This is a genomic window from Streptomyces sp. NPDC096046 (genome assembly GCF_040303285.1).
Taxonomy (GTDB): Bacteria; Actinomycetota; Actinomycetes; order Streptomycetales; family Streptomycetaceae; genus Streptomyces.
Genome location: NZ_JBEOSZ010000006.1, coordinates 1 through 57,671 on the forward strand (window position 1 = coordinate 1; position 57,671 = coordinate 57,671).

The 57,671-nt window shown below is 70.7% G+C and carries 50 protein-coding genes and 1 pseudogene (1 of these 51 running past the window's edge); 15 read left to right on the top strand and 36 right to left on the bottom strand.

The genetic code is table 11. The features are described 5' to 3' along the window. Positions 1-111: 111 nt before the first annotated feature. On the bottom strand, positions 112-1,524 hold the full coding sequence (locus ABTX62_RS07215) for a sensor histidine kinase (protein WP_352115251.1): 1,413 nt from the start codon (positions 1,522-1,524) through the stop codon (positions 112-114). Further along, on the bottom strand, positions 1,521-2,189 hold the full coding sequence (locus ABTX62_RS07220; RefSeq protein ID WP_352115252.1) for a response regulator transcription factor: 669 nt from the start codon (positions 2,187-2,189) through the stop codon (positions 1,521-1,523). Before ABTX62_RS07220 ends, ABTX62_RS07215 begins: the two co-directional genes overlap by 4 nt. A gap of 116 nt (positions 2,190-2,305) precedes the next feature. On the opposite strand from ABTX62_RS07220, the gene ABTX62_RS07225 reads away from it, so the two are divergent. Next, complete coding sequence (locus tag ABTX62_RS07225) at positions 2,306-2,944, top strand: PepSY domain-containing protein (protein WP_352115253.1); 639 nt, start codon at positions 2,306-2,308, stop codon at positions 2,942-2,944. A gap of 403 nt (positions 2,945-3,347) precedes the next feature. On the opposite strand, the gene meaB is transcribed toward ABTX62_RS07225, so the two are convergent. Beyond that, positions 3,348-4,304, bottom strand: a complete 957-nt coding sequence (gene meaB, locus ABTX62_RS07230) for a methylmalonyl Co-A mutase-associated GTPase MeaB (protein ID WP_352115254.1) — start codon at positions 4,302-4,304, stop codon at positions 3,348-3,350. Between the two features lie 34 nt (positions 4,305-4,338). Next, positions 4,339-5,538 carry an acetyl-CoA C-acetyltransferase gene (locus ABTX62_RS07235; protein WP_352115255.1) on the bottom strand — a complete coding sequence of 400 codons (1,200 nt, stop codon included), beginning with the start codon at positions 5,536-5,538 and terminating at the stop codon, positions 4,339-4,341. A 148-nt stretch (positions 5,539-5,686) separates the two neighbouring features. Between ABTX62_RS07235 and mce the strand changes: the two genes are divergently transcribed. The 7 genes from mce (at position 5,687) to ABTX62_RS07270 (ending at position 15,749) form a co-directional block, all read left to right on the top strand. Continuing rightward, the gene (gene mce, locus ABTX62_RS07240) at positions 5,687-6,127 is read left to right on the top strand and encodes a methylmalonyl-CoA epimerase (protein WP_283972429.1); all 441 of its coding nucleotides are present in this window, start codon (positions 5,687-5,689) and stop codon (positions 6,125-6,127) included. A gap of 232 nt (positions 6,128-6,359) precedes the next feature. Further along, positions 6,360-10,307, top strand: a complete 3,948-nt coding sequence (scy, locus tag ABTX62_RS07245; protein ID WP_352115256.1) for a polarized growth protein Scy — start codon at positions 6,360-6,362, stop codon at positions 10,305-10,307. A gap of 183 nt (positions 10,308-10,490) precedes the next feature. Next, positions 10,491-11,426: a coiled-coil domain-containing protein gene (locus ABTX62_RS07250; RefSeq protein ID WP_031140747.1), complete on the top strand. Its 936-nt coding sequence runs from the start codon at positions 10,491-10,493 to the stop codon at positions 11,424-11,426. 85 nt (positions 11,427-11,511) lie between these two features. Beyond that, positions 11,512-12,480: an ABC transporter ATP-binding protein gene (locus ABTX62_RS07255; protein WP_352115257.1), complete on the top strand. Its 969-nt coding sequence runs from the start codon at positions 11,512-11,514 to the stop codon at positions 12,478-12,480. 2 nt (positions 12,481-12,482) lie between these two features. Further along, positions 12,483-13,253 (top strand): ABC transporter permease, encoded by a 771-nt coding sequence (locus ABTX62_RS07260; RefSeq protein WP_352115258.1) that lies wholly within the window; start codon positions 12,483-12,485, stop codon positions 13,251-13,253. A gap of 256 nt (positions 13,254-13,509) precedes the next feature. Then, positions 13,510-14,874, top strand: coding sequence for an ABC transporter ATP-binding protein (locus tag ABTX62_RS07265; protein ID WP_352115259.1), 1,365 nt, complete (start codon positions 13,510-13,512; stop codon positions 14,872-14,874). Continuing rightward, positions 14,871-15,749 carry an ABC transporter permease subunit gene (locus ABTX62_RS07270; protein WP_352115260.1) on the top strand — a complete coding sequence of 293 codons (879 nt, stop codon included), beginning with the start codon at positions 14,871-14,873 and terminating at the stop codon, positions 15,747-15,749. Before ABTX62_RS07265 ends, ABTX62_RS07270 begins: the two co-directional genes overlap by 4 nt. A 6-nt stretch (positions 15,750-15,755) precedes the next feature. On the opposite strand, the gene ABTX62_RS07275 is transcribed toward ABTX62_RS07270, so the two are convergent. After that, positions 15,756-16,088: an Rv1322 family protein gene (locus ABTX62_RS07275; protein ID WP_283972423.1), complete on the bottom strand. Its 333-nt coding sequence runs from the start codon at positions 16,086-16,088 to the stop codon at positions 15,756-15,758. A 256-nt stretch (positions 16,089-16,344) separates the two neighbouring features. Here ABTX62_RS07275 and ABTX62_RS07280 point away from each other — a divergent pair. Then, a pseudogene (locus ABTX62_RS07280) lies at positions 16,345-17,343 on the top strand (IS200/IS605 family accessory protein TnpB-related protein); the annotation flags it as partial. A gap of 431 nt (positions 17,344-17,774) precedes the next feature. After that, entirely contained in the window at positions 17,775-18,803 is a 1,029-nt protein-coding gene (locus ABTX62_RS07285) for an LLM class flavin-dependent oxidoreductase (RefSeq protein WP_352115261.1), read from the top strand. Between the two features lie 81 nt (positions 18,804-18,884). Here the strand turns inward: ABTX62_RS07285 and ABTX62_RS07290 are convergent, their stop codons facing one another. Next, positions 18,885-19,277 (bottom strand): SCO5389 family protein, encoded by a 393-nt coding sequence (locus tag ABTX62_RS07290; RefSeq protein WP_352115262.1) that lies wholly within the window; start codon positions 19,275-19,277, stop codon positions 18,885-18,887. 252 nt (positions 19,278-19,529) lie between these two features. On the opposite strand from ABTX62_RS07290, the gene nucS reads away from it, so the two are divergent. Further along, positions 19,530-20,201: an endonuclease NucS gene (gene nucS, locus ABTX62_RS07295; protein ID WP_031140730.1), complete on the top strand. Its 672-nt coding sequence runs from the start codon at positions 19,530-19,532 to the stop codon at positions 20,199-20,201. Between the two features lie 66 nt (positions 20,202-20,267). Here nucS and ABTX62_RS07300 read toward each other — a convergent pair whose 3' ends face one another. From ABTX62_RS07300 to ABTX62_RS07310, 3 genes are all read right to left on the bottom strand, one after another. Next, positions 20,268-22,775, bottom strand: coding sequence for an ATP-binding protein (locus ABTX62_RS07300; RefSeq protein WP_352115263.1), 2,508 nt, complete (start codon positions 22,773-22,775; stop codon positions 20,268-20,270). Positions 22,776-23,043: 268 nt separating this feature from the next. After that, entirely contained in the window at positions 23,044-23,367 is a 324-nt protein-coding gene (locus ABTX62_RS07305) for an STAS domain-containing protein (protein ID WP_352115264.1), read from the bottom strand. 149 nt (positions 23,368-23,516) lie between these two features. Next, entirely contained in the window at positions 23,517-24,365 is an 849-nt protein-coding gene (locus tag ABTX62_RS07310) for a 3-hydroxyacyl-CoA dehydrogenase family protein (RefSeq protein WP_352115265.1), read from the bottom strand. Between the two features lie 588 nt (positions 24,366-24,953). On the opposite strand from ABTX62_RS07310, the gene ABTX62_RS07315 reads away from it, so the two are divergent. Then, positions 24,954-25,526: a cob(I)yrinic acid a,c-diamide adenosyltransferase gene (locus tag ABTX62_RS07315; protein ID WP_062929101.1), complete on the top strand. Its 573-nt coding sequence runs from the start codon at positions 24,954-24,956 to the stop codon at positions 25,524-25,526. A 69-nt stretch (positions 25,527-25,595) separates the two neighbouring features. On the opposite strand, the gene ABTX62_RS07320 is transcribed toward ABTX62_RS07315, so the two are convergent. After that, the gene (locus ABTX62_RS07320; RefSeq protein ID WP_352115266.1) at positions 25,596-26,174 is read right to left on the bottom strand and encodes a hypothetical protein; all 579 of its coding nucleotides are present in this window, start codon (positions 26,172-26,174) and stop codon (positions 25,596-25,598) included. A gap of 152 nt (positions 26,175-26,326) precedes the next feature. On the opposite strand from ABTX62_RS07320, the gene ABTX62_RS07325 reads away from it, so the two are divergent. The 3 genes from ABTX62_RS07325 to ABTX62_RS07335 all read left to right on the top strand — a co-directional run bounded on the left by ABTX62_RS07325 (position 26,327) and on the right by ABTX62_RS07335 (position 30,108). After that, complete coding sequence (locus tag ABTX62_RS07325) at positions 26,327-27,520, top strand: sensor histidine kinase (protein ID WP_352115267.1); 1,194 nt, start codon at positions 26,327-26,329, stop codon at positions 27,518-27,520. After that, on the top strand, positions 27,517-28,158 hold the full coding sequence (locus ABTX62_RS07330; RefSeq protein ID WP_352115268.1) for a response regulator: 642 nt from the start codon (positions 27,517-27,519) through the stop codon (positions 28,156-28,158). The genes ABTX62_RS07325 and ABTX62_RS07330 overlap by 4 nt, the downstream gene beginning before the upstream one ends. A gap of 123 nt (positions 28,159-28,281) precedes the next feature. Further along, positions 28,282-30,108, top strand: coding sequence for a glycosyl hydrolase family 18 protein (locus tag ABTX62_RS07335; protein WP_352115269.1), 1,827 nt, complete (start codon positions 28,282-28,284; stop codon positions 30,106-30,108). A 99-nt stretch (positions 30,109-30,207) separates the two neighbouring features. On the opposite strand, the gene ABTX62_RS07340 is transcribed toward ABTX62_RS07335, so the two are convergent. From ABTX62_RS07340 to ABTX62_RS07465, 26 genes are all read right to left on the bottom strand, one after another. Continuing rightward, positions 30,208-30,654, bottom strand: a complete 447-nt coding sequence (locus ABTX62_RS07340) for a DUF2550 domain-containing protein (RefSeq protein WP_031140706.1) — start codon at positions 30,652-30,654, stop codon at positions 30,208-30,210. 130 nt (positions 30,655-30,784) lie between these two features. Continuing rightward, positions 30,785-31,162 (bottom strand): F0F1 ATP synthase subunit epsilon, encoded by a 378-nt coding sequence (locus tag ABTX62_RS07345; protein ID WP_033312984.1) that lies wholly within the window; start codon positions 31,160-31,162, stop codon positions 30,785-30,787. A 112-nt stretch (positions 31,163-31,274) separates the two neighbouring features. Further along, complete coding sequence (gene atpD, locus ABTX62_RS07350; RefSeq protein ID WP_352115270.1) at positions 31,275-32,711, bottom strand: F0F1 ATP synthase subunit beta; 1,437 nt, start codon at positions 32,709-32,711, stop codon at positions 31,275-31,277. After that, on the bottom strand, positions 32,712-33,629 hold the full coding sequence (locus tag ABTX62_RS07355; RefSeq protein WP_352115271.1) for a F0F1 ATP synthase subunit gamma: 918 nt from the start codon (positions 33,627-33,629) through the stop codon (positions 32,712-32,714). A gap of 20 nt (positions 33,630-33,649) precedes the next feature. Then, on the bottom strand, positions 33,650-35,239 hold the full coding sequence (atpA, locus tag ABTX62_RS07360; RefSeq protein WP_352115272.1) for a F0F1 ATP synthase subunit alpha: 1,590 nt from the start codon (positions 35,237-35,239) through the stop codon (positions 33,650-33,652). Positions 35,240-35,365: 126 nt separating this feature from the next. Next, positions 35,366-36,181: a F0F1 ATP synthase subunit delta gene (locus ABTX62_RS07365; protein WP_352115273.1), complete on the bottom strand. Its 816-nt coding sequence runs from the start codon at positions 36,179-36,181 to the stop codon at positions 35,366-35,368. Further along, positions 36,178-36,720 carry a F0F1 ATP synthase subunit B gene (locus ABTX62_RS07370; protein ID WP_352115274.1) on the bottom strand — a complete coding sequence of 181 codons (543 nt, stop codon included), beginning with the start codon at positions 36,718-36,720 and terminating at the stop codon, positions 36,178-36,180. The genes ABTX62_RS07365 and ABTX62_RS07370 overlap by 4 nt, the downstream gene beginning before the upstream one ends. Positions 36,721-36,761: 41 nt before the next feature. Next, on the bottom strand, positions 36,762-36,992 hold the full coding sequence (gene atpE / locus ABTX62_RS07375; RefSeq protein WP_352115275.1) for an ATP synthase F0 subunit C: 231 nt from the start codon (positions 36,990-36,992) through the stop codon (positions 36,762-36,764). Between the two features lie 75 nt (positions 36,993-37,067). Beyond that, positions 37,068-37,895, bottom strand: a complete 828-nt coding sequence (gene atpB, locus ABTX62_RS07380; protein ID WP_352115276.1) for a F0F1 ATP synthase subunit A — start codon at positions 37,893-37,895, stop codon at positions 37,068-37,070. A 225-nt stretch (positions 37,896-38,120) separates the two neighbouring features. Further along, complete coding sequence (locus ABTX62_RS07385; RefSeq protein WP_352115277.1) at positions 38,121-38,558, bottom strand: Cg1360 family ATP-synthase-associated protein; 438 nt, start codon at positions 38,556-38,558, stop codon at positions 38,121-38,123. Positions 38,559-38,855: 297 nt separating this feature from the next. Continuing rightward, a complete protein-coding gene (locus ABTX62_RS07390) occupies positions 38,856-40,199 on the bottom strand; it encodes an MraY family glycosyltransferase (protein WP_352115278.1) in 1,344 nt (447 codons plus the stop codon). A 129-nt stretch (positions 40,200-40,328) separates the two neighbouring features. Then, the gene (glyA, locus tag ABTX62_RS07395) at positions 40,329-41,567 is read right to left on the bottom strand and encodes a serine hydroxymethyltransferase (protein ID WP_352115279.1); all 1,239 of its coding nucleotides are present in this window, start codon (positions 41,565-41,567) and stop codon (positions 40,329-40,331) included. 68 nt (positions 41,568-41,635) lie between these two features. Continuing rightward, positions 41,636-42,316: an arsenate reductase/protein-tyrosine-phosphatase family protein gene (locus ABTX62_RS07400; RefSeq protein ID WP_283972405.1), complete on the bottom strand. Its 681-nt coding sequence runs from the start codon at positions 42,314-42,316 to the stop codon at positions 41,636-41,638. Next, complete coding sequence (locus ABTX62_RS07405) at positions 42,313-42,960, bottom strand: L-threonylcarbamoyladenylate synthase (RefSeq protein WP_352115280.1); 648 nt, start codon at positions 42,958-42,960, stop codon at positions 42,313-42,315. Before ABTX62_RS07405 ends, ABTX62_RS07400 begins: the two co-directional genes overlap by 4 nt. Positions 42,961-43,030: 70 nt before the next feature. Then, positions 43,031-43,876 (bottom strand): peptide chain release factor N(5)-glutamine methyltransferase, encoded by an 846-nt coding sequence (gene prmC, locus ABTX62_RS07410; protein WP_352115281.1) that lies wholly within the window; start codon positions 43,874-43,876, stop codon positions 43,031-43,033. A gap of 39 nt (positions 43,877-43,915) precedes the next feature. Beyond that, positions 43,916-44,992, bottom strand: coding sequence for a peptide chain release factor 1 (gene prfA / locus ABTX62_RS07415; RefSeq protein WP_352115282.1), 1,077 nt, complete (start codon positions 44,990-44,992; stop codon positions 43,916-43,918). A 106-nt stretch (positions 44,993-45,098) separates the two neighbouring features. Continuing rightward, entirely contained in the window at positions 45,099-45,320 is a 222-nt protein-coding gene (rpmE, locus tag ABTX62_RS07420) for a 50S ribosomal protein L31 (protein ID WP_031140670.1), read from the bottom strand. A 196-nt stretch (positions 45,321-45,516) separates the two neighbouring features. Then, positions 45,517-46,653 carry an LCP family protein gene (locus tag ABTX62_RS07425; protein WP_352115283.1) on the bottom strand — a complete coding sequence of 379 codons (1,137 nt, stop codon included), beginning with the start codon at positions 46,651-46,653 and terminating at the stop codon, positions 45,517-45,519. 207 nt (positions 46,654-46,860) lie between these two features. Beyond that, complete coding sequence (locus ABTX62_RS07430) at positions 46,861-48,648, bottom strand: trypsin-like serine protease (RefSeq protein ID WP_352115425.1); 1,788 nt, start codon at positions 48,646-48,648, stop codon at positions 46,861-46,863. Between the two features lie 136 nt (positions 48,649-48,784). Beyond that, positions 48,785-50,830, bottom strand: coding sequence for a transcription termination factor Rho (gene rho / locus ABTX62_RS07435; RefSeq protein ID WP_352115284.1), 2,046 nt, complete (start codon positions 50,828-50,830; stop codon positions 48,785-48,787). Positions 50,831-51,232: 402 nt separating this feature from the next. Next, complete coding sequence (gene thrB, locus ABTX62_RS07440) at positions 51,233-52,162, bottom strand: homoserine kinase (RefSeq protein WP_352115285.1); 930 nt, start codon at positions 52,160-52,162, stop codon at positions 51,233-51,235. A gap of 343 nt (positions 52,163-52,505) precedes the next feature. Further along, entirely contained in the window at positions 52,506-53,564 is a 1,059-nt protein-coding gene (thrC, locus tag ABTX62_RS07445) for a threonine synthase (protein ID WP_283972399.1), read from the bottom strand. A 6-nt stretch (positions 53,565-53,570) separates the two neighbouring features. Next, positions 53,571-54,863 (bottom strand): homoserine dehydrogenase, encoded by a 1,293-nt coding sequence (locus ABTX62_RS07450; RefSeq protein ID WP_352115286.1) that lies wholly within the window; start codon positions 54,861-54,863, stop codon positions 53,571-53,573. Positions 54,864-55,017: 154 nt separating this feature from the next. Next, positions 55,018-56,409 (bottom strand): diaminopimelate decarboxylase, encoded by a 1,392-nt coding sequence (gene lysA / locus ABTX62_RS07455; protein ID WP_352115287.1) that lies wholly within the window; start codon positions 56,407-56,409, stop codon positions 55,018-55,020. A 16-nt stretch (positions 56,410-56,425) separates the two neighbouring features. After that, positions 56,426-57,469, bottom strand: coding sequence for an ArgS-related anticodon-binding protein NrtL (gene nrtL / locus ABTX62_RS07460; RefSeq protein WP_352115288.1), 1,044 nt, complete (start codon positions 57,467-57,469; stop codon positions 56,426-56,428). Positions 57,470-57,573: 104 nt separating this feature from the next. Next, on the bottom strand, positions 57,574-57,671 hold the 3' portion of the coding sequence (locus ABTX62_RS07465) for a response regulator (protein WP_352115289.1). It continues 436 nt past the right edge of the window; 98 of the gene's 534 nt are visible here — the last part of the coding sequence; the start codon falls outside the window, past its right edge; the stop codon is at positions 57,574-57,576.

The following is a 57,671-nucleotide window of genomic DNA, read 5'->3' on the forward strand; positions in this document are numbered from 1 at the left end:
TCTCGGCGTGCCGGGTGCAAGCCCTCGTACTGGGTGTACTTGGGCTTGCGCCCGGTGCGGCGAGAGTGCGTGCCGGGCGTCGCGACGGGGCGAACTCCGCCTGCTGCGGCACTAGGCGAGCGGCAGGCGGAGTTCGAACAGGGCTCCGCCTGCCGGCCCCCGTCCGGCGGTGAGCGTGCCGCCGTGCCGCACGGCGACGTCCCGGGCGATGGCGAGCCCCAGCCCCGCCCCGCCGTCGTCGCGGCTGCGGGCGTCGTCCAGGCGCACGAACCGCTCGAAGATCCTCTCCCGGTCGCCCTCGGGCACCCCGTCGCCGTCGTCCGCCACCCCGGCCACGGCCCGGTCCCCCGCGCGCCGCACGCTCAGGGTGACGGCAGACCGGGCATGCCGCTCGGCGTTGTCGAGCAGATTGGCGAGCACCCGCCCCAACTGCCCGCGTGACCCGGACACCTCCACCGGTTCCGCGTCCACGGTGACACCCGGCCGCCCCTCGGCCGCCTCCCGGGCGAGCCCGGCGAGGTCCACCTTCGTGTCGCCCCGCCGCTCCCCCGCGTCCAGCCGGGCGAGCAGCAGCAGGTCGGCCGCCAGCCGCTGGAGCCGGACGGTGTCCTCCACGGCCCCGTCGAGGTCCAGCAGCTCGGGGTGCGCGGCGGCCACCTCCAGTTGCGTCCGCAGCGAGGCGATCGGGCTGCGCAGCTCGTGGGAGGCGTCGGCGACGAAGCGCCGCTGCCGCTCCACGGACGTCTCCAGTGCCGCGAGCGTCTCGTTGGTCGTGCTGGCGAGCCGGGCGATCTCGTCGTGCGTGTCCGGCTCGGGAACGCGCCGCGCGAGGTCCTCGGAACGGGTGATCGCGGCCATCTCACGCCGGATCCCCTCCACGGGCCGCAGGGCCCGCCGGGTGACCAGCCAGGTCACGCCCGCGACGACACCGAGGAGCAGCGGGAACCCGATCAGCATCACCGTCAGCGCGGTCCGCACGGCCCCGTGCTCGGCGGACAGCGGGGAACCGGCGTAGACCGTGAGCCGACCCCGGTCGTGGGTCTCCACCTCGACGGCGGCGAACCGGTAGTCCTGCGCCTCCCCGTCGATCGTCGCGGACCCGTTGCTGAAGACGGTCTCCCCGGAGATCTCACCCGCTTCGAGGGCCTCGCCGACGTCCTCCGCGTCGTCATCGTCGTCGTCCCCGGAAGGCTTCGCCGCCGGCTGCGGCTTCACCCGGCCGGTGTCCGTCCCGCTGATCCGCTGCAGATCCTCACTGGCCGCGACCAGCCGCCGGTGCTCGGCCAGGACCTGCACCGGCCCGTCGTCGCCGTCCAGGCCCGAGAGCTTGTCGTACGGCGTCCCGGCGGCGAGCTCGGAGGCGACCGCCCGGGCGGAGCGCTCCGCCTGTGTACCGGCCTCGCCGATCAGGTTCGAGCGCAGGGACACCAGCACGGCGGCCCCGGCCGCGACCAGCGCCACCGCGACCACGAGCGTCGCCCCCAGCGTGGCCCGCGCCCGCACGGACCCGAACAGCCGCCTCACGGCGACGTCTCCAGCCGGTACCCGGCCCCGCGCACGGTCCGGATCAGCCCCGCGCGCAGCTTCCGCCGCAGGGTGCTCACGTACACCTCGACGATGTTCGGATCACCCTCGAACGCGAAGTCCCAGACGTGCTCCAGGATCTCGGACTTGGACACGACCTCGCCGGCCCGCAGCACGAGCTGCTCCAGCACGGAGAACTCCTTGGCGGTGAGGGCGATCTCGTCCTCCCCCAGAAACACCCGCCGGGCCGCGGTGTCCACCTTCAGGTCGCCGTGCACATGCACCGGGGAGGCCCCCGCGCCCTGTCCGCGCCGCCGCAGCAGCGCCTTGATCCGGGCGACGAGCACGACGTACGAGAACGGCTTGGACAGATAGTCGTCCGCGCCGGTGTCCAGCCCTTCGGCCTCGTCGTACTCGCCGTCCTTGGCCGTCAGCATCAGGATCGGCACGTCGTGGCCGGCGGCGCGCAGGGCGGCGCAGACCCGGTAGCCGTTGAGGCCGGGCAGCATGATGTCGAGGACGACCAGGTCGTACGTCCCCTCGGAGGCCCGGTGCAGGCCCTCCCGTCCGTCGTGGACGACGTCCACGGCGTACCCCTCGGCCGTCAGGCCCCTGGCCAGCGACAGGGCCAGCCGCTTCTCGTCCTCCACGATCAACAGGCGCATGCGTAAAGAGTGGCAAAAGCAACCTGAAGATCCCTTCAGGGGGCTTCAGCTTCCTCTCAGCCTCGATCCGCCAGAGTCGAAGACGTCGAAAACCAAACGACTCGGGAGGAACCCGCATGAAGCGCAACATCGTGATCGCCGCTGTGACCGCCGCCGCGCTGATCGGAGGCGGTACGGCCACGGCTCTCGCGACCAGCGGTGACGACGGGGGCTCGGCGCGGCAGGCGGCCGACACCCGGCCGGCGAACGACGACGACCGGGACGGCCCGGAGGCGCGGGACGACGGCGACGACGACGCCCGGGCGGCTTCCTCGAAGGTCACCGCCTCCGAGGCGATCGCCTCCGCGCTGAAGCACACCGCGGGCACGGCCGTCTCCGCCGAGCTGGACGACGGGGACGACAGCGCCAAGGTGGTCTGGCAGGTCGAGGTCCTGTCGGGCGACAGCACCTGGCACAGCGTGAGCGTCGACCCGGCCGACGGCAGGGTCCTCGGCGCGCACGCCGACGACGAGGACGACACGGCACAGGTGCGTGCGGCACTGAAGGGCTCTTCCGTGACGGCGGAAGAGGCCGCGAAGGCCGCCGCCGGCAAAGGCGTGGTGACGTCTGTCGACCTCGACGAGGACGGCAAGGGCAAGTCCTGGGAGGCCGAGACGCACAAGTCCGGCGCCGAGCAGGACTGGAAGGTCGACCTCAAGACGGGCAAGGTCACGGCGGACCGTGCGGACGACCAGGACGACGACGACCAGGACTGACGGTTCCCTGCTTGATTACGACCGCCCGGCACCCCGCTCCGCCAGGCATCAAGCAGCCGGCGGAGCGGGGTGCCGCCGGGGCATCGAGCAGCCCCGAGCCTTCTGGAGGCACAGGAGCACCCTTCAGGCACTGAGGGAGGCCCGATGGCCCGGAGCTGAAGCGGAACCGCGCGCCCGCCCCCGCGGACGTGCACCCGCGTACGGCGAGAAGGGGCCGTGTCGGGGGGTGTCCGCGCGCAGCGGTTGGCGCGTCAACGGGGAGTCAGCCGGCGTGAGACCCCATCGCGCCGTTCCGCGGACGGACACCCCCCGGCGCGACCCGCCACCGTCGCGCAGGCGCTACGCGCACCCCCGCCGAAGCGGCCACAAGCCACAAGCCGCCGCAGGCACGCCGCACCCCCGCTCAGCCCTCCGTCAACCCCGCCACCAGCTCATCAGCCGCCCGGTACGGATCCAGTTCCCCGGACACGATCCGCTCGGCGAGCGCCCCGAGGCGGCGGTCTCCGTGCAGGTCGCCGATCCGCTCCCGCAACGCCGTCACCGCGATCGTCTCGACCTCCCGGGACGCCCGGGACAGACGCCGCTCCGCGAGAACGCCCCGCTCCTCCATCCAGGCACGGTGCTTCTCCAGCGCCTCGACGACCTCGTCGATGCCCTCACCCCGCGCGGCCACCGTCTTCACGATCGGCGGACGCCAGTCGCCCGGCCCCCGCGCCTCCCCCAGCCCCAGCATGTGGTTCAGCTCGCGGGCCGTCGCGTCCGCCCCGTCCCGGTCGGCCTTGTTCACGACGTACACGTCGCCGATCTCCAGGATCCCGGCCTTGGCCGCCTGGATCCCGTCGCCCATCCCCGGCGCGAGCAGCACGACCGAGGTGTCCGCCTGCGAGGCGATCTCCACCTCCGACTGCCCCACACCCACCGTCTCGACGAGGATCACGTCGCAGCCGGCCGCGTCCAGGACCCGGATCGCCTGCGGGGCGGACCAGGCCAGCCCGCCCAGATGCCCGCGCGTGGCCATCGAGCGGATGTACACGCCCGGGTCGGACGCGTGCTCCGACATCCGCACCCGGTCCCCGAGCAGCGCACCGCCCGAGAACGGGGACGACGGGTCGACCGCGAGCACGCCGACCCGCTTGTCCTGCTTGCGGTAGGCGCTGACCAGCGCCGAGGTCGACGTCGACTTGCCGACGCCCGGCGACCCGGTCAGCCCCACCACGTACGCGCCGCCGGTCAGGGGCGCGAGCGCCTCCATGACCTCCCGCAGCTGCGGGGACGCCCCCTCCACCAGGGAGATCAGCCGGGCCACGGCCCGGGGCCGCCCTTCCCTGGCCTGGGCCACCAGCGTGGAGACGTCCTGCATCACAGCTCCGTTCAGATCAGGGACGTACCGGAGATCAGGCCTTGGGCACGCGCACGATGAGCGCGTCGCCCTGCCCGCCGCCACCGCACAGCGCGGCCGCGCCCACGCCGCCGCCGCGCCGCTTCAGCTCCAGCGCGAGATGCAGCACGAGACGCGCGCCGGACATCCCGATCGGGTGACCCAGGGCAATGGCACCACCGTTGACATTCACCTTTTCGGTGGACACGCCGAGGTCCTTCATGGACTGCACGGCGACGGCCGCGAACGCCTCGTTGATCTCGATGAGGTCGAGGTCCGAGACCTCCAGGCCCTCCTTCTTCAGCGCGTGCAGGATCGCGCTGGACGGCTGCGACTGGAGCGAGTTGTCCGGCCCGGCCACGTTGCCGTGCGCCCCGATCTCGGCGATCCACTCCAGGCCGAGCTCCTGGGCCTTGGCCTTGCTCATCACCACGACGGCGGCGGCGCCGTCGGAGATCTGCGAGGCGGACCCGGCGGTGATCGTGCCGTCCTTGGCGAAGGCCGGACGCAGCTTGCCCAGGGACTCGGCGGTGGTGTCGCCGCGGATGCCCTCGTCCTTGCTGAACAGCACCGGGTCGCCCTTGCGCTGCGGGATCTCCACGGGCGTGATCTCGGCCTCGAACAGGCCGTTCTTCTGCGCGGCGGCGGCCCGCTGGTGCGACAGGGCGGCGATCTCGTCCTGCTCGGGCCGCGCGATGCCGAGGCGGGTGTTGTGCTTCTCGGTCGACTCGCCCATGGCGACGCCGTCGAAGGAGTCGGTCAGACCGTCGAGGGCCATGGCGTCGAGCATCTGGACGGCGCCGTACTTGTAGCCCTCACGGGACTTCGGCAGCAGGTGCGGGGCGTTGGTCATGGACTCCTGACCACCGGCGACGACCACGTCGAACTCACCCGCACGGATGAGCTGGTCCGCGAGCGCGATGGCGTCGAGGCCCGACAGACACACCTTGTTGATGGTCAGCGCCGGCACGTTCATCGGGATGCCGGCCTTGACGGCGGCCTGGCGGGCCGGGATCTGACCCGCTCCGGCCTGGAGCACCTGGCCCATGATCACGTACTGCACCTGGTCGCCGCCGATTCCCGCACGGTCGAGGGCGGCCTTGATCGCGAAGCCGCCGAGGTCGGCTCCGGAGAAGGACTTCAGCGATCCGAGCAACCGCCCCATGGGCGTACGCGCCCCCGAGACGATCACCGAACTGGTCGTGGCAGAAGACATGAGCTGCGATCCCCTTACCGGCTGCACAGCCGAGGAGTGAACGAGGGTTTACTTCGAATGTACTGACCGGTACTCCACCCCGTCATCGGGCTGTCGGTGTGATCGCGCGCACGTTGCGTAACCACCGGAGGCGCGCTGCACTGAATCCATGCTGACGCGAATCGACCACATCGGAATCGCCTGTTTCGACCTCGACAAGACCGTCGAGTTCTACCGTGCCACGTACGGCTTCGAGGTGTATCACTCCGAGGTCAACGAGGAGCAGGGCGTGCGGGAGGCCATGCTCAAGATCAACGAGACGTCCGACGGCGGCGCCACCTACCTGCAGCTCCTGGAGCCCACCCGAGAGGACTCCACCGTCGCGAAGTGGCTCGCCAAGAACGGCGAGGGCGTCCACCACATCGCTTTCGGTACGGCGGACGTCGACGGGGACGCCGATGAGATCAAGGGCAAGGGCGTACGCGTGCTGTACGAAGAGCCGCGACGCGGTTCCATGGGGTCACGGATCACCTTCCTGCACCCCAAGGACTGTCATGGCGTACTGACAGAACTGGTCACTTCGGCGCCTGTTGAGTCACCTGAGCACTGACCCTCGTACATAGGGGCCGGTAGGGTTGGGGGCGGTCGCCGCTCAACCAGGGTGACCGCGGTCCCGCCGTGCGACGGCAGGACCACCGGGGTCCGGGTTTCGGGGGACGAGCGTCGGGGCAGCAGCCTGCGCTCCGCCGATGATCTGACACCATTCCCCGGGGGCCCCGTCCGGCGGATGGACGGAGCTCGTTTGGAGAGAGTTGCGACCAGGGGACGGATGGGACCGCGCAGTGCGGGGCTACGAGAGCCAGGAGCGAGAGCCGGCGGCTGACGTCGACCACCTCTCTCGGTTCGAAGCCGAGATGAAGCGGCTGAAGACCGAGCGGGAAAAGGCGATCCAGCACGCCGAGGACCTCGGCTACCAGGTCGAGGTGCTGCGCGCCAAGCTGCACGAGGCGCGGCGCACCATCATGTCCCGGCCCTCCTTCGAGGGGGGCGACATCGGCTGGCAGGCCGAGCAGTTGCTGCGCAACGCGCAGATGCAGGCCGAGCAGATCCGCGCGGACGCCGACCGCGAGCTGAGCGAGGCCCGGTCGCAGACCCAGCGGATCCTCCAGGAGCACGCCGAGCAGGCGGCCCGGCTCCAGGCCGAGCTGCACCAGGAGGCGGTGACCCGCCGCCAGCAGCTGGACCAGGAACTGGCCGAACGCCGCCAGACGGTCGAGTCGCACGTCAACGAGAACGTGGCGTGGGCCGAGCAGCTGCGGGCCCGCACCGAGCAGCAGGCCCGCCGGCTGCTGGAGGAGTCCCGGGCCGAGGCCGAGCAGGCCCTGGCCACCGCACGCGCGGAGGCCGAGCGGCTGGCGACCGAGGCGCGGCAGCGGCTGACGAGCGCCGCCGAGGAGGCCCGAGCCGAGGCCGAGCAGATCCTGCGCCGCGCCCGCACGGACGCCGAGCGCCTGCTCAACGCCGCCTCCACGCAGGCGCAGGAGGCCACCGACCACGCGGAGCAGCTGCGTACGTCCACCGTCTCGGAGTCGGAGTCGGCGCGCCGCGAGGCCCAGGAGCTGAGCCGGGCCGCCGAGCAGCGGATGGCCGAGGCCGAGGAGGCGCTGCGCAAGGCGCAGACCGAGTCGGAGAAGCTGCTCTCGGAGGCCAAGGAGGCCGCCGCCAAGGCCCTGTCGAGCGCCGAGTCCGCGAACGAGACCCGTACGCGCACCGCCAAGGAGCAGGTCGCCCGGCTGGTCGAGGAGGCCACCAAGGAGGCCGAGAACACCAAGTCCGAGGCCGAACAGCTGGTCGCCGACGCCCGCGCCGAGGCCGAGAAGATCGTCGCGGAGGCCTCCGAGAAGGCCCGCACGCTCACCGCCGAGGAGACCGCGACCCAGCTGTCGAAGGCGGCCAGGACCGCCGAGGAGGTCCTCAACAAGGCGTCCGAGGACGCCAAGAAGACCACGAAGGCCGCGGCCGAGGAGGCCGAGCGGATCCGCTCGGAGGCCGAGGCGGAGGCGGACCGGCTGCGGGCCGAGGCGCACGACATCGCCGAGCAGCTCAAGGGCGCGGCGAAGGACGACACCAAGGAGTACCGCGCCAAGACGGTCGAGCTGCAGGAGGAGGCCCGCCGGCTGCGCGGCGAGGCCGAGCAGCTGCGGGCCGACGCGGTCGAAGAGGGCGAGAAGATCCGCGCCGGGGCCCGCAAGGAGGCCGTGGCGCAGATCGAGGAGGCGGCGAAGTCCGCCGAGGAGCTGCTCGCCAAGGCCAAGGCGGACGCGGACGAGCTGCGGACGACGGCCCAGGCGGACAGTGAGAAGGTCCGCACCGAGGCCATCGAGCGGGCGACGACGCTGCGCCGGCAGGCCGAGGAGACGCTCCAGCGCACCCGGCAGGAGGCCGAGCGGCACCGCGAGGAGGTCGTCGAGCAGGCCGAGGCGCTCAAGCAGGACGCCGAGCGCGCGGCGCGGGAGCTGCACGAGGAGACCGAGCGGGCCCTGGAGGCCCGTCGCGCCGAGGCCGCCGAGGAGCTGACGCGGCTCCAGACGGAGGCCGAGGAGCGGCTGACGGCCGCCGAGCAGGCGCTGTCGGACGCCCGTGAGGAGGCCGCGCGGATCCGCCGCGAGGCCGCCGAGGAGAACGAGCGGCTGCGGGCCGAGGCCGCCGAGCGGATCCGTACGCTCCGGCAGCAGGCCGAGGCGGAGGCCGAGCGGCTGCGCGACGAGGCCGCGTCGGACGCGTCCGCGGCGCGGGCCGAGGGCGAGGCCGTCGCCGTACGGCTGCGCTCGGAGGCGGCGAACGAGGCCGAGCGGCTGAAGTCGGAGGCGCAGGAGAGCGCCGACCGCATGCGCGCGGAGGCGCAGGCCGCCGCCGAGCGGCTCGCCACGGAGGCGTCCGAGACGCTGGCCGCCGCCCAGGAGGAGGCCAACCGGCGCCGCCGCGAGGCCGAGGAACTCCTCGGCAGCGCCCGGCAGGAGGCCGACCAGGAGCGTGAGCGGGCCCGCGAGCAGAGCGAGGAGCTGCTGGCCTCGGCGCGCAAGCGCGTGGAGGACGCCCAGACCGAGGCCGTACGGCTGGTCGAGGAGGCCGACCGTCGCGCCACGGAGATGGTGTCGGCGGCCGAGCAGCACGCCCAGCAGGTCCGGGACTCCGTCGCGGGGCTGCACGAGCAGGCCCAGGAGGAGATCACCGGGCTGCGCTCCGCCGCCGAGCACGCGGCGGACCGGACACGCCGGGAGGCCCAGGAGGAGGCGGACCGGGTCCGCTCCGACGCCTACGCCGAGCGGGAGCGGGCGAGCGAGGACGCGGGCCGGCTGCGGCGCGAGGCGCACGAGGAGTCCGAGGCCGCCAAGGCGCTCGCCGAGCGGACGATGTCCGAGGCGATCGCGGAGGCGGAGCGCATCCGCACGGACGTCGCCGAGCACGCCCAGCGGGTGCGCACGGAGGCGTCGGACGCGATCGCCGAGGCCGAGCAGAGCGCCTCGCGCACGAGGGCGGACGCCCGGGAGGACGCCAACCGCATCCGGTCGGACGCGGCGACGCAGGCGGACACCCTCATCACCGAGGCGCGCAACGAGGCGGAGCGGCTCACGACGGAGACGATCCAGGAGACGGACCGGCTCCGGATGGACACGGTCGCCGAGGCCGAGCGGGTCCGTACGGAGGCGATCTCCGAGGCCGAGCGCGTCCGCTCCGAGGCGGCCACCGAGGCCGAGCGGGTGCGGGCGGAGTCGGTCGCCCAGGCCGAGCAGCTGGTCGGGGAGGCCACCGGCGAGGCGGAGCGGCTGCGGGCCGAGGCCGCCGAGACGGTCGGTTCGGCGCAGCAGCACGCGGAGCGGATCCGCAACGAGGCCCAGCGCGTCAAGTCGGAGGCGGAGGCCGCGGCGGAGCGGCTGGTCAGCACGGCGCGCGAGGAGGCCGACCGCACGCTGGACGCGGCCCGCAAGGACGCCAACAAGCGGCGTTCCGAGGCGGCCGAGCAGGTCGACACGCTCATCACGGAGACCACGGCCGAGGCGGACAAGCTGCTGACCGAGGCGCAGCAGCAGGCGCACAAGACCACGGCGGAGGCCGAGTCGCAGGCCGACACGATGGTGGGCGCGGCCCGCACCGAGGCCGACCGGCTGGTGTCCGAGGCGACGGTCGAGGGCAACCTGCTGGTGGAGAAGGCCCGTACGGACGCGGACGAGCTGCTGGTCGGCGCGCGCCGGGACGCCACGCAGATAAGGGAGCGCGCCGAGGAGCTGCGCGACCGCATCACCTCGGAGATCGAGGAGCTGCACGAGCGGGCCCGTCGCGAGTCGGCCGAGACGATGAAGTCGGCGGGCGACCGGTGCGACGCGCTCGTCAAGGCGGCCGAGGAGCAGCTGGCGAAGGCGCAGGCCAAGGCCAAGGAGATCGTCTCGGAGGCGAACTCCGAGGCGGGCAAGGTCCGTATCGCCGCGGTGAAGAAGGCGGAGGGGCTGCTCAAGGAGGCCGAGCAGAAGAAGTCCACGCTGGTCCGGGAGGCCGAGGAACTCAAGGCCGAGGCGATCCGCGAGGCCAGGCGCACGGTCGAGGAGGGCAAGCGCGAGCTGGAGGTCCTGGTCCGCCGTCGTGAGGACATCAACGCCGAGATCTCCCGTGTCCAGGACGTCCTGGAGGCGTTGGAATCCTTCGAGGCCCCCTCCTCGGGCAAGGACAGCGGAGTCAAGGCCGGCGCGACGGTCGGCGCGCCCCGTTCGGGTGGCAAGTCTTCGGATAGCTAGCCAAACGGGGCGAATCCGGTGTGTGCTGGGGCCTTTGACCAAGTCTTTGGCAAGCGGTCCGGGGGTCAGCCACCCAAAAGGGGTGTCATTTTCCAGATCAAACGCGCATCCGCTCGATGACACACCGTTTCGGCCCCTAGGATTCCCTCTATCACCTCACCGGTCTCATTCGACAGGAACCCCATGAGCGACACTTCCCCCTACGGCTTCGAGCTTGTGCGGCGTGGGTACGACCGCGCTCAGGTGGACGAACGTATCTCCAAGCTCGTCTCCGACCGTGACAGCGCTCTCGCCCGCATCACCGCTCTGGAAAAGCGCATCGAGGAGCTCCACCTCGAAACGCAGAACGCCCAGGCCCAGATCACCGACGCCGAGCCGTCGTACGCGGGTCTCGGTGCGCGCGTGGAGAAGATCCTCCGCCTCGCCGAGGAGGAGGCGAAGGACCTGCGCGAGGAGGCCCGGCGCGCCGCAGAGCAGCACCGCGAGCTCGCCGAGTCGGCGGCCCAGCAGGTGCGCAACGACGCCGAGTCGTACTCCGCGGAGCGCAAGGCGAAGGCCGAGGACGAGGGCCTGCGGATCGTCGAGAAGGCCAAGAGCGACGCCTCCCAGCTGCGTTCCGAGGCGCAGAAGGACGCGCAGTCCAAGCGTGAGGAGGCGGACGCCCTCTTCGAGGAGACCCGCGCGAAGGCCGCTCAGGCCGCCGCCGACTTCGAGACGAACCTCGCCAAGCGCCGCGAGCAGTCCGAGCGCGACCTGGCCTCCCGTCAGGCCAAGGCCGAGAAGCGCCTCGCCGAGATCGAGCACCGCGCCGAGCAGCTGCGTCTGGAGGCCGAGAAGCTGCGTACGGACGCCGAGCGCCGCGCCCGCCAGACGGTGGAGACGGCTCAGCGCCAGGCCGAGGACATCGTGGCCGACGCCAACGCCAAGGCCGACCGCATCCGTTCGGAATCCGAGCGCGAGCTGGCCGCCCTCACCAACCGCCGCGACAGCATCAACGCCCAGCTGACGAACGTCCGCGAGATGCTCGCGACGCTCACGGGCGCCGCGGTGGCCGCCGCCGGTACGCCGGCCGAGGACGAGCCGATCTCCCGTGGGGTTCCGGCACAGCAGTCCCGGTAACAGCCCGGCAAACGGAGTCTGAACCTCCGCAAAGCCCTCTGCCGCTCGGGTGGCAGAGGGCTTTGCGACGTTCTAGCGTGGCGGCATGATTGAGTTGGAGGGGCTGACCAAGCGGTACGGCGAGAAGGTGGCGGTCAACAACCTGTCCTTCACCGTGAGACCGGGGATCGTCACCGGCTTCCTCGGGCCCAACGGGGCGGGCAAGTCGACGACCATGCGGATGGTCCTCGGTCTCGACCACCCGACCGCCGGCGACGTCCGTATCGACGGCAAGCACTACCACCAGCTCGAGGACCCCCTCACCTACATCGGCGCCCTGCTGGAGGCCAAGGCCTGGCACGGCGGGCGCACCGCCCACAACCATCTGCTGTGCCTCGCGCAGAGCAACGGCATTCCGAGCAGCCGGGTGCGGGACGTGCTGGAGACCGTCGGGTTGACGTCGGTCGCCAAGAAGAAGACCAAGGGCTTCTCGATGGGCATGGGGCAGCGGCTCGGCATCGCGGCCGCGCTCCTCGGCGATCCGCGGATCCTGATGTTCGACGAGCCGGTCAACGGCCTCGACCCCGAGGGCATCCACTGGGTCCGCACCCTGATGAAGTCGCTCGCCGCACAGGGCCGGACCGTGTTCGTCTCCTCCCACCTGATGAGTGAGATGGCACTGACGGCCGATCACCTCGTCGTCATCGGTCAGGGCCGGCTGCTCGCGGACACCTCCATGGCGGACTTCATCGACCGCAACTCGCGGTCGTACGTCCGGGTCCGCAGTCCGCAGCGGGAGCGGCTGCTCGATGTGCTGCACCAGGCGGGAATCGTGGCCGTGGAGAGCGGCGAGGGAGTGCTGGAGGTGGACGGCGGCAAGGCGGAGCAGATCGGTGAGGCGGCGGCGCAGCACCGGATCACGCTGCACGAACTGAGCCCGCAACAGGCGTCCCTGGAGGAGGCGTTCATGCGGCTGACGGCGGAGTCGGTGGAGTATCACGCGCACAGCGAAACCGGCGGGGCGAGCCCCGAGCCACCGCGGCAGCAGTGGGGCGACGGCTGGAAGAGGGGCTGAACATGGCGACGGCACAGGTCGTACGGTCGGAGTGGACCAAGATCCGGACGGTGGCGTCCACGGTGTGGACGCTCTCGCTGGTGGTGGTCGTGACGATCGCCCTCGGCATGCTGATCTCGGCACTGTCGAAAAACGAGTTCGACTCGATGAACGCGCGGGACCGGGCGCAGTTCGACCCGACGTTCATCAGTTTCGCGGGGATGGGTCTCGGCCAGCTGGCGATGATCGTCTTCGGTGTGCTGGTCGTGTCGAACGAGTACAGCACCGGCATGATCCGCACCTCGCTGGCCGCGGTGCCGCGACGCGGCTCCTTCCTGTTCAGCAAGATCGCGGTCGCGTCGGCGCTCGCCCTGCTGGTCGGCCTCGTCACCAGCTTCGCCGCCTTCTTTCTGGGGCAGGCGATGCTGGGCTCGCACCGGGCGGAGATCGGCGACCCGGGGGTGCTGCGGGCGGTGATCGGCGGCGGCCTCTACATGGCGCTGATCGCCATGTTCTCCATGGGTGTCGCCGCGATGCTGCGCTCGCCGATGCTGTCGCTGGGCATCCTGATGCCGTTCTTCTTCCTGATCTCCAACATCCTGGGCAACGTCGACGCGACGAAGAAGGTCGGCCAGTTCCTTCCGGACCAGGCCGGCAGCAAGATCATGCAGGTGGTCACGCCGATCGACGACGACACCCCGTACGGGCCGTGGGGAGGCCTCGGGATCATGGGTCTGTGGGTGCTCGCGGCACTCATCGGCGGCTACGTGCTGCTGAGGAAGCGCGACGCCTAGAGGCCGTGTCCTCGCGCGCGGTCCCGTCCTCCGCCCGGAGGGCGGGCCCCGCGGCTTCACGGGGGTGTTGGAGAGCTCGCCGGAGACCGTGCCGGGTGTCGGGGGCAGGCGGGAATTGTCCGGACCTGACCCGGGCGGACAGGCTTGGCCCGGTCTTTTACCTCCTCTTGGGCGGAACCGTCAGCGCCTCGATATCCTCCTAACCCTTACGGGGGCGTGTGCCCCGCTGTCCTGAACCTTGCGATGGGTGCGGAGCATGATCGAAGCAGTCGGCCTGACGAAGCGCTACGGCGACAAGACCGCTGTGTACAACCTTTCCTTCCAGGTGCGGCCCGGAGCCGTCACCGGCTTCCTCGGGCCGAACGGCTCGGGCAAGTCGACGACGATGCGGATGATCCTCGGCCTGGACAACCCGACGGCCGGGCATGTGACGATCGGCGGCTACCCGTACCGCAGGCTGCCCAACGCCGCCCGCCAGGTCGGCGCGCTGCTGGACGCCAAGGCGGTGCACGGAGGCAGGTCCGCCCGCAACCATCTGCTGTCCCTGGCCCAGCTGTCGGGCATCCCGGCCCGGCGGGTGGACGAGGTGCTCGGGGTCGTCGGTCTGCAGGACGTGGCCAGGAAGCGGTCCAAGGGCTTCTCCCTCGGCATGGGGCAGCGGCTCGGCATCGCCGCGGCACTGCTCGGCGACCCTCAGGTGCTGCTGTTCGACGAGCCGGTCAACGGCCTCGACCCCGAGGGCATCCTCTGGGTCCGCAATCTGATGAAGGCCCTGGCGGCAGAGGGCCGCACGGTCTTCGTCTCCTCCCACCTGATGAGCGAGATGGCGCTGACCGCCGACCACCTCATCGTCATCGGGCGCGGTCAGCTGCTCGCGGACATGAGCGTGACCGCCTTCATCTCGGCGAACTCCGCGGACTTCGCGCGGGTGCGCACGCCCGACACCGAGCCGCAGCAGCGCGAGAAGCTGTCGGCCGCGCTGACCGAGTCGGGCGGGCACGTGATGCCCGAGCAGGACGGCGCTCTGCGCGTGACGGGACTGGCTCTGCCGCGCATCAGCGACATCGCGCACGACCACGACGTACGGCTGTGGGAGCTGTCGCCGCACCAGGCTTCCCTGGAAGAGGCGTACATGCGGATGACACAGGGCGCCGTCGACTACCGCTCGACGATCGACCAGAAGGAAGGGCTCCAGCAGCCGCTGCCGCCCGGCGCGCAGCCGCCGATGCCGGTGCCCGGACAGGGCCAGGCGGGCTGGTACGCCCCGCCGCCGCCCCAGCAGGGCGGCCGGCCGTTCGCTCCGCCGCAGGGTGCACCGGTCCAGGCCCCGGCGGGCCCGTACGGTGCCCCGGGGATGCCCCAGGGCACCCCGAGCGCCCCCGGCGCCGCTCCGCGTGTCCCTGGCGCCCCCGGCGCGGGAACGCCCAACCCGTACGCCCAGCCCGCGCCTGAGGCGCCTCAGGCACCGCAGAGCGCCCCGCAGGCCGCCGCGAGCCAGGCGGCCACCGCCGGGCCCCCGCCCGCGCCGCAGGTGCCCGCCGCCCCGTCGGCCACCTCGGCACCCGCGCGGCCCGCCGCCGCCCCGACCTCCGACCTGACCAAGCCCGAGGACGCCCGATGAGCAGCCCCCAGTCCCAGATGCCGCAGGCCGCGCCCGCCTGGCAGCCGGCGCCCGGTTCCGCCCCCCACCCCGGCCAGGGCTACACCTCGCCCATCCCGGTCGTGCGCACCCACCTCGGGAACGCCATCGCCTCCGAGTGGACGAAGATCAGGTCGGTGCGCTCCACGATGTGGACGCTCGGCGTGTTCGTCCTGCTCGTCGTCGGCATCGGTCTGCTGACCGGCGTGGTGGTGGCGAACTCCGACCCGGCCCTGGAGGGCCAGAGCCCGCTCGGACTGGGCTTCTTCGGACTCCTGCTCGGCAGCATGTGCATCATCACGCTGGGCGTGCTGACCACGGCCTCGGAGTACGGCACCGGCATGATCCGCACCACGATGGTCGCCTGCCCGAGCCGCGGCCGGGTGCTGGCGGCGAAGGCAGTGGTGTTCTTCCTGGTCGCTTTCGTGGTGACGCTCGTGTCCGCGTCGCTCGTGGCCTTCCTGCACGTGGCCATGCTGGATGGCGACGGGGCCAAGTCCCCCTCCGGCGGTGAGTGGCTGAAGGGCACGGTCGGCATCGCGCTCTACATCGCGCTGCTGGGCCTGCTCTCGCTGCTCATCGGCTCGATCATCCGGCACTCGGCGGGCGCCATCACCATCATGATCGGTGCCGTGCTGGCCCCGCTGGTGATCGCGCTGTTCATGTTCTCGGAGTCACTGCAGAAGGTGCGCGACGCCCTGTTCGAGTACTCGATCCCGAACCAGCTGAGCGTCTTCTACGCCAACTCCCTGAGCGAGTCCGGCCCTTCCGGCTGGGACCCGCTGTGGATCATCCTCGGTGTCACGGCCGTGACGTTCGCGGGCGCCTTCGCCCTGCTGGAGAAGCGGGACGTCTGAGTCCCCTCAGAACCTCGGCGCGTTACGGGACCGCCGCACCCCCGGGGTGCGGCGGTCCCGCGCGTTCCAGCAGGCCTTGTGCCAGTGCCGTCTGTCGTCGACGCCCGTGTGCTCCGACCAGGCCACCACGTGCGGCACCCCGTCCGGGATCATCTGGTCGCAGCCGGGACAACGGTACGTCTTGCCCTGCGCGCTCGCGCCGGCCACGTGCCGCACACTCCAGTTCTCGCCCTGCCAGTTCTCCGAGGACTGCCAGCCGCCGTAGCGGCCCGGGCGGTCGTCCTCGGCGCTCCGGCCGAACGAAGCGGCGTCCTTGGGTCGGTTGCGACGCGGGGACACGGGACACCTCTCGGGGCTATACAGGAAGCAGGGGCCGCGTCCAGCCTACGCGGATCCACGGGGTTGATACGGCTGCCGCTTGACCGAGCGTGAGCGTGTATGGGCACGTGTGAGTGAGTGCCGGTGCTGACGACGGGGCGCGCCGGCAGGTGCGGAGTTGGTTGAACGAGAGTTGGTATGTCGAACGCGTGACCTTTGCGGCCGGGGCTCGTTGGATGGGGTGACGGATCTTCGACATCGGGCCGGGGGTGGCGTGGTGGGCGGACTGCGGGAGGTGGCGCCGCCGTTTGTGGTGCCCGGCCCTTCGGGGGTGGCGGTCCGAGCCCGGCTGCGGGTGCCGGAGACGGACGCGGCGGTGCTGGCCGAGGTCGGTGTGTTCCTCGGTGGGCTTGCGTCCCGGGATCTCGCGGTGCGCTCGCGGCGGGGTCTGGCGCACGATGCCACCGCGTGGGCTGTTCGTAAGCGGGAGCTGACCGGGGGCTCGTCGGCGCGGTGGGCGGGCGGCATCACCAAGGCCACCCATGACCAGCGGGCCCTGGCCCGGCGCGGCCAGGTGGCGGAGACGGCGTGGCTGCGTGGGGAGATCACGCGGATCGAGGCCCGGCTGGCCCGCCCGCTGGGCGCCAAGGCGAACAAGCGCGAAGGATGGGTGCGCGAGTACGGCTCGCGGGCGGAGTGGCACGCCAAGGCCCGGCGTCTGCACACGCTGAAGGACCGGCTGACCACTGTGCAAGCCAACTGGGCGGCGGGCCGGGTGCGTGGGGTGCGCGGCGGCGAGCAGCTCGCTCGTCTGCGCCACCACCTGGACCAGGCCGGGCTGCGGGAGGCGGCCCGGCGGAGTCGGTGGGAGGCGGCGCGGATGTTCCTGGCCGCCGACGGGGAGTCCGGCAAACGCTTCAACGAAACCATCCGCATCACCGGCAGCGGGCAGGTCTCGATCAGGCTGCCGGCCGCCCTCGGCCATCCGGCCAACGCCCCGCACGGCCGCTACGTCCTCGACGCCGCCGTGGTGTTCCGGCACCGGGGCGAGGAATGGGCGGACCGGATCAGCGCGAACCGGGCGGTGGCCTACCGCATCCACCACGACCCGGTCCGCCTCGGCTGGTACGTCACCGCTTCCTGGCAGCGCGCGGCCGTCCCGGTCCTGCCGATGGATACGGCTCTGGCCGACGGGGTCGTGGCGGTGGACATGAACGACGGCCACCTCGCCGCCTGGCACCTCGACGTTCACGGCGACCCCGCGGGCGACCAGCGTGCCCGACACCGTGCGGAGCACGCGGCTGAGCATGAGCCCTGGCAACAGGGCTCACTCCCGCTCAGTCCTTAGTGGTCCTTTCACTATGCCCGTCCGGGTCGCGCGGCCTGGCACCGCACCTCGCCGCGTTGCCGAAACGCCCTAGTAGCTCCGCTACGAGGGCTTCCCGGCGCCTTGCGATGCACGGCACCAGACCACGTGCCCTGATCGGACGCTCATAGTGAAAGGACCCCTTAGGAACGGCGCGCGTAGGGCACCATCCCTCACGGACGGGGCGGGCTCCTGCGGCTGCCCTCCCCCGGACTCCGGGCGGAACGCCCCATTCTGCAGACAATCCGCAAAATGCTCCGCCCGGCCGTGTCCTCAGCAGGTGTCAGGCGGTTATGCCGTGCGGGGGAGCTCCGTGTCGGAGCCAAGGAAGCAGGAAAGCAATGCGCGTTGGAAGTTTCGTGTTGGCGGCCCAGTTCCCCGGTCAGGGCGAGGGGGAGGCGCTGCACCGGGCGGTCCGTTCGGCCGAGGTGGCCGAGGAGGCCGGGCTCGACACGGTCTGGCTGGCCGAGCACCACTTCGTGCCGTACGGCACCTGTCCGTCGGCCATCACCCTGGCCGCCCTGCTGCTGGGCCGCACTCGCCGCATCCGGGTCGGGACGGCGGTCAGCGTCCTGCCCACCGTCCACCCGGTGGCCCTCGGCGAACAGGCCGCGCTGCTGCACCACACGAGCGGCGGCCGTTTCACGCTGGGCGTCGGGCGCGGCGGCCCCTGGGTCGACCTGGAGGTGTTCGGGGCGGGTCTGGAGGCGTACGAGAAGGGGTTCCCGGAATCCCTGGAGCTTCTGGTGCGGTGGCTGCGCGATTCGTCCGTGACCGCCGACGGGGAGCGCTTCCGCTTCCGTGCGGTCCCGGTGGTGCCGCGGCCGTCGGAGGCCCTGACGGAAGGGCCGGGCCCCGAGCTCGTCGTCGCCTGCACCTCGCCGGCGAGCGTGCGTCTGGCCGCCGAGCGAGGTCTGTCGATGCTGCTCGGCATGCATGTGGGGGACGAGGAGAAGGCCGAGATGGTCGCGCTGTGGCGGCAGCACGCACGCGCGAGCGGACGCTCGGCGCAGGAGATCCACGGCGCGTCCCATGTGTCGGCCGGCGTCTGCCAGATCGCGGACCGGCGGGTCGACGCGGCGGAGACGCTGATGAAGGCCATGCCGGGCTGGCTGAAGCAGGGCCTGGAAGCGCATGTCACGGTCGACGGGCGCACGCGCCGCATGCGTGACCCGCTGGCATACACCGAACTGCTCTGCGGGCTGCACCCGGTGGGCACGCCGCGGCTGTGCGCGGACCGGCTGGCGGCGACCAGCGAGCGGACGGGCATCTCCCGCTTCGCGCTGCTCGTCGAGGGCTCCGGAGACCTGGCGGCGACCGAGGAGAACGTGCGGCGGCTGGGCGCCGAGGTGCTCCCCCAACTCGTCTGAGAGCGCCGTGGATTCCTGGGGGCTTGCCGCTCCGGTACAGAACTGCACCTCCCGCGTACGGAGCGGCAAGCAAGCGGTGCGTCAGCAGTCCCGGAACTCAGGCGACTGGTTCAGCACCTGACTGCGGACCGAGGTGAAACGACCCAGCTTCTCGTCGACCGAGGAGTCAAGCGGGAACACGGCTACCCGGTGGCAGTTCTGGAAGGCCAGACGCACACCGAAGTGCCGCTGCAGCGCGCCGCGTATCGCGTCACTCGCAAGCGCACGCAGCAGCTGGCCGCGTGCCTGCTCGTCCGGCGGAGGCGTCTGGTTGTCGGCGAACGCACCGCCGTCCACCTTCAGCTGGGCCACCAGGGAGCTGATCATCTCCCACGCATAGGGCAGGGAGGTCCGGACGCAGTCGACGAATTCCACTTCGTCGACCTCGCCTCGCTCGGCCTGTTCGAGTAGGGCCGGTGAGACGTCGAGCGACATGGGTTCTCCTCTCGCACCCCCAACGAGCAGGGGTTGCCTGACAGATAGGGGAGTTCGCGATACCGGACACGCTGCGTACACGCACCGCGACCTCCCGTTCCTACGGTAAGCAACGGACGGTGACGGCACCAGGAAAATGCGCAGATGAGACACTCCCGGTGAGCACACCATGCACACAATCGGCCATTACTGAACATGTGTTTTCCAGGGCGAATCGCGTGGACAGGTGCCCGTCGAGTAGCGTTGCCGACCATGCGTCTCGTCATTGCCCGCTGCTCCGTGGACTACGCCGGGCGGCTCACCGCCCACCTTCCCTCGGCCCCGCGCCTGATCCTGGTGAAGGCGGACGGCAGCGTCTCGATCCATGCCGACGACCGGGCCTACAAGCCCCTGAACTGGATGTCGCCGCCGTGCACCCTGAAGGAGGGCACCGGCGAGGAAGAAGGCGTCTGGACCGTCGTCAACAAGGCGGGTGAGAAGCTCATCATCACGATGGAGGAAGTCCTTCACGACTCCTCGCACGAACTGGGCGTCGATCCCGGCCTGATCAAGGACGGCGTGGAAGCACACCTCCAGGAGCTGCTCGCCGACCGCATCGAGACACTCGGCGAGGGTTACACGCTGATCCGCCGCGAGTATCCGACGGCCATCGGGCCGGTCGACATCCTGTGCCGGGACGCCGACGGCAAGACCGTCGCGGTGGAGATCAAGCGGCGCGGCGAGATCGACGGCGTGGAGCAGCTCACCCGCTATCTGGAGCTGCTGAACCGCGACCCCCATCTCGCCCCGGTGCGCGGCGTCTTCGCGGCCCAGGAGATCAAGCCCCAGGCGCGCGTTCTCGCGACGGACCGCGGCATCGGCTGCCAGGTCCTCGACTACAACGCGCTGCGGGGCATCGAGGACGACAAGCTGCGGCTGTTCTGACAGCCGTACGACGACGAGCAGGGCCGGGTCCGCGCAACGGACCCGGCCCTGCTGTCCGTACGGGTGTCAGATCACCGTCTCCGAGCCGCTCGGCGTCCCGGTGGCACTCTGCGACGCGCTCGCCGTGGTGCTCGTGGGAGCGCTCGGCGCCGGGCCGCTGGCCGAGTCGGAGGTGGACGGACTGGTCGTCGGCGGCTCCGAGGTGGGCGGCTCGGATGTGGGCGGCTGCGAGGTCGGCGGCTCGGACGTCGGAGGCGTGGACGTCGGCGGCTTCGACGTCGCGGGAGGCTTGGACGTCGCGGGCGGCTTCGATGTGGACGGCGGCTTCGAGGACGACGGCGACTTCGACGGTGACGCGGAGCCGCTCGGGTCCCGCGAACCACTCGGGGTGTCCGTCGGCGTCGGGTCGTCCGACGTGCCGGGTGTGCCGTCCGGGCCGGGGTCCGTCGGGCGGCTGGTCACCGCACCGGTGTCGCCACCGACGTCGTCGTTGGCCGCCGGATCGGCACCCAGGTTGCCGTCACCGACGTCCTGGCTGGCGGACGGGTTGACGCCCACCTGATCCGACGGCGGGTTCTGCTCGTTTCCGGAGGTGGCGCCGAGCGTCACCACCGTGCCCAGGACGGCGACGAGCAGGGCTCCGGCACCGGCGGACACGAGGTTGCGCCGGGCCAGGCCCTTGAGGCCGCCGTGGGCCGCCCGCGAGGGCGCGGGCGAGCTGCGGTGGGTGATCAGGGCCGGCGAGGCCGGCGGCTGGAGCGTGGGGAAGGCCGCCGGGACACCGCCGGGCGGGGACGCCGACTCCTCGCCGCGGGCGTCGGGCACCTCCTCCCCCGCGGTCGGGCCGAGCCCGAGCGGTGTGCCCGAGCGGTCGGCGACCAGGGCGAGGGCGCGGCGACCGGCGACGGTGCCGCGCTTGTCGGCGAGGGCGCCGCGCAGGCCGATGGAGGCCTCCAGTTCGGCGCGGGCCCGGTCGAGCTGCCCCCCGCACAGGGCGAGGACGCCGAGCTCGTGGTGGAAATAGGCCTCCTCGGCGACGTCCCCGGCGAGCCGGGCGGCCTCGGCACCGGCCCGCAGGACCCGCTCCCAGGCGCTCCAGTGCAGTCCGGCGGCGAACGCGGGGGCGGCGGTGCGGGCCAGGTGCACGGCCGCGCTCTCCTCGCCCTCGGCGGGTGGCCGGGTGGCCGGTGCGAGAACGGCCAGGGCGGCGAGGATCGCGTCGGCCTCGGCGCACACGCGTTCCGGGGTGACCGAGGGGTGCCCGGCCCACCAGGAGTAGTGCTGGGCGGCGCTGCGGGCGCCGGCCTCGGCCTCGTCGGCGTATCCGGCGGCCTCCAGCTGGGCGGGCACGCCCGCCGCGAGGCGGTAGCGGGAGCCGACCGGGGAGACCAGGCCGCAGGAGGCCAGTTCGCCGAGCGCGGCGTCCGCGTGGGTGTCACCGACCAGGGCGGGCAGATGCGCCTGGTGCGGGACCTCGCCGCCGAGGGCGACGGCGAACCGCAGCGTGGCGCGGGCGGAGGCGCTCAGCCGGGAGGCGAGCAGCGGCGCGGGCGCGGCGGCCTCGCCGAGCGCGGGCAGCGGCACGTCGTCGCCGAGGTCGTAGGTCTCGGCGGTGTCGGCCGGGGGCGCGTCCTCGAAGACACCGAACTCGTCGACGGCGCCGGTGCCGGCGCGCAGCCGGTCACGTTGCCGCAGCAGGGCGCCGGCCTGGACGAAGCGCAGCGGCAGGCCCTCGGACTCGAACCAGAGGTCGCCCGCCCAGTTGGACTCTTCCTCGGTGAGGGACCGGCCCACCGCGTGCTCCAGCAGGTCGAGCCCGGCCGCGCGCTCCAGCCCGCCGAGGAGGACCTCCTCGACGTCGGCACCCGCTGAGGGAGCGGGCACGTCCGGGGTGGCGCCGAGCAGGAAGGCGCACTCGGGGGTCGCCTCGAGCAGTTCGTCGAGCGCCGCACCGCCGAACTCCAGGTCGTCGACGACGACGACCGCGCCGATGTCCCGGACGTGGGTGAGCACGTCGTCCCGGTCCGGGCGGTGCAGCGGGGCGTTGTACACCGCGTGGAACAGGTCGTACAGCAGGTCGTCGGAGGTGCGGCCGAAGCCGTTCAGGCGGACGACGCCGTCGGGGGCGAGGTCGGAGCAGTCCTCGGCGACGAGGTCGAGCAGGCGGGTGCGGCCGGAGCCGGCCGGGCCGGTGAGTCGGGTGGAGCGGCCGCGGGCGAGCAGGCGCACCAGGCGCTCGCGTTCGTCCTGGCGGGCCAGCAACGGCAGGGCGGTACGCGCGGGGCCGGGCGGTACGGGCGGGCGGGCCGCGCGGTCGGCCTCGGCGCGCTCGGCCGCGGTCAGCTTCACGGGCCGCGCGGGCCGTTCGGCGGGCGGGCAGACCTCGATCTCGCTGCCGTCCACGGGGTTGACGGTCAGCAGGAAGTCGCCGGAGACGAGCTGCACGGTGCGGGCGAGCGCCGGCGCGTGCTGCGCGAAGTCGGGTGTGAGGGATTCCCTGGGAGGGCGCTGGCGCGGCACCGGGCCGTCACCGTCGTGGCCGTACTCCTCGGGTCCCCGGTTGTCAGGATCCATAGGTCAAAGCCCCCCAAAAGCGTGTGCGTGCTTGGAAAAGCCCCTCCCGGCCTTGCTGCACACCGCGCTGTCGCTTCTGGTCCGGTCCCGCTCGAAGGGTGTCAAGGCAGCGGGCAGCCGAACCCTAAACCTTCGCCCAGTATCTACGACAGTCCGGGGTACCGCGCCGTCCGTAACGTCACGGTCTCGTGAGCATTGTGCGCGTCGCGCGATGTGACGACATGCGTCCGGGTCTCCCCGGTCGCCCGGCTCACACCCGTAGGAGACGTCACACCCGGGGAAGTGACTCCGCCCCGATGCCTCCCTCGATCGCCAGGATCCGGTGCAGGCGGGTGGCCACCAGCAGGCGCTGCATCTGCGGCGGTACACCGCGCAGCACCAGACGCCGGCCGCAGCGGCCGGCCCGCCGGTGGGCCCCCATGATCACGCCCAGTCCGGTGGCGTCCCAGGAGTCCAGTTCGGACAGGTCCAGCACCAGGTCGCCGACTCCGTCGTCGACGGCCGAGTGCAGGACCGTACGGGCGTCCGCCGCGCTCCGGACGTCGAGGCGGCCCCCGACGACCAGCTCGGCGTGGTCGCCCCTGATGTGCATATGCGCTCCCCGTGCGTGCGAATCGTGCTCCGCGTTCTGATCTGGGTGATGCAACCTCTGACTGTGTGGAGGAGTCAGAGGTTGCTTCCTGTAAGCGAACCGATACCGAATTCACCCTGGCGTGTGATGCTGCCGGGGCATGTGCGGTTTCAGTGCTTGTAGAAGCCCTGCCCGCTCTTGCGTCCGATGTCACCGGCGTCAACCATCCGGCGCATCGCCTCGGGGGCCGCGAACTTCTCGTCCTGGGACTCGGTGTAGATGTTGTTCGTGGCGTGCAGCAGGATGTCGACGCCGGTCAGGTCCGCCGTCGCCAGCGGACCCATCGCGTGCCCGAAGCCCAGCTTGCAGGCCAGGTCGATGTCCTCGGCGCTGGCCACGCCCGACTCCTGCAGCTTCGCGGCCTCGACGACGAGGGCGCAGATGAGACGGGTCGTCACGAAGCCGGCGACGTCGCGGTTGACGACGATGCAGGTCTTGCCGACCGACTCGGCGAACTCCCGGGCCGTGGCGAGGGTTTCGTCGCTGGTCTTGTAACCGCGGACCAGTTCGCACAGCTGCATCATCGGCACCGGCGAGAAGAAGTGCGTGCCGACGACCCGCTCCGGACGCTCCGTCGCCGCCGCGATCTTGGTGATCGGGATGGCGGAGGTGTTGGAGGCCAGGATGGCCTCGTCCTTCACGATCTTGTCGAGCGCACGGAAGATCTCGTGCTTGACTTCCAGCTTCTCGAACACGGCCTCGACGACCACGTCCGCGTCGGCCGCGGCGTCCAGGTCGGTGGTCGCGGTGATGCGGGCCAGGGCGGCGTCGGCGTCGTGCGCCTCCAGCTTGCCCTTGGCGACGAACTTGTCGTACGACGCCTTGATACCGTCGGTGCCCCGCCTCAGCGCCTGGTCGGTGACGTCGCGCAGGACCACCTCCCAGCCCGCCTGCGCGGACACCTGGGCGATGCCGGATCCCATGAGGCCGGCTCCGATGACGGCGAGCTTCCGTGCCACTGTGCGACTCCCCTGACGCGCTGCTTTGTCTGCCTCTCGGGCGGACACTAGCGCTCGTGAGGTGGCATGCGGCTGACTTAGTAACGCGTTTCACGTCTCATGGAGTGAGACCCGTGTCACGTCCCGCAGGACGGACTCGGCGATCCTCCCGGCGGCCGAAGCCGAGGGGATCGCGACCTCAGCGGCCGGAACGCTAATTCCTTGCGGTTTGCGCTGGTTGGCGCTTCACGGACCGGCCGGCGCCGAGGTCTCCGCACCCTGCGACCCCTTCGCATGATGACTCGATACCGACTCGACCGCGCTCCGACGGGACCGCGGGTCCGGCGGTGCCGGTCTCCACCGGAAAGCCGACGTACCCGTGCTTGCCTCCGAGACCGAAGGACGAGGAGGTGAGCCCATGACGCGAACGTCTAGTGCCGCGGCAGGCAACGTTTGCCCGTCAAGGAGCGGCGTCCGGTGCGTGCTCTCGGCGTGCCGGGTGCAAGCCCTCGTACTGGGTGTACTTGGGCTTGCGCCCGGTGCGGCGAGAGTGCGTGCCGGGCGTCGCGACGGGGCGAACGTTGCCTGCTGCGGCACTAGATTGGCCACATGGTCAATCTGACGCGCATCTACACCAGGACCGGTGACCAGGGCACCACCGCCCTCGGCGACATGAGCCGGGTCGCCAAGACCGATCTGCGGATCTCCGCGTACGCCGACGCCAACGAGGCGAACGCGGTGATCGGCACGGCGATCGCGCTGGGCGGTCTGGACGAGGAGCTCGTCAAGGTCCTCACCCGCGTCCAGAACGACCTCTTCGACGTGGGGGCGGACCTGTCGACGCCGGTGGTGGAGAACCCTGAGTTCCCGCCCCTGCGGGTCGAGCAGTTCTACATCGACAAGCTGGAGGCGGACTGCGACCGCTTCAACGAACAGCTGGACAAGCTCCGCTCCTTCATCCTCCCCGGCGGCACCCCGGGCGCCGCCCTGCTCCACCAGGCCTGCACGGTCGTACGCCGGGCGGAACGCTCCACGTGGGCGGCGCTGGAGGTGCACGGCGAGGTGATGAACCCGCTGACGGCGACCTACCTCAACCGCCTCTCCGACCTGCTGTTCATCCTGGCCAGGACCGCGAACAAGGAGGCCGGAGACGTGCTGTGGGTGCCGGGCGGGGAGCGCTGAGGCGCCCCTGAGAGGGGCGCGGGGAACTGCGCGACCAGCCACGACGCTCGGGAAGCCGGGTTCCCGCCTTCAGCGGTCCACCCTCTGCTTCTCGATCGTCGCCCCGGGTTCGCCCTCCGGCGCCTTCCGCGGCCGGATCAGATAGCTCAGCGCGACCAGTCCGTGGATCCCGGCCGCACGCCAGGCCACCCAGCGCCAGCTCTCCAGCGAGGTGACGCGGCTCGGGTCGTCGACGTACCAGATGGCGAGCTGGAGCAGCACGGTCGCGACGACGGCCGCCGTGAGGGTGCCCAGCCACACCGTGCCCTCGTGACGCGCCCGGGCCATGCCGTAGCGGGGCGGGCCGATCGGTTTCGGGGCGCCGCCCAGCCGGTGGGCCGCGTGGCCGTCGAGCCACTTCACGGTGCGGTGGCCGTGCCCGACGGTGTAGCCGATGTACAGCGCGGCCAGGCCGTGCGTCCAGTTCGGATCCGCGCCGTTCTTCAGGTCCAGCGCGGTGGCCACCAGCAGGACGACCTCCAGCAGCGGCTCGCACAGCAGCAGCGCGAGGCCCGTGCGCGGCATGCGCAACAGGTAGCGGACGGACAGCCCGGCCGCCAGCAGCACCCAGAAGCCGATCTCACAGACGGCGATCAAGGCGACGATCACGGTTCGCTCCTCTCGGTCACCTCTTCAGGCTCCCGTGCGGAGCGCCCGGAATCGTCGTCGCGACTGACGAACCCGCAGTACATCGAAGGATGCAGCCGGGGACCCTCCGCAGGGATCACGCGCAGGGCACGACGGCCGTGTTGGATGGTGACATGGCCGTACGACTCCCCCGTCCCCGCCGTTTCGACGTCTACGTCGCGCTGGGCGGCCTGCTCGGCGGGCTGCTGCTGTGGGGCGTCGGCCTGGCCACCCGGCCGCACACCGAGGCGTACGTCATCCTGCCCGGGCGCTGGCCGCTTCTGCTGCCGCTCGTCGTCATGGCGGGCTGCGAGCTGCTGCGCCGGAGCGCTCCCCGCGCCGCTCTGCTGATCGGCACGCCCGCGATCGTCCTGGACACCGTCACCCAGGGCAACCTGGTCACGATCCTGATGTACACCGATCTGATGTACGCGGCCGTCCTGTACGGCCCGCCCGCGTCGGCCCACCGCATCCCGCGGATCACCGGGCTGCTCTCGGTGGCCGCGGCGGTGGTGCCGTTCGCGATCTGGCGCGAGCCCGAGGCGCTGCTGATCGGCGTGATCACCGGCCTCGTGTCCTTCGGCCCCGCCGCGACCGGCCTGATCGTGCGCAACCACCGCGACGCGGCCGAGGCGGCCCGGCTGCGCGCCGAACAGACCGCGCTGCTCGCCGAGGTGGACCGCACCCAGGCGGTCACCGCCGAACGTGCCCGGATGGCCCGCGAGTTGCACGACATGGTCGCCAACCACCTGTCCGCGATCGCCATCCACTCCACCGCCGCGCTGTCCCTCGACGACCCGAAGACCTCTCAGGAGGCGCTCGTGGTCATCCGCGAGAACAGCGTGGAGGGGCTCGCCGAGATGCGGCGGCTGATCGGCATCCTGCGCGACAGCAGCGGCGACGTGGAACCGTCCGCCGCTCCCACGCTCGACGGTCTCGGCGCGCTGGTGGAGGGCGCCCGCACCAACGGCCTCGACGTCACCCTCGACGCCGAACGGAGTGAGGTGCCCACACCCGTCGAGCTCGCCGCCTACCGCATCGTGCAGGAGTCGCTGACCAACGCGCTCAAGCACGCCGCCCCGGGCCGGGTCACCGTGTCCCTCGCCCGGCGGGACGGCTCCCTCGTCGTCAGCGTGACCAGCCCCTACGGGGACTGCGACGCCCCGCGCGCTCCCGGCTCCGGAGCCGGTCTGGTGGGCATGCGGGAGCGCGTCGCCCTGCTGGGCGGCAGCTTCGAGGCCGGTCCGGAGGACTCTCCCGACGGAAAGATCTGGGCCGTGCGCGCCACCCTCCCCGTCCACGACACCGTCGAAGGAGACATCGCATGATCCGCGTCCTCGTCGCCGAGGACCAGTCCGCCGTCCGCGCCGGGCTCGTCCTCATCCTGCGCAGCGCGCCCGACATCGAGGTGGTCGGCGAGGCGGCGGACGGCGAGCAGGCGGTGGCACTGGCCCGGGAGCTGCGGCCGGACCTGGTACTGATGGACGTTCAGATGCCGCGCCTGGACGGGGTGTCGGCGACCCGGCAGGTGGTCGCGGAGCGGCTCGCCGACGTGCTGGTGCTGACCACCTTCGACCTCGACGAGTACGTGTTCGGCGCGCTGCGCGCGGGCGCGTCCGGCTTCCTGCTGAAGAACTCCGAGGCGGCGGGCCTGCTGGAGGCGGTGCGGACGGTCGCGCGCGGGGAGGGGCTGATCGCCCCGGCGGTGACCCGGCGGCTGATCGCGGAGTTCGCGGCGAAGCCCGTGCGGGAGCCCGCGGCCGATGCGGCCGTGCTCGACCAGCTGACCCGGCGGGAGCGCGAGGTGCTGGCCCGTCTCGGCGAGGGCCTGTCCAACGCGGAGATCGCGGTGCGGCTCGACATGGCCGAGGCGACCGTGAAAACCCATGTCAGCAGACTGCTGGGGAAGCTGGGACTGCGCAGCCGGGTACAAGCCGCGGTGCTGGCTCAGGAGTTGGGAATCTGAGCCGGCTTCCACCGGGGTGGTCCAGACCTATTGACCGGTGGTCCAGACCTTTCTATTCTCACCGCACCATGAGTGGCGTGAGGCTCAGTCACGCCCCCCACAACTCCATCAAGGAGGCGCAGCATGCGCTTCAGACACAGAGCCGCGGCAGGGTTCGCGACCCTGTTGCTCCCGCTGGCCGGCCTCGTCGGCCTGGCGAGCCCGGCCCAGGCCGCGACGTCCGCCACCGCTTCCTACGCCAAGACCCAGGACTGGGGCTCCGGCTTCGAGGGCAAGTGGACGGTGAAGAACACCGGCACCACGACCCTCAGCTCCTGGACCGTCGAGTGGGACTTCCCCTCCGGCACCTCCGTCACCTCCGCCTGGGACGCCGACGTCACCTCCTCCGGCACCCACTGGACCGCGAAGAACAAGTCCTGGAACGGCACCCTCGCCCCCGGCGCCTCGATCTCCTTCGGTTTCAACGGCTCCGGCACCGGCTCCCCCGCGAACTGCAAGCTCAACGGCGGCGGTTGCGACGGCGGCACCACGGAACCCGGCGACAGCGCACCGAGCGCCCCCGGCACCCCCACCGCCTCGGACATCACCGACACCTCGGTGAAGCTGTCCTGGTCGGCCGCCACCGACGACAAGGGCGTCAAGAACTACGACGTCCTGCGCGACGGCTCCAAGGTCGCCACCGTGACGGGCACGTCGTACACCAACACCGGCCTCACCTCCGGCACCGACTACTCCTACTCCGTCCAGGCCCGTGACACCGCGGACCAGACCGGCCCGGTCAGCGGCTCCGTCCGCGTCCGCACCACCGGCGGCACCACCGAGCCCCCGCCCACCGGCGACAAGGTCAAGCTCGGCTACTTCACCGAGTGGGGCGTCTACGGCCGCAACTACCACGTCAAGAACCTGGTGACCTCGGGCACGGCGTCGAAGATCACCCACATCAACTACGCCTTCGGCAACGTCAAGAACGGCCAGTGCACCGTCGACGACACCTATGCCGCCTACGACAAGGCCTACACCGCCGACCAGTCCGTCAGCGGCACCGCCGACACCTGGGACCAGCCGCTGCGCGGCAACTTCAACCAGCTGCGCCAGCTGAAGGCGAAGTACCCGCACATCAAGGTGCTGTACTCCTTCGGCGGCTGGACCTACTCCGGCGGCTTCGGCCAGGCCGCGCAGAACGCGGCCGCGTTCGCCAAGTCCTGCAAGGCCGTCGTGGAGGACCCGCGCTGGGCCGACGTCTTCGACGGCATCGACATCGACTGGGAGTACCCGAACGCCTGCGGCCTGACCTGCGACACCTCGGGCCCGGCGGCCTTCAAGACCCTCTCGCAGGCCCTGCGTGCCGAGTTCGGCCCGAACTACCTGGTCACCGCGGCCATCACCGCCGACGGCTCCTCCGGCGGCAAGATCGACGCGGCCGACTACGGCGGTGCGGCCCAGTACCTCGACTGGTACAACGTGATGACGTACGACTACTTCGGCGCCTTCGACAAGGACGGCCCGACCGCCCCGCACTCCCCGCTCACGTCGTACCCGGGGATCCCGCAGGCGGGCTTCAACTCGGCCGACGCGATCGCCAAGCTGAAGGCGAAGGGCGTCCCGGCCAAGAAGCTGCTGCTCGGCATCGGCTTCTACGGCCGCGGCTGGACCGGTGTCACCCAGTCCGCCCCGGGCGGATCGGCGACCGGCGCGGCTCCGGGCACGTACGAGGCGGGCATCGAGGACTACAAGATCCTGAAGAACTCCTGCCCGGCCACCGGCACCATCGCCGGCACCGCCTACGCCCACTGCGGCAGCAACTGGTGGTCCTACGACACCCCGGCGACCATCGCGGGCAAGATGAGCTGGGCCAAGAACCAGGGCCTGGGCGGGGCGTTCTTCTGGGAGTTCAGTGGCGACACCGCCAACGGAGAGCTGGCGACCGCCATCGACCGCGGTCTGAAGTAGGCCGGATGACAGAGAAGTTCGAAGGGTCGTAGACCATGGGCGACCTTGACGCTCCCCCGAACTTCGTCCGGGGGAGCGTCACCCAGCGGGTGAACGTGGCTACGCCACGTTCACCCGCTGTCCGGGCGGGGCTGCCTCGAGCCACGCGAGGAACCCGGTCAGCGCGTCTTCGCTCATCGCGAGTTCGAGACGCGTGCCCCGGTGCAGACAGGCCAGGATCACATGGTCGGAGAGCAGCGCCAGCTCCTCCTCGCCCTCCGGCACCCGGCGGCCGGCCACCTCGATCGCGGAACGCTCCAGGACGCGACGCGGACGCGGCGAGTACGAGAAGACGCGGTACCACTCGACGCGGTCACCGTTGTAGCGGGCCACTCCGTACGCCCAGCCCTTGCCGCTCCGGTCGCCCTCCTCCGGGGTGTCCCAGCGCAGGCTGGCGTCGAAGGTGCCGCCCGAGCGCTGGATCAGCCGGCGGCGCAGGCCGAAGACGAACAGGCCCACCACCACGAGGGCCACCACGATTCCGCACACAGTCAGAGCGAGGACCATCGACACCGACCTCCTCGTCTCCTAGGTAACGGAACGTAAAAATCACCCACATCCGCCTCAGCCGCGGCTGGGTCCGGATCTCTCCGGTACCCAGCCGCGGCTGAGTGACGTCATCACACGGCGGACTGTGTCAGCGCGCCGCCGTCGCGGCCCGCAGACGGACGTCCGCGCGGCGCTGGGCCTCCGCGTCGTCCTCCGCCTTCGCGCGCTCGAGCTCCTGCTCGGCGCGCTGGACATCGATCTCGTCCGACAGCTCGGCGACTTCCGCCAGCAGCGAGAGCTTGTCGTCCGCGAACGAGATGAATCCGCCGTGCACGGCGGCGACGACCGTCCCGCCCTCACTCGTACGGATGGTCACCGGGCCCGACTCCAGCACACCGAGCAGCGGCTGGTGACCGGGCATGACGCCGATGTCGCCGGACGTGGTGCGCGCGACGACCAGGGTGGCCTGGCCGGACCAGACCTCACGGTCGGCCGCGACCAGCGCGACGTGCAGCTCAGCAGCCAAGGGTGGCTCCTCGGGTCACCACCCGGCGGGAGTGCCGGGTGTTGGTTACAAGTCTAGTAGGCGTGAATGAGGGGGCGGGACGAACCCCGCCCCCTCATGACGAGCGCGAGGCTCAGGAGACGCCGAGCTCCTTCGCGTTCTTCTTCAGGTCCTCGAGACCACCGCACATGAAGAACGCCTGCTCCGGGAAGTGGTCGTACTCGCCGTCGCAGATCGCGTTGAACGCGGCGATCGACTCGTCCAGCGGCACGTCCGAACCGTCCACGCCGGTGAACTGCTTGGCGGCGTGGGTGTTCTGGGACAGGAAGCGCTCCACGCGACGGGCACGGTGGACGACGAGCTTGTCCTCCTCGCCGAGCTCGTCGATACCGAGGATCGCGATGATGTCCTGCAGGTCCTTGTACTTCTGCAGGATGTTCTTCACGCGCATCGCGGCGTTGTAGTGGTCCGCCGAGATGTACCGCGGGTCGAGGATGCGGGACGTCGAGTCCAGCGGGTCCACGGCCGGGTAGATGCCCTTCTCGGAGATCGGACGGGACAGCACCGTCGTGGCGTCGAGGTGGGCGAAGGTGGTGGCCGGGGCCGGGTCGGTCAGGTCGTCCGCGGGGACGTAGATCGCCTGCATCGAGGTGATCGAGTGGCCACGGGTCGAGGTGATGCGCTCCTGGAGGGTGCCCATCTCGTCGGCCAGGTTCGGCTGGTAGCCCACCGCGGAGGGCATACGGCCGAGCAGGGTCGACACCTCGGAACCGGCCTGGGTGAAGCGGAAGATGTTGTCGATGAAGAACAGCACGTCCTGCTTCTGGACGTCGCGGAAGTACTCCGCCATCGTCAGGCCGGCCAGGGCCACGCGCAGACGGGTGCCCGGGGGCTCGTCCATCTGGCCGAAGACCAGGGCGGTCTTGTCCAGAACGCCGGACTCTTCCATCTCCGCGATGAGGTCGTTGCCCTCACGGGTGCGCTCGCCGACACCCGCGAAGACGGAGACGCCCTCGTGGAGGTTGGCGACACGCATGATCATTTCCTGGATCAGCACGGTCTTGCCGACACCGGCACCACCGAACAGACCGATCTTGCCGCCCTTGACGTACGGGGTGAGCAGGTCGACGACCTTCAGGCCCGTCTCGAACATCTCGGTCTTCGACTCGAGCTGGTCGAACGCGGGGGCCTTGCGGTGGATGGACCAGCGCTCGCCCTCGTGGACCTCGTCGCTGTTCAGCACCTCACCGAGGGTGTTGAACACCTTGCCCTTGGTGAAGTCGCCGACCGGGACGGTGATGCCCGCACCGGTGTCGGTCACCGGGGCCTGGCGGACCAGACCGTCGGTGGGCTGCATGGAGATGGCGCGGACCAGGCCGTCACCCAGGTGCTGGGCGACCTCCAGGGTCAGCGTCTTCTTCTCGCCCGCCAGCGCCGGGTCCGCGACCTCGACGTGCAGGGCGTTGTAGATCTCCGGCATCGCGTCGACGGGGAACTCCACGTCGACGACCGGGCCGATGACCCGCGCGACGCGGCCCGTCGCCGTGGCCGTCTCAACAGTGGTGGTCATTTATCGGTCACTCCCCGCGGTCGCGTCGGCCAGGGCACTCGCGCCACCGACGATCTCGCTGATTTCCTGGGTGATTTCGGCCTGGCGGGCCTGGTTGGCAAGCCGGGTGAGCGTCTCGATGAGCTCTCCGGCGTTGTCGGTGGCCGACTTCATCGCGCGCCGCGTGGCGGCGTGCTTGGAGGCGGCCGACTGGAGCAGCGCGTTGTAGATGCGGCTCTCGACGTAGCGCGGCAGCAGGGCGTCGAGGACGTCCTCCGCCGACGGCTCGAAGTCGAACAGCGGGAGGATCTCGCCCTTGGGCGCCGCCTCCGCCGCGACCTCGTCGAGGCTGAGCGGCAGCAGCCGCGCCTCGATCGCCGTCTGCGTCATCATCGACACGAACTCGGTGTAGACGATGTGGAGCTCGTCCACGCCGCCCTCCGCCGTCTCCGTCTCGATGGCCTCGATCAGCGGTGCCGCGACCTTCTTGGCGTCCGCGTACGACGGCTCGTCGGTGAAGCCCGTGAACGTCTCCGCGATCTTGCGCTCGCGGAAGTTGTAGTGGGCGACACCGCGGCGGCCGACGATGTAACTGACGACCTCCTTGCCCTCGGCCTCCAGCTTCGCCGTGAGCCGCTCCGCGGCCTTGATGGCGTTGGAGTTGAAGGCGCCGGCCAGACCACGGTCGCTCGTGAGGAGCAGGACCGCGGCACGGGTCGGGTTCTCCGCCTCCGTCGTCAGCGGGTGCTTGGTGTTAGAGCCGGTGGCGACCGCCGTGACCGCGCGGGTGAGCTCGGTCGCGTACGGGGTGGAGGCCGCCACCTTGCGCTGCGCCTTGACGACGCGCGAGGCGGCGATCATCTCCATCGCCTTGGTGATCTTCTTGGTCGCGGTGACGGATCGGATGCGACGCTTGTAGACCCGGAGCTGGGCTCCCATGAGTCAGGTCCCTTCCGTCGTCACTTGCCGGCAGCCGGGGCGTCCTCGCCGAGCAGCTTGCCGTCGGAGGTCTCGAACTGCTTCTTGAACTCGACGATGGCCTCGGCGACGGCCTGAAGGGTGTCGTCGGACATCTTGCCGCCCTCGCGGATGGAGGTCATCAGACCCTGCTCCTTGCGGTGCAGGTAGTCCAGCAGCTCCTTCTCGAAGCGGCGGATGTCGGCGACGGGGACGTCGTCCATCTTGCCGGTGGTGCCGGCCCAGACGGAGACGACCTGGTCCTCGGTGGCCATCGGCTGGTACTGCGGCTGCTTCAGCAGCTCGACCATGCGCTGACCACGCTCCAGCTGCGCCTTGGACGCGGCGTCCAGGTCGGAACCGAAGGCGGCGAACGCCTCCAGCTCACGGAACTGGGCGAGGTCCACGCGCAGACGGCCGGAGACCTGCTTCATCGCCTTGTGCTGCGCGGAACCACCGACTCGGGAGACGGAGATACCGACGTTCAGCGCGGGGCGCTGACCGGCGTTGAACAGGTCCGACTCCAGGAAGCACTGGCCGTCGGTGATGGAGATGACGTTGGTCGGGATGAACGCCGAGACGTCGTTGGCCTTGGTCTCGACGATCGGCAGACCGGTCATCGAGCCGGCGCCCATCTCGTCGGAGAGCTTCGCGCAGCGCTCCAGCAGGCGGGAGTGCAGGTAGAAGACGTCACCCGGGTAGGCCTCACGGCCCGGCGGGCGGCGCAGCAGCAGCGACACCGCGCGGTAGGCGTCGGCCTGCTTCGACAGGTCGTCGAAGATGATCAGGACGTGCTTGCCCTGGTACATCCAGTGCTGGCCGATGGCCGAACCGGTGTACGGCGCCAGGTACTTGAAGCCGGCCGGGTCGGACGCCGGGGCGGCGACGATGGTCGTGTACTCCAGCGCGCCGGCCTCCTCCAGAGCGCCGCGCACACCGGCGATGGTGGAGCCCTTCTGGCCGATGGCGACGTAGATGCAGCGGACCTGCTTGTTCGGGTCGCCCGTGCGCCAGTTGTCGCGCTGGTTGATGATCGTGTCGACGGCCAGGGCGGTCTTGCCGGTCTGGCGGTCACCGATGATCAGCTGACGCTGACCACGGCCGATCGGGGTCATCGCGTCGACGGCCTTGTAGCCCGTCTCCATCGGCTCGTGCACCGACTTGCGGACCATGACGCCCGGGGCCTGCAGCTCCAGGGCGCGACGGTCTTCGGTCTCGATCTCGCCGAGACCGTCGATCGGGTTGCCGAGGGGGTCGACCACGCGGCCGAGGTAACCCTCGCCCACCGCGACGGAGAGAACCTCACCGGTGCGGGAGACCGGCTGACCCTCCTCGATGCCGCTGAACTCGCCGAGGACGACGCAGCCGATCTCGCGCTCCTCGAGGTTGAGGGCGAGACCGAGGCTGCCGTCCTCGAACTTCAGCAGCTCGTTGGCCATGACCGAGGGCAGCCCCTCGACCTTCGCGATACCGTCGCCGGCGAAGGTGACCGTACCGACCTCCTCGCGCGAGGCCGCGTCCGGCTTGTACGCCTGGACGAAGTTCTCCAGCGCGTCCCGGATCTCCTCCGGCCGGATCGTGAGCTCCGCCATCTGGGTTCCCTGCTCTCCTTGTTGGGCCCGAAGTTTCACTTTGGGGGTCTGGGGGCGACCCCCAGGATTCTTCTGCACGGCCCAACCAGGGCCGTCGTAAGTACGTTGTGCCTATTGAGTTGCTGCTCAGCCGGCGAGCCGGCGGCCGGCGTCCTCGATGCGGTCCGCGAGGGAGCCGTTGATCACCTCGTCGCCGACCTGCACCCGCATTCCGCCGAGGACCTCGGGGTCCACGTCCAGGTTGAGGTGCATCGTGCGGCCGTAGAGCTTCGCGAGGGCGGCGCCCAGGCGCTGCTTCTGCGGGTCGCTCAGCGGTACCGCCGAGGTGACGATGGCCACCATGCGGTCCCGGCGATCGGCGGCGAGCTTGGACAGGGACTCGAGTCCCGACTCCAGGCTACGTCCCCGCGGCGCGGTCACAAGGCGCGTGACCAGACGCTCGGTGGCCGGCTGCGCCCTGCCGCCGAGCAGGCTGCGCAGCAGCTCGCCCTTGGCCGAGGTGGTGGCCTTGCGGTCGGTCAGCGCGGCCCGCAGCTCGGTGCTGCCGGAGACGATCCGGCCGAACCGGAACAGCTCGTCCTCGACGTCGTCGAGCTTGCCGGCCTGCTGCGCGGCGGTGAGGTCGGCGGTGTCGGCCAGCTGCTCCAGCGCGTCCACCAGGTCGCGCGACTGCGACCAGCGGGAGCGCACCATGCCCGCCACCAGGTCGGCGGCCGGACCGCTGACCTGGGTGCCGAGCAGACGCCGGGCCAGTTCGGCCTTGGCCTCTCCGGCCTGCGCCGGGTCGGTGAGGACCCGACGCAGCGACACCTCGCGGTGGAGCAGCGCGGTGACGGCGGCCAGCTCGTCGGCGAGCGAGCCCGCGTTCACGGACGTCGAGTCCGTCAGCGCGTCGAGACGCTCGCGTGCGGCTGCCAGGGCCTCGCGGCTCGCTCCGTTCATCGTCCGGCCTCGGCCTTCTCCTCGAGCTCGTCGAGGAACCGGTCGATGACACGGCTCTGTCGGGCGTGGTCCTCGAGGGACTCGCCGACGAGCTTGCCGGCCAGGTCGGTGGCGAGCTTGCCGACGTCCTGGCGCAGCGCGGAGGAAGCGGCCTTGCGGTCGGCCTCGATCTGGGCGTGACCGGCGGCGACGATCTCCTCGCGCTGCCGCTGGCCCTCGGCCCGCATCTCGGCGATGAGCGTGGCGCCCTGCTCCTGCGCCTCCTGGCGCAGACGCGCGGCCTCGTGCCGGGCCTCGGCGAGCTGTGCCTTGTACTGCTCAAGGACGCTCTGGGCCTCGGTCTGAGCGGCTTCGGCCTTCTCGATACCGCCCTCGATGGCCTCACGCCGCTCTTCCAGAACCTTGTTGATGTTCGGGAGGAGCTTCTTGGCGAGGAAGCCGAAGACGATGACGAAGGCGAGCAAGCCGATGACAAGCTCAGGGATCGGCGGGATGAGGGGGTTCTCTCCCTCACTCGCCGCGATGAGCAGCTGGCTCATGTGAGTGCCTTTCGTCTAGTCGGCTGGACTGGTGTCGGTGATCAGTAGCCGTAGACGAACGGCATGACCAGACCGATCAGGGCGAGCGCCTCACAGAAGGCGAAGCCGAGGATCTGGTTGGCGCGAATCAGGCCGGCCGCCTCGGGCTGGCGGGCAAGAGCCTGGGTGCCGTTACCGAAGATGATGCCGACGCCGACACCCGGGCCGATCGCGGCGAGGCCGTAACCGATGGAGCCGAGGGAGCCGTCGACAGCAGCAAGCATCTGGGACATGCCAGTTCTTCCTTCTCTTTACGGACCGGTGGGGGTTGGCCACCGGACGATTGGGGGTCGGTGGAGGGCGCCTGATCAGTGGTGCTCGGCGAGAGCGCCCTGAATGTAGGTGCAGGTCAGCAGAACGAACACGTAGGCCTGAAGCGCCTGGATGAACAGCTCGAAGGCGGTCATCACGATGACCATGACGAACGAGACACCCGCGTAAGCGATCCCGATGCCGTTCAGCATGTACCAGCTGGCAATGGTGAACAGAAGCAGCAGAGTGTGCCCGGCGAACATGTTCGCAAACAGTCGCACGGCGTGCGTGAACGGCCGGATCAGCAGGTTCGAGAAGAGCTCGATCAGCATGGCCAGCGGCAGCACCGCGCCCAGCGACTTGTCGTAGCCGGTGACGTTCTTCCAGAAGCCGACGAAGCCGTGCCGCTTGAAGGTCAGCGAGACCCACAGGACGTAGACGATCAGCGCCAGGACCAGCGGGTAGGAGATGATCGAGGTGACCGGGAACTGGGCGACCGGAATGATCGACCAGAGGTTCATCATCCAGACGAAGAAGAACAGCGAGACGACCAGCGGTACGTACTTCTCGCCTTCCTTCTTGCCGATGGTCTCGTAGACGACTCCGCGCCGGATGAAGTCGTATCCGGTTTCGGCGACCATCTGGAGCTTGCCGGGGACGATCTGCGGCCTGCGGAAGGCGGCCCAGAAGAAGCCGACGATGATGATCGAGCCGAGCAGCGCCAGCAGCATCGTCTTGTTGAAGTACACGTTGCTGTCGCCGTCGCCCAACAAGGGCTGGAACAGGAACGAATGCAGGCCCGGGGACACGTCGGCGAAGCCACACCCGTCGAAGAGGTGGCAGTTGGTGTCGAAGGCGAGCACCTGCGTCGGGTCAGCACTCACCGCGGGCTCCTTCAGCGTGGCGCATAGGTACGGCAACCTCGTTGTGTCGGCGCGGCGCAGGGCCGCGGTTCGGCACGGGACTGGTGTTACGGATGTGGGGGCGGCTTTGGGGCATCTTGCCTCGCGATAGAGCAGGCGTCAGCTCAGATGCCCGCGCCCGCGATGCCGCAGTTGGCACCGGACGATAGCAGGAGATCTCACGCCTCTTTATCCCGGCCCTACCCCTCACGACGAGTGCCCCGACTTGTCGGGCTGCGCGCCCGTCGTCGACTCGGGCTCGACGTAAAGAATCTTGGACTTCATATGAGCAAGCGTCTGCGCGACGATCCACGCCAGAGTGCCTGCGACCAGCGTGAAGGCGAAAGCCCTCGGATGGAACAGCGTCGTGTTCTTGAAGGCCGCCATGAAGATGAACAGCAGCAGGATCTGCGCCGCGTAGAGCATCAGGCCCATCGCCTGGAACAGGTGCGGAAGCGATTTGGCGGTGCGCTGCAAGACATAGAGGCCGATCCCCATGAAGAGGATCACGATGAGCGTCGCGACGACAGCCCCGATCGCTCCCTTGCCACCGGCAACCACGCCACTGACGACGGCTGCAACGGCACCGACGGCAGCCGTGGGCACGGCAGCCTGGGCCAGAATCCGGGCGTCATTGGACGGCATGGCGGCAACTCCGCTTTCGCAGGGGGCAGGGGTGTCGTCATGGACGAGCGTAGTCCCGGGCTGAGTGGAGTCCTCACGCCAATGGACCGTCGCACTGCGGTCCTTCGGCTCTATCCGGGGGTTCTCGTGAACCGTATCACAAACTATTTGATGCAGTCTTTACCTGGAGGTGTGCGGACTGTCACACATGAGAGTGAACCTGCGCGTCTGAGCGGGAATCTCGCCGAGATGTCTGGTATTGGGGCACTTCGCACCCCCATCACCAGCCCACGACTTGGCAATGCTCTCGTCAGATTCTTACCTTGTCCCCGCCTTGCGCCGGTCGGCCATGCGCGAACGGGGGCCGATGGCGGTCGCCCCGTTGACGCCGGAGACCCCGGACACCACGGGGGTGCGGTCCTCGGAGCCGGCGGCGGGCTGGTCCGCCGGGGTGGCCGGCATCGACGCCTCGGGTGAGACGGCCGCGACCGAGCCGCGGCGCCGGTAGCGCGGCGGCACGAAACGCTCCATCCAGCGCGGGGCGCGCGGCCGGAAGCGCGGCAGCAGAAGCAGCAGGAGACCGATCGCGCTGAGGAACACGACACCGAGCACGATCCACATGGACGCCGAGTTGACCGAGTAGGCGAGCGCGCCGAAGGCGATCAGCGCCGACCAGAAGTACATGATCAGCACCGCGCGGCTGTGCGAGTGGCCGATCTCCAGCAGCCGGTGGTGCAGGTGGCCGCGGTCGGCGGCGAACGGGGACTGGCCGCGCCAGGTGCGCCGCACGATCGCCAGGATCAGGTCGGCGGCCGGCACCGCGATGATCGTCAGCGGAAGCAGCAGCGGGATGTACACGGGGACCGTCTGGTGCACGGCCTCCTTCTCGGAGCCCACGTACAGGTTGAGCGCGTCCGGGTCCACCTGCCCTGTGACGGAGATCGCGCCCGCGGCCAGGACCAGGCCGATCAGCATCGAGCCCGAGTCGCCCATGAAGATCCGCGCCGGGTGCATGTTGTGCGGCAGGAAGCCCAGGCACATGCCCATCAGGATCGCCGAGAAGAGGGTGGCCGGGGCGGCGGCCTCGATGCCGTACGAGTACCAGATGCGGTAGGCGTACAGGAAGAACGCCGTGGCCGCGATGCAGACCATGCCGGCCGCGAGGCCGTCCAGGCCGTCGACGAAGTTGACCGCGTTGATGGTGATGACGACCAGCGCGACCGTGAGCAGGGTGCCCTGCCACTGGGTGAGCGCGACCGAGCCGACACCCGGGATCGGCAGCCACAGGATCGTCAGACCCTGCACGACCATCACGCCCGCGGCGATCATCTGGCCGCCCAGCTTGATCAGGGCGTCGATCTCGAACTTGTCGTCCAGCACACCGATCAGCCAGATCAGGGCCGCCCCGGACAGCAGGGCCCGGGGTTCGTTCGACGTCTCGAAGACCTGGTTGAGGTTGGTCAGGTGGTCGGCGACCAGCAGGCCCGCGCACAGACCGAAGAACATCGCGATACCGCCGAGGCGCGGAGTGGGCTCACGGTGCACGTCGCGTGCCCGGATCTCCGGCATCGCTCCGGCCACGATCGCGAACTTCCGTACCGGCCCTGTCAGCAGATACGTCACCGCGGCCGTGACACAGAGCGTCAGGAGGTATTCACGCACGGGCTTCCCCACAGGTCTCGCTGGCCATCTCAGCCCCACACCCTAGCGATGCGCGCATATGAGTGGGGACTTCCGGGTAGCGACGATGGTTGCACGTTCAGCTGTGCACCCTGGTGCGCTTACCCCGACTCAAGCGGGATACGGCGGAAATCGACCGGCCAGCTCCCGCACATCTTCACGCGCTCTCGAGGTCTCCGTCACGCCCCGGAGCACCCCGGCGAGCAGCCCGGCGATCCGCACCATCTCCGCCTCGCCCATGCCCTGCGTGGTGGTCGCGGCCGTGCCGAGCCGCAGTCCCCGGTCGTCGCCGTGCGGCAGGGCACAGCAGTCCATGACCAGGCCGGCCGCGGCGAGACGGCCCCGGGCGGTGCGTCCGTCGACGCCGAGCGGCGCCGGGTCGGCGGTGATCAGGTGGGTGTCCGTGCCACCGGTGGTGACGACCAGTCCCTCGGCGGCCAGCCGGGCCGCCAGCACCCGCGCGTTCGCCACCACCTGATGGGCGTACGCGGCGAACGCCGGTGTTGCCGCCTCCCCGAACGCGACCGCCTTGGCGGCGATGGTGTGCATCTGCGCGCCGCCCTGTGTGAAAGGGAACACGGCCCGGTCGACCCGCTCGGCCAGCTCCGCGCGGCACAGGATCAGGCCGCCGCGCGGTCCCCGCAGCACCTTGTGGGTGGTCCCGCAGACGATGTCCGCGTACGGGACCGGATTGGGGGCCGCTCCCCCGGCGACGAGCCCGAGGGGGTGCGCGGCGTCCGCGATGAGGTACGCGCCCACCTCGTCGGCGACCTCGCGGAAGAAGGCGTGGTCGAGGTGGCGCGGGTAGGCGATCGAGCCGCACACGATCGCCTTGGGCCGGCGCGTGCGGGCCAGGGTGCGCACCTGCTCGTGGTCGATGAGCCCGGACTCGGCGTCCACGCCGTAGCCGACGAAGTCGAACCAGCGGCCGGAGAAGTTGACGGGCGAGCCGTGGGTGAGATGCCCGCCGTGGGGCAGGCCGAGCGCGAGGACGGTGTCACCGGGGCGCAGGAGGGCGGCGTAGGCGGCCAGCACCGCCGAAGAGCCCGAGTGCGCCTGGACGTTGGCGTGGTCGGCGCCGAACAGGGCCATGGCCCGCTCGACGGCGACGCGTTCGGCGACATCGACGATCTCGCAGCCGCCGTGGTGCCGCGCCCCGGGGTAGCCCTCGGCGTACTTGTTGGCCAGCGGTGAACCGAGGGCGGCCAGCACGGCCGGGGAGCAGAAGTTCTCGGCGGCGATCAGCTGGAGCGTGGTCGACTGCCGCTCCCGCTCCGCGAGCAGGAGGTCGGCGAGCTCGGGGTCCTGGCGGCGCAGGACATCGGCCTCGATGGCAGGGATGACCGTCATGGTGGGCTCCGGGCGTCGACGGTGACGTACGACCAATGTAGGCCCGGGGCGTTCTCAGCGCTCGGTCGTCACGTCCGTGCGGGGACGCCCGTGAGGGCCGTGACGACCGGATCGAGTGCCTGGTGTATCTCGTCCCCGATCGACCGGAAGAACGTCAGGGGAGCGCCGTACGGGTCGTAGACCTCGTCGGCCTCGGCGGTCGGCGCCAGGAGCCACCCGCGTAGAGCGGCCGCGGCGCGGACCAGCGCACGCGCGCGGGCGACCACGCCGTCCTCCAGGGGCGGCAGGGTCGCCGGGTCGATGGCCTTGACCAGACGGGTGAACTCCTTGAGCGTGAAGGTGCGCAGACCCGCCGAGTGCCCCATGGAGATGACCTGCGCCCGGTGGTCCCGGGTGGCGGTCAGCACCAGGTCGGCGCGGATCACGTGCTCGTCGAGGAGCTCGCGCCCGGTGAAGCCGGAGGCGTCCGCGCCGAAGTCGGCCAGGACCGTCTCCGCGTGGGCCTCCATGGATGCGCCCTCGTGGCCCCAGGTGCCCGCGCTCTCCACGATGAGCCCACCGCCGAGGATGCCGAGGCGCTCCGCGACGAAATGACGGGTCAGCCGCTCGGTGATGGGTGAGCGGCAGACGTTGCCGGTGCTGACGTGGAGGATGCGGAAGCTGTCGCGCGGAAGTCCCACGAAGGTCGTCGTGATCTCCGCCGCGCTTTCCCCGTTGCCTATGCCACGCCCCGATCCAGGGGCCGTCAATTCGCCACCTCGAGGTCGGGTACGACCTTTCGCAGCTCGTCCGCCGAGAGGGCGCCCGCGCGCAGCAGCAGCGGCACCTCACGGGTCACGTCGACGATCGACGACGGCACGTTGCCGGGGGTCGGACCGCCGTCGAGGTAGACGGAGACGGAGTCGCCCAGCATCTCCTGCGCGGCGTCGCAGTTCTCCGGCGCCGGGTGGCCGGTGAGGTTGGCGGAGGATACGGCCATGGGGCCGACCTCGGTGAGCAGCTCGATGGCGACGGGGTGCAGGGGCATGCGCACGGCGACCGTGCCCCGGGTGTCCCCGAGGTCCCACTGGAGGGACGGCTGGTGCCGGGCGACGAGCGTCAGGGCGCCCGGCCAGAACGCGTCGACCAGCTCCCAGGCCAGCTCGGAGAAGTCCGTGACGAGGCCGTGCAGCGTGTTCGGGGAGCCGATGAGGACGGGGGTGGGCATGTTGCGGCCCCGGCCCTTGGCCTCCAGCAGGTCGGCGACCGCCTCCGAGGAGAACGCGTCGGCGCCGATGCCGTACACCGTGTCCGTCGGCAGCACCACGAGCTCGCCACGGCGGACGGCGGACGCTGCCTCGCGCAGACCGGTCACTCGGTCGGTCGCGTCGTTGGTGTCGTATCGCCGTGCCATCTTTAGCTGGCCTCCTCGTACACGTGCTGCTGGGATGAAGTCCGCGGGGACCGCGGGGTGCCGGGTGTGCTCACGGCAGGGCCTTGCGGGCCGTGGCGAAACGCGGGCGGTTGTTCAGGTCCGGGTGGTCCGCGGCGTCGGTCCAGCCGCGGTCCTCGGCGAAGATCCACGGAACCTGGCCGCCCTGGGTGTCGGCGTGCTCCACCACCACGACGCCGCCGGGGCGCAGCAGCCGGTGCGCGGTGCGCTCCAGGCCGCGGATCAGGTCGAGGCCGTCCTCGCCGGAGAACAGAGCCATGCCGGGGTCGTAGTCCCGTGCCTCGGGGGCGACGTACTCCCATTCGGTGAGCGGGATGTACGGCGGGTTGGTGATGACCAGGTCGACCTGGCCGTCCAGGTCCGGGAAGGCCGTCAGGGCGTTGCCCTGCCGCAGGTCGACCCTGGACCCCTCGACGTTCTGGCGGGTCCATTTGAGGGCGTCCTCGGACAGCTCCACGGCGTGCACGCGCGAGCGCGGCACCTCCTGGGCCAGGGCGAGCGCGATGGCGCCGGAACCGGTGCACAGGTCGACGATGCACGGCTCGACGACGTCCATCGCCCGTACGGCGTCTATGGCCCAGCCGACCACGGACTCCGTCTCGGGCCGCGGCACGAACACCCCGGGGCCGACCTGGAGTTCCAGGTAGCGGAAGTAGGCGCGCCCGGTGATGTGCTGGAGCGGCTCGCGGGCCTCACGGCGGGCGATGACCTCCCAGTAGCGGGCGTCGAAGTCGGAGTCCTTGACGGAGTGCAGCTCGCCGCGCTTGACGCCGTGCACGAACGCGGCGAGCTCCTCCGCGTCGGTGCGCGGCGAGGGCACGCCGGCGTCGGCGAGCCGCTGGGTGGCCTGGGCCACCTCCGCGAGCAGCAGGTTCACGCAAGTCCTCCGTATTACTCGTACGTGCTCGTGCGTGCCTTACGCAGCCGCCAGCTTCGCAGCCGAGTCCGCGTCGACGCAGGCCTGGATGACCGCGTCGAGGTCGCCGTCCAGAACCTGGTCCAGGTTGTACGCCTTGAAGCCGACGCGGTGGTCCGAGATGCGGTTCTCCGGGTAGTTGTACGTGCGGATCTTCTCGGAGCGGTCGACCGTGCGGACCTGGCTGCGGCGGGCGTCGGCAGCCTCCCTCTCGGCCTCCTCCTGCGCCGCCGCGAGCAGCCTGGAGCGCAGGATACGCAGTGCCTGCTCCTTGTTCTGCAGCTGGCTCTTCTCGTTCTGGCAGGAGGCGACGACTCCGGTGGGGATGTGCGTGATGCGCACGGCGGAGTCGGTGGTGTTGACGGACTGCCCGCCGGGCCCGGAGGACCGGTAGACGTCGATGCGCAGATCGTTGGGGTTGATCTCGACGTCGACCTCCTCTGCCTCGGGCGTGACGAGCACACCGGCCGCGGAGGTGTGGATACGGCCCTGGGACTCCGTCGCGGGCACGCGCTGCACGCGGTGCACGCCGCCCTCGTACTTCATCCGCGCCCAGACGCCCTGGCCGGGCTCGGTGGCGCCCTGGCCGCCCTTGGTCTTCACGGCGACCTGGACGTCCTTGTAGCCGCCGAGCTCGGACTCGGTGGCGTCGATGATCTCGGTCTTCCAGCCGACGCGCTCGGCGTAGCGCAGGTACATGCGCAGCAGGTCGCCGGCGAACAGCGCCGACTCGTCGCCGCCCGCGCCCGCCTTGATCTCGAGGATGACGTCCTTGTCGTCGCTGGGGTCACGCGGGACGAGGAGAAGCCGCAGCTTCTCCGTCAGCTCCTCGCGGGCCTTCTCCAGCTCCTTGACCTCGGCGGCGAACTCCGGGTCGTCGGCGCCCAGTTCGCGCGCGGTCCCGATGTCGTCGCCGGTCTGCTTCCAGGAGCGGTACGTGGCGACGATCGGGGTGAGCTCGGCGTAACGCTTGTTCAGCCTGCGCGCGTTGGCCTGGTCGGAGTGGACCGACGGGTCGGCGAGCTTCTTCTCCAGGTCGGCGTGCTCGGCGACGAGTTCCTCGACGGCCTCGAACATCTTGGGCTCCTGTGAACGGACGGGGGTGAAGGGCGGGCGACCAAAAACGCCGGTCCCGGAGCGCCCGGTGAAGGGGCGCGTCCGTGGACCGGCGAATTGAGGCTCGCTACTTCTTGGAGCCGGCGGCCTTGCCGAAGCGGGCCTCGAAGCGGGCCACACGGCCACCGGTGTCGAGGATCTTCTGCTTGCCCGTGTAGAACGGGTGGCACTCGGAGCAGACATCGGCGCGGATGGCGCCGGACTCGATGGTGCTGCGGGTGGTGAACGACGCGCCACAGGTGCAGCTGACCTGCGTCTCGACGTACTCGGGGTGGATGTCGCGCTTCAAGGTGTCTCCTAGGTTCGGGAGGGCGCCGGGTCGCCGCCGCGGGATGCGGGAGCGTGAACCGGAGCCGACGTACCAGTCTGCCAGGACTGGGGCCTACTCCCAAAACCGGGGGTTGCCGGTGTTTGTTCCCCGGGAGCCGCACGGGGCTGGTTGCGCCCGCGCGGCGGAGCCGCACATCGATACAGCCCCGCGGCCCCTACGGGGCGCTGACGACGCCCTTGGCCTCGCCCGTGGCCGATCCGGACGTCGCCGACTTCGGGATCGGTCTGTCGTCCTCCAGCGCCTGCCAGATCCGGTCGGCCTTCTTCTCCCGGAGCAGGACGCGGTTGGGGTCGGCCGGGTCGTAGGCCACCGGCATCGTGATCATGCGCATGTCGGACGGGCTGATGCCCTGGAGGCCGTGGGCGAAGGACGCGAGCTTGTTGACCGAACCGAGGTCGGAGTCGGTCGTCACGGCCTTGGTCGCGGTTTTCGCCAGGTCGACCAGCTTCTGCGGGTTCGAGAAGACGCCGATGTCCTTGATCTGGTTGACCAGGGCCTTGATGAAGGCCTGCTGGAGCTGAATGCGGCCCAGATCGGAGCCGTCGCCGACGCCGTGTCTGGTGCGGACCAGGCCGAGGGCCTGCTTGCCGTCCAGCGTGTGGGTGCCGGCCTTCAGCTTCAGGTGGCTGTCGGGGTCGTCGATGCTCTTGGTGGTGGTGATCTCGACGCCGCCGAGGTCGTCGATGAGTTCCTGGAAGCCGGAGAAGTCGATCTCCAGATAGTGGTCCATGCGCAGGCCGGTGATCGACTCGACGGTCTTCACGGCGCAGGCCGCCCCGCCGGTGGAGTACGCGGAGTTGAACATCACGCCGCGGGCGGCGGGGTGCTCGTCGCCTTTGGTGTCCGTGCACGAGGGGCGGTCGATGAGGGTGTCGCGCGGGATGGAGACCACGCCGGCCTTCTTGTGGCCCTTGTAGACGTGCACGATCATCGCCGTGTCGGAACGGGCGCTGCCGTCGTCGGTGCCGCCGCCGAGCTTCTTGTTGCCGCCGGCGCGGGTGTCGGAGCCCAGGACGAGGATGTTCTCGGAGCCGTTGTCGGCCTTCTTGGGCCGGTCCGTGCCGAGGGCCTGGTCGATGTCGACGCTCTTGAGGTTGTCGTTGAGCTCGAAGTACATGTACCCGGCCCCGACGCCGCCCAGCACGACGATGCCCGCGGCGGTCCACGCCGTGATCATCAAGCCCTTGTGACGCTTCTGGGGCTTGCGGCGCCGGCCCTTGCCGCGGTGACGCGCTCCGTCGGTGCCGGTGTCGCCCGGTATGCCCGGGCCCGGCGTGCTCTCGGCAGACATGGACTCCTCAGCTCTTCTACGGTCGGTTACCCCCTGCGCTCAGTGCCAGACGCGGCCGGAAAAGACCCTTCCTCGCACTATCGTCGCTCCGCCTGGTCAGACGGGGAAACCCGGGGAAGGGTTGCACGACGCACTGTGCCCACCGTGTGGAACGGTGGGCACAGTGCGTGTTCGTCACTGCGGGGTGAGCCCCGCTCACCTGCGGTTTCAGCCGAAGATGTCGTACTGCTTGAAGTCGGTGCCGACGGACTTCCTTGTGGCGAAGATCTCGCTGGTCCCCTTGCCCGTGCCCGCGTACAGGTAGAGCGTGCCGCCGGGGGTGCGGGCCAGGAAGTCGGCCTTGCCGTCGCCGGTGACGTCACCGGGCGCGTCGAAGGCGTTGTAGCCGCCCCACGTGCGCACCTTGACCCGGGCCGAGAAGGCGCCCGAGCCGGCCTTGCCGGTGCCCTTGTAGAGGTACAGGTAGCTGCCCGACCTGCTGCGGGCGATCAGGTCGGTCTTGCCGTCCCCGTTGAAGTCGCCCTTGCCGCGCACGGAGTTGTACTGGTTCCAGCCGGTGCCGACCTTCACGCGGGGCGCGAAGGCGCCGTTGCCCTTGCCCGGGTAGATCCACAGGGCGCCCGCCGAGTCGACCGAGAGCAGGTCGGGCAGGTAGTCGCCGGTGACGTCACCGGGGGTGATGATGCGGGTGCGGCTCTTCCAGTTGTCGGCGATCCGCTTGGTGGACCAGGTGCCGCTGGAGATGACGTAGTGGGTCCAGAAGACGTCGCCGTCGCTGCTGCGCCGGTAGACCAGGTCCTGGTAGCCGTCGCGGTCCAGGTCCGTCTGCAGGACGACGTTGACGCCGTTCCAGTTGCCCCAGGACTGGCGGGCGGCGAACGAGGTGCCCTTGGAGTCCTTGGAGTAGCCGGTCTTCGTGGAGGCCTTGCGCACCCAGAGGTCGGCCTTGTGGTCGCCGCTGATGTTGGTGTCGTCGAGGCGCGGGTAGGCGGCGCCGACGTACGAGCTGACCTTGGCGAAGACGCTGTAGGCACCCTGCGCGACGCAGTCCGTCACGCCCCAGGACACGACACCGACGATCCGGTTGTTGACGACCAGGGGGCCGCCGGAGTCGCCGTTGCAGGCGGAGACGGTGCCGGCGTCGCTGCCGGTGGCGGGCTTGCCCGCGCAGACCATGTGGCCCTTGACGAAGTCGCTGCCGTACGCGCCGGAGCAGGTCGTGTCCGACTGCATGGGCAGCGTGGCGGTCTTCAGCGTCTCGGAGATGTCGTCGCTGGTGGAGCTGGTGCGGCCCCAGCCGTAGACCTTGGCGCTGGTGCCGGCCTTGTACGAGGTGGTGTCGCCGGAGGTGGTCATCCGGATCGGGGTGGCCTTGACCGGGACGGGCAGGGTCAGCACCGCGATGTCGTTGTCGATGGTCGTCGCGTTGTACGACGGGTGGTTCCACTGCCGCCAGACGCCGGTGACGGTGCCGCCGTGCAGGTCGGTGCCGTCGGCCGAGGGCAGCTGGGCGGTGCCGGTGACGACGGCGCCGTTGGCGTTCCAGTTGTAGCCCTTGACGCAGTGCGCGGCGGTGAGGATCTTCGTCGGCGCGACGACGGCGCCGCCGCAGAAGAAGCCGATGTCGTCGCCGGTGGTGGAGGTGCCCCGGTCGTCGTAGTAGTGGAGCTGCGTCATCCACGGTGCCGTGCTGATGGTGGTCTCGTTGCCGCCGATGACCTTCGGGTCGATGCCGCCGGCGACGGTGCCCGCGGTGAGCGCGGCCTTGCTCGTCTTGCCGGCGACGTCGTCACCGGCCATGGCGCCCGCGACGCGCTTCTCCAGCTCGGCGAGCGACGGCGAGCTGGTGACGGGCTTGACCGTCGGCTGCGGCAGCGGGGTGGCCGCACCGGCGGACGTCGTCAGCAGCGCGCCGGCCACGGCGGCGGCGACGCCGGCCGCGGCGACGGGCAGTGCGATGCGTATCCGGCGTCTGTGCCGACCGCCCCCGGGCATGGGTGTACCCACGTATGTCCCCCCTTGGGATCACAAGTTCGAAGAGAGCGTGATCCTACCCGCACACCAGCAGCACAAAGGGCCGCCCCCGTTCGGGAGCGGCCCTCTTGTGCGGTTCTTACCGGATCGACCTGCCTCAGTCGCCGTTGCCCGGCGTGGGGGTGGTCTTCTGGATCTGCATCAGGAACTCGGCGTTCGACTTGGTCTGCTTCATCTTGTCGAGCAGCAGCTCGACCGCCTGCTGCTGGTCGAGGGCGTGCAGCACCCGGCGCAGCTTCCAGACGATGGCGAGCTCGTCGGGGGCGAGCAGGATCTCTTCCTTGCGGGTGCCGGACGCGTCGACGTCCACCGCCGGGAAGATGCGCTTGTCCGCGAGCTTCCGGTCGAGCTTGAGCTCCGCGTTGCCGGTGCCCTTGAACTCCTCGAAGATGACCTCGTCCATGCGGGACCCGGTGTCCACCAGCGCGGTGGCGAGGATGGTCAGCGAACCGCCGTCCTCGATGTTGCGGGCCGCACCGAAGAAGCGCTTCGGCGGGTACAGGGCGGTCGAGTCGACACCACCGGACAGGATGCGGCCGGAGGCCGGGGCGGCGAGGTTGTACGCACGGCCCAGGCGGGTGATCGAATCGAGCAGCACGACCACGTCGTGGCCCAGCTCCACCAGGCGCTTGGCGCGCTCGATGGCGAGCTCGGCGACCGTGGTGTGGTCCTCGGCCGGGCGGTCGAAGGTCGAGGAGATGACCTCGCCCTTGACCGACCGCTGCATGTCGGTGACCTCTTCCGGACGCTCGTCGACGAGGACGACCATCAGGTGGCACTCGGGGTTGTTGTGGGTGATCGCGTTGGCGATCGCCTGCATGATCATGGTCTTGCCGGTCTTCGGCGGGGCCACGATCAGACCACGCTGGCCCTTACCGATCGGCGCGACGAGGTCGATGATGCGGGTGGTGAGGACGCCCGGGTCCGTCTCCAGGCGGAGGCGGTCCTGCGGGTACAGCGGCGTCAGCTTGTTGAACTCCGGTCGCCCGCGCCCGGATTCGGGTGCCATGCCGTTGACGGAGTCCAGGCGCACCAGCGCGTTGAACTTCTCGCGCCGCTCGCCGTCCTTGGGCTGGCGCACGGCACCGGTGATGTGGTCGCCCTTGCGCAGGCCGTTCTTGCGGACCTGGGCGAGGGAGACGTACACGTCGTTCGGGCCGGGCAGGTAGCCGGACGTGCGGATGAAGGCGTAGTTGTCGAGGATGTCCAGGATGCCCGCGACGGGGATCAGGACGTCGTCCTCGTTGATCTGCGGCTCGGAGGCGATGTCGTCGCGGCCACGACGGCCCCGGCGGTCGCGGTAGCGGCCGCGACGCCCGCGCCGGCCGCCCTCGAAGTCGTCGTCGTCCTGCGGCTGCTGCTGGCCGCGGTCCTGACGGCCGCCGCCCTGGCTCTGCTGCTGGCCGCGCTGGCCGCCCTGCTGGTCGTCGCCCTTGCCACCGCGGCGGTCGCGGTCCCGGTCACGGTCCCGCCCGCGGTCGCGGCGGTCGCGACGACGGCCCTCGCCCTCACCGGCGTCGGACTTGGCCTCGTTGCTCTGCGACTGCTGCGTCGACTGCGTCTCGGCCTTGGAGTCGTTCTTCGCCTCGGCGACGATGGTCTCCGTGGCGGAAGCCGGGGCTCCGGCCTCGGCGGTGGCCCGGCGACGGCGGCGCTCGGGCGCGTCGTCTCCTCCGCGCTCGTTCTCGCTCGGCCGGGAGGCGCCTCCGGCGGGCTGGCCGGGGATCTCGATCTGCTGCTGGGCGACGGCCTTGTCGGCCTTGTCCGCGGGGGCCTGTGAGGCCTCCTTCGCGTCCGCCTTCTTGTCCGCCTTCTCGGCGTTGTCGCCCGTACGGGTCCGCGAGGTGGCGCGGCGCTTGGGCTTGGTCTCGGCGGGGGCGTCGGCCTTGGCGGCCGGAGCGGCGCCGCCGGACGCCTGCGCTTCCTTGATGACCTCGATCAACTGGCTCTTGCGCATACGCGCGGTGCCCCTGATGCCGAGGCCGGATGCGACCTGCTGCAGCTCGGCCAGCACCATGCCCTCGAGGCCGGTGCCACGGCGCCGCCGGGAGCCGGCACCGCTGGCAGGCGCGGAGGCGTCCGTGGCGGGCGCGGCAGCGGTCTCCTCGACACGTGCGCCCATCAGATCGGTGGTGTCGCTCACGAAGGGTCCTTCCCTGGAGCGGACGTCGGCCTGTCTGGCTCGGCGACCGGTTGTGCTGTCCGGCTTCGGTCCGTGTGGTGTGAACCGTGCCGGGGCGGTGGTCCGCCTAAGCGGCGGAGGAATCTGGTGATGGCGCTTCCTTGAGCCGTGGCACCCAGTGTCAGTGTCACGCGGCGTGGTCGCACCGGTTCCGGAGCATGCCCTGCGCCCCGCTCAATGTCCTTGTACGGCGTACGGTCCGACGTACGGAACACAGTGCGGTTTGGGGGGCTCCCGGAAGAATGTCTGTCCCGGACGGGGACACGAGGCACCTCGCCATGGTGGGGTCGGGTGCAGACTTGAGGTTAACACTACCGGATCCAACAAACATTCCCCCTCTCGAAATCCGGCAATCGCGCGCTTTCAGATGTCACCGGGGGTCGCGAGCGGCAGCACGCTCGCGCCCTGCTGATCGAGGCGCAGCCGGTTCGCGGCCCAGTCCGCGCCCGCCAGGGCCTCGACCTTGTCGGCGGTGTCCGCGTCGGCCAGCGCCATGACCGTCGGTCCGGCCCCGGAGATCACCGCGGGGATGCCGTCGCCCCGCAGCCGCTCCACCAGTGCCGCGCTCTCGGGCATGGCGGGGGCGCGGTACTCCTGGTGCAGACGGTCCTCGGTGGCGGGCAGCAGCAGTTCGGGGCGCCGTGTCAGGGCCTCGACGAGCAGGGCGGCCCGGCCGGCGTTGGTGGCCGCGTCGACATGCGGCACGGTGCGCGGGAGCAGCCCGCGCGCGGTTTCGGTGAGGACCGGCTTTCCGGGAACGAAAACCACCGGAACGATGGAAACCGAGGGCTCCATCCTGATGGCGCGCGCCGCGCCGCCCTCCATCCAGGACAGCGTGAAACCGCCGAGCAGGCACGCCGCGACATTGTCGGGGTGGCCCTCGATCTCGGTGGCCAGCTCCAGCAGCGCGGCGTCGTCGAGCTTGGCGTCGGCGCCTATCGTCACGGCGCGGGCGGCGACGATCCCGGCGCAGATGGCGGCCGACGAGGAGCCGAGGCCCCGTCCGTGCGGAATGCGGTTGGCGCAGACGATCTCCAGACCGCGCGGCTGCCCGCCCAGCAGGTCGAACGCGGTGCGCAGGGAACGTACGAGAAGGTGCTGCTCGTCGCGCGGGAGGGTCTCGCTGCCCTCGCCCGCGATGTCGATGTGCAGCCCGGAGTCGGCCACCCGGACGACCACGTCGTCGTACAGACCCAGCGCGAGGCCGAGGGCGTCGAAGCCCGGGCCGAGGTTGGCGCTGGTGGCGGGGACGCGCACCCGGACGGCGGCGGCGCGGAACGCTGGACCGGCCATCGCTCGATGACTCTCCTTGAGCTGCGGTGATTGTCGAATGACGTTCAGTGGACATTCGATGCCGTACGAGAACCCTGGGGGCCGCTGCCCGGCCGCGGTGGCCGGCCGTTGTCCCGGCCGCGGAGACGGCTCGGCACCGCGCTCCCTGCGGAGGCATATGCGGCGGGCGGGTTCAGTACAGCCTATCGAAGGAAGGTTCCGTGGCGACATAGGGCGCACAGGAGGCGCACGATGCGTGTCGTAAGCCCCCTGTGCACCCCCCGTAGGGAACCTCCCCCGGCGAGCGCCGTCTTACGCCGGACCGTGTCGGGCGCAGCACCGGCGCTCGGTGCATACCCGCACGTCAGGCCAGGCCGAGGCGCTCCGCCGCGGTCGCCGCGTCGACGGGTACGGTGACCGGCTGCGGGGCACCGGCGACGGCCCAGTCGGGGTCCTTCAGCCCGTTGCCGGTGACGGTGCACACGATGCGCTGCCCCGGGTCGACCTTGCCCTGCTCGGCCGCCTTCAGCAGACCGGCGACGGACGCGGCGGACGCCGGCTCGACGAAGACGCCCTCCTGCGACGCCAACAGCCGGTAGGCGCGCAGGATCTCACGATCCGTCACCTCGTCGATGGAACCGCCCGACTCGTCCCGCGCGGCGAGCGCGTACTGCCAGGAGGCCGGGTTGCCGATGCGGATGGCGGTGGCGATGGTCGAGGGGTCCTTGACGACCTCGCCGCGCACGATCGGGGCGCTGCCGGAGGCCTGGAAACCCCACATGCGGGGGGTCCGGGAGGCGATGCCGTCGGCGGCGTACTCCTTGTAGCCCTTCCAGTAGGCCGTGATGTTGCCCGCGTTGCCCACCGGCAGGACGTGGATGTCGGGCGCGTCACCGAGCATGTCCACGATCTCGAAAGCCGCCGTCTTCTGACCCTCGATACGTACCGGGTTGACGGAATTGACCAGTGCCACGGGGTAGTTGTCGCTCAGACCGCGCGCGAGCGTGAGGCAGTCGTCGAAGTTGCCGTCGACCTGGAGGATCTTCGCGCCGTGCACGAGGGCCTGGCCCATCTTGCCGAGCGCGATCTTGCCCTGCGGCACGAGCACGGCGCAGACCATCCCGGCCCGCACGGCGTACGCGGCGGCGGAGGCCGACGTGTTGCCGGTGGAGGCGCAGATGACGGCCTGCGCGCCCTCCTCCTTGGCCCGGGTGATGGCCATGGTCATACCGCGGTCCTTGAAGGAACCGGTCGGATTCGCGCCCTCCACCTTGAGGTGGACCTCGCAGCCCGTGCGCTCGGAGAGCACCTGCGCGGGCACGAGGGGCGTGCCGCCCTCACGGAGCGTCACGACCGGCGTGCTGTCGGATACCGGCAGCCGGTCCCGGTACTCCTCGATGATTCCGCGCCACTGGTGGGTCATTGCTGGTTACTCTCCTTCAACCCGCATGATGCTGGCGACACCACGCACGGTGTCGAGCTTGCGCAACGCCTCGACGGTCCCGGTGAGGGCGGCGTCGGACGCACGGTGCGTGACGACGACGAGGGAGGCCTCGCCGTCCTTCCCCGACTGGCGAACCGTATCGATCGAGACTCCGTGCTCGGCGAAGACGGTCGCGACCTGGGCGAGAACACCCGGTTTGTCGGCCACGTCGAGGCTGATGTGGTACCGCGTGACCACGTCACCCATCGGGGACACCCGCAGCGCGGCGTAGGCGGACTCGCCCGGTCCGGTCGTGCCGCTGAGCCGGTTGCGGCAGACGGCCACGAGGTCGCCCAGCACGGCCGAGGCGGTGGGGGAACCGCCTGCTCCGGGGCCGTAGAACATGAGCTGCCCGGCGGCGTCGGACTCGACGAACACGGCGTTGTAGGCGCCGCGGACGGAGGCCAGCGGATGGGTCAGCGGGATCATCGCGGGGTGCACCCGCGCGGTGACGGACTGCCCGTCCTCGGCCCGTTCGCAGATGGCGAGCAGCTTGATGGTGCAGCCCATCTCTTTCGCGGAGGCGAAGTCGGCCGCGGTCACCTCGGTCATGCCCTCGCGGTAGACGTCGTCGAGGCGCACGCGCGTGTGGAAGGCGATGCCGGCCAGGATCGCGGCCTTGGCGGCGGCGTCGAACCCCTCGACGTCGGCGGTCGGGTCGGCCTCCGCGTAGCCCAGGGCGGTGGCCTCGTCGAGAGCCTCCTGGTACCCGGCGCCCGTCGAGTCCATCTTGTCGAGGATGAAGTTGGTGGTCCCGTTGACGATGCCCATCACCCGGTTGATCTTGTCGCCGGCGAGGGACTCGCGCAGCGGCCGGATCAGCGGGATGGCGCCGGCGACGGCGGCCTCGTAGTAGAGGTCCTTGTCGTGCTGCCCGGCGACGGCGTGCAGGGCGGCCCCGTCCTGGGCGAGCAGCGCCTTGTTGGCGGAGACCACGGAGGCGCCGTGCTCGAAGGCGGTGGTGATGAGGCCGCGGGCGGGCTCGATGCCGCCGATGACCTCGATCACGACGTCGATGTCGCCGCGTTTGACGAGGGCGGTGGCGTCGGTGGTGACGAGCTCGGGAGCGATGCCCTCACGCACCTTGTCGGGCCGCCGTACGGCCACGCCCGCGAGTTCCACCGGGGCCCCGATCCGGGCCGTGAGGTCGTCGGCGTGCGTCGTCATGATGCGCGCCACCTCTGAGCCGACCACTCCACAGCCCAGCAGCGCCACCTTCAGCGGACGCGTACGCATCATCCGACCTCGTTTCCTCTTCACCGTCTACGGTGCCACCAGTCTCACTCACCGGACGGGGGTTTCTGCCCCCGGTCCGGATCGTGAGACATCAATTTCATTTCGCGGGGGCGCCAGGCAGGAGATCTTCCGCTGCCCGTCGCCCAGGCCTGCTCGCTCAGCCGACGTCGAGACGCAGCAGGTCCTCCTCCGTCTCCCGGCGGACGATCACCCGGGCCTCACCACCGTCGACGGCGACGACCGGCGGGCGGAGCACGTGGTTGTAGTTGCTGGCCATCGACCGGCAGTACGCGCCGGTGGCCGGTACCGCGACGAGGTCACCCGGCGCCAGGTCGGACGGCAGGAACGCGTCCTTGACCACGATGTCCCCGCTCTCGCAGTGCTTGCCGACGACGCGGGCCAGCATCGGCTCGGCGTCCGAGGTGCGGGAGACCAGCGCGACGCTGTACTCGGCGTCGTACAGGGCGGTGCGGATGTTGTCCGACATGCCGCCGTCGACGGACACGTAGGTGCGCAGCCCGTCGAGGGGCTTGACGGTGCCGACCTCGTACAGCGTGAACGCGGTCGGCCCGACGATGGCCCGCCCCGGCTCGACGGAGATACGGGGCGTGCGGAGCCTGGCGGCCTCGCACTCGCGCGTGACGATCTCGGTGAGCGCCTTCGCGATCTCGTGCGGCTCGCGCGGGTCGTCGTCACTCGTGTACGCGATGCCGAGACCGCCGCCGAGGTCGATCTCGGGCAACTCGACGCCGTGCTCGTCGCGGACGGCCTTCAGCAGCGAGACCACCCGGTGGGCGGCGACCTCGAACCCGGACATGTCGAAGATCTGCGACCCGATGTGGCTGTGGATGCCGACGAGCTCCAGACCGTCGAGCTGCAGCGCCCGCCGCACGGCCTCGGCGGCCTGCCCGCCGGCCAGCGGAATGCCGAACTTCTGGTCCTCGTGGGCCGTGGCGATGAACTCGTGGGTGTGCGCCTCGACACCGACGGTGATCCGGATGAGCACCTTCTGCCGCTTCCCGAGACCCTGCGCGATGTGGGCGACGCGCACGATCTCCTGAAAGGAGTCGAGCACGATGTGCCCCACACCGGCCTCGACGGCCCGGGTGATCTCGTCGACGGACTTGTTGTTGCCGTGGAAGGCGATGCGCTCGGCGGGCATGCCGGCGGACAGGGCGGTGGTCAGCTCACCGCCGGAGCAGACGTCGACGTTCAGCCCTTCCTCGTCGAGCCAGCGCACGACGGCACGGCAGAGGAACGCCTTGCCGGCGTAGAACACGTCGGCGTCGGCCCCGAAGGCGGTGCGCCAGGCACGCGCGCGAGCCCGGAAGTCGGCCTCGTCCAGGACGTAGGCGGGGGTGCCGAACTCCTCGGCGAGCCGGGTGACGGGAATCCCGCCGACGGTCACGACACCGTCCTCGTCACGCGCCACGGTCTGGGCCCACACCTTGGCGTCCAGCGCGTTGAGGTCGGCGGGCGGAGCGGAGTAGTGGCCCTCGGGCAGGACATCGGCGTGACGGGGCCCGGCGGGGTGTGCGGAACGGCTCATGATCTGTACGTGTCTCTCAGAGATGGTCGGGAGCGTCGATGCCGAGCAGGGACAGGCCGCCGGCCAGCACCGTCCCGGCGGCTTCGGCGAGCGCGAGCCGGGCACGGTGGGCGGCCGAGGGTTTCTCCTCACCGAGGGGCAGCACGGTGGAGAACAGGGGCATCGCGGCATCGGCGACAGCGAGGAGGTGCCGGGCCAGGCGGTCGGGGGTGTGATGCGTGGCGGTGGCGGCGAGCACGCGGGGATGATCGCCGAGTACGGCGAGCAGCGCTTCCGCTTCGCTCACGGGACCGGGCTCGGGGTGGAAGCCGAGGTCGGCGGCGTTGCGCAGGAGGGCCCGGGTGCGGGCGTGGGCGTACCGGACGCGGAAGAGGGGATTGCTCTCCCGCTGGACGAGGTGATCCCCGGGGATCCGGGGCCGGTCGTAGGCGGCGGGGTACAGCAGAGCCCAGCGGCCGGCGTCCCGACCGAGGGGCAGAGGGTCGGCGGGGGCGGGCGCGGGGCGGACGGCGACGTACCGGTCGGCGGCACCCGGCCCGCGGGTGGTGACATCCGCCCCGAGGACGGACTCCCACTCCGGGGACGGCCGGCCCTCGCACTCGACACGGACGAAGTCGCCCTGGCTGCGCAGCACGCGGGTCACGGCGTCCGCGATCACGACGGCACGCACCTCGGCCGGGCAGCGGAGCCGGACGGCGGTCCCGCTGAACCCGGTCGTCGCGTGTCCGTACCGCCGGCCGCGCCGCAGGATCTCCTCGACGAGGTCGGCGGAGGCGGTGCCGCGCAAGCTGAGGTTGAGGAAGCCGGGCCCGGTGACGACGACGTCGGTGAACCGCTGCTCGCCGAGGAGCCGGGCCCGCAGGATCTCGGCCACGTCACGCGGCGGCCGCCCTGCCGCGCGGGCCAGCCGGAGGGCGATGTTGGTGGCGTAGTCGCCGCAGCCCCCGGGCCCCGGCGGAGCCACCACGGCCCGCTCCGGCACGGTCACGCTGAGCTCACCCGCGTCGACAGCGCAACGCACGGCGTGCAGCACGGTGCGGGAGAGCTCGGCGGGGGTCACGGGACAAGCGTATGGGAGGAAGGGGGTGGGTATGCGAGCCGGTTTCCGTACGGTCCGGGATGTGGACGCGGTGCCTGTTCAACGGCTGATCACGAGTCACTCGCCTACGGCACGGCGGGTAGATCCACTTCCTTGGTCTGTTCGTCGGCTTCCCTCGCACGTTCCTTCGCCTGACCCTGTGCCCGCACACCACCGCGCTGCC

Coding starts and splice junctions, on each gene's coding strand:
- lysA (WP_352115287.1), bottom strand. CDS start 56,409: ATGAGCCGTTCCGCACACCCCGCCGGGCCCCGTCACGCCGATGTCCTG.
- ABTX62_RS07325 (WP_352115267.1), top strand. CDS start 26,327: ATGGCCGTACGACTCCCCCGTCCCCGCCGTTTCGACGTCTACGTCGCG.
- ABTX62_RS07430 (WP_352115425.1), bottom strand. CDS start 48,648: ATGCCCGGGGGCGGTCGGCACAGACGCCGGATACGCATCGCACTGCCC.
- thrB (WP_352115285.1), bottom strand. CDS start 52,162: ATGGCCGGTCCAGCGTTCCGCGCCGCCGCCGTCCGGGTGCGCGTCCCC.
- ABTX62_RS07335 (WP_352115269.1), top strand. CDS start 28,282: ATGCGCTTCAGACACAGAGCCGCGGCAGGGTTCGCGACCCTGTTGCTC.
- ABTX62_RS07290 (WP_352115262.1), bottom strand. CDS start 19,277: ATGTCGCTCGACGTCTCACCGGCCCTACTCGAACAGGCCGAGCGAGGC.
- ABTX62_RS07300 (WP_352115263.1), bottom strand. CDS start 22,775: ATGGATCCTGACAACCGGGGACCCGAGGAGTACGGCCACGACGGTGAC.
- meaB (WP_352115254.1), bottom strand. CDS start 4,304: ATGCAGGACGTCTCCACGCTGGTGGCCCAGGCCAGGGAAGGGCGGCCC.
- ABTX62_RS07220 (WP_352115252.1), bottom strand. CDS start 2,189: ATGCGCCTGTTGATCGTGGAGGACGAGAAGCGGCTGGCCCTGTCGCTG.
- ABTX62_RS07405 (WP_352115280.1), bottom strand. CDS start 42,960: ATGGCACGGCGATACGACACCAACGACGCGACCGACCGAGTGACCGGT.
- ABTX62_RS07365 (WP_352115273.1), bottom strand. CDS start 36,181: ATGAACGGAGCGAGCCGCGAGGCCCTGGCAGCCGCACGCGAGCGTCTC.
- ABTX62_RS07385 (WP_352115277.1), bottom strand. CDS start 38,558: ATGCCGTCCAATGACGCCCGGATTCTGGCCCAGGCTGCCGTGCCCACG.
- ABTX62_RS07255 (WP_352115257.1), top strand. CDS start 11,512: ATGATTGAGTTGGAGGGGCTGACCAAGCGGTACGGCGAGAAGGTGGCG.
- ABTX62_RS07450 (WP_352115286.1), bottom strand. CDS start 54,863: ATGATGCGTACGCGTCCGCTGAAGGTGGCGCTGCTGGGCTGTGGAGTG.
- glyA (WP_352115279.1), bottom strand. CDS start 41,567: ATGACGGTCATCCCTGCCATCGAGGCCGATGTCCTGCGCCGCCAGGAC.
- thrC (WP_283972399.1), bottom strand. CDS start 53,564: ATGACCCACCAGTGGCGCGGAATCATCGAGGAGTACCGGGACCGGCTG.
- atpE (WP_352115275.1), bottom strand. CDS start 36,992: ATGTCCCAGATGCTTGCTGCTGTCGACGGCTCCCTCGGCTCCATCGGT.
- atpD (WP_352115270.1), bottom strand. CDS start 32,711: ATGACCACCACTGTTGAGACGGCCACGGCGACGGGCCGCGTCGCGCGG.
- ABTX62_RS07225 (WP_352115253.1), top strand. CDS start 2,306: ATGAAGCGCAACATCGTGATCGCCGCTGTGACCGCCGCCGCGCTGATC.
- ABTX62_RS07235 (WP_352115255.1), bottom strand. CDS start 5,538: ATGTCTTCTGCCACGACCAGTTCGGTGATCGTCTCGGGGGCGCGTACG.
- ABTX62_RS07260 (WP_352115258.1), top strand. CDS start 12,483: ATGGCGACGGCACAGGTCGTACGGTCGGAGTGGACCAAGATCCGGACG.
- ABTX62_RS07355 (WP_352115271.1), bottom strand. CDS start 33,629: ATGGGAGCCCAGCTCCGGGTCTACAAGCGTCGCATCCGATCCGTCACC.
- atpA (WP_352115272.1), bottom strand. CDS start 35,239: ATGGCGGAGCTCACGATCCGGCCGGAGGAGATCCGGGACGCGCTGGAG.
- nucS (WP_031140730.1), top strand. CDS start 19,530: ATGCGTCTCGTCATTGCCCGCTGCTCCGTGGACTACGCCGGGCGGCTC.
- ABTX62_RS07330 (WP_352115268.1), top strand. CDS start 27,517: ATGATCCGCGTCCTCGTCGCCGAGGACCAGTCCGCCGTCCGCGCCGGG.
- mce (WP_283972429.1), top strand. CDS start 5,687: ATGCTGACGCGAATCGACCACATCGGAATCGCCTGTTTCGACCTCGAC.
- ABTX62_RS07270 (WP_352115260.1), top strand. CDS start 14,871: ATGAGCAGCCCCCAGTCCCAGATGCCGCAGGCCGCGCCCGCCTGGCAG.
- ABTX62_RS07315 (WP_062929101.1), top strand. CDS start 24,954: ATGGTCAATCTGACGCGCATCTACACCAGGACCGGTGACCAGGGCACC.
- ABTX62_RS07250 (WP_031140747.1), top strand. CDS start 10,491: ATGAGCGACACTTCCCCCTACGGCTTCGAGCTTGTGCGGCGTGGGTAC.
- ABTX62_RS07305 (WP_352115264.1), bottom strand. CDS start 23,367: ATGCACATCAGGGGCGACCACGCCGAGCTGGTCGTCGGGGGCCGCCTC.
- ABTX62_RS07340 (WP_031140706.1), bottom strand. CDS start 30,654: ATGGTCCTCGCTCTGACTGTGTGCGGAATCGTGGTGGCCCTCGTGGTG.
- ABTX62_RS07285 (WP_352115261.1), top strand. CDS start 17,775: ATGCGCGTTGGAAGTTTCGTGTTGGCGGCCCAGTTCCCCGGTCAGGGC.
- ABTX62_RS07425 (WP_352115283.1), bottom strand. CDS start 46,653: ATGTCTGCCGAGAGCACGCCGGGCCCGGGCATACCGGGCGACACCGGC.
- ABTX62_RS07265 (WP_352115259.1), top strand. CDS start 13,510: ATGATCGAAGCAGTCGGCCTGACGAAGCGCTACGGCGACAAGACCGCT.
- prfA (WP_352115282.1), bottom strand. CDS start 44,992: ATGTTCGAGGCCGTCGAGGAACTCGTCGCCGAGCACGCCGACCTGGAG.
- ABTX62_RS07370 (WP_352115274.1), bottom strand. CDS start 36,720: ATGAGCCAGCTGCTCATCGCGGCGAGTGAGGGAGAGAACCCCCTCATC.